The sequence below is a fragment of the Halomonas sp. genome (assembly GCF_029263665.1).
Classification (GTDB): domain Bacteria; phylum Pseudomonadota; class Gammaproteobacteria; order Pseudomonadales; family Halomonadaceae; genus Halomonas.
Window position 1 is genome coordinate 53,776 of sequence record NZ_JAJUFQ010000002.1, and the last position, 57,009, is coordinate 110,784.

The 57,009-nt window shown below is 55.0% G+C and carries 58 protein-coding genes (2 of these 58 cut by a window edge); 24 read left to right on the plus strand and 34 right to left on the minus strand.

Annotated elements, in window-relative coordinates:
• Both Q1K07_RS02020 and Q1K07_RS02025 read left to right on the plus strand, forming a co-directional pair.
• Nucleotides 1-270, plus strand: the 3' portion of a protein-coding gene (locus Q1K07_RS02020) for a putative quinol monooxygenase (RefSeq protein ID WP_300307047.1). Its footprint begins 33 nt before the window's first position; the window shows 270 of its 303 coding nt (coding positions 34-303); its start codon lies beyond the left edge, outside the window; its stop codon occupies nt 268-270.
• 102 nt (nt 271-372) lie between these two features.
• Nucleotides 373-603, plus strand: coding sequence for a DUF3820 family protein (locus tag Q1K07_RS02025; RefSeq protein ID WP_300307049.1), 231 nt, complete (start codon nt 373-375; stop codon nt 601-603).
• Between the two features lie 137 nt (nt 604-740).
• Here the strand turns inward: Q1K07_RS02025 and glnK are convergent, their stop codons facing one another.
• The 3 genes from glnK to Q1K07_RS02040 form a co-directional block, all read right to left on the minus strand.
• The gene (glnK, locus tag Q1K07_RS02030) at nt 741-1,079 is read right to left on the minus strand and encodes a P-II family nitrogen regulator (RefSeq protein ID WP_149282460.1); all 339 of its coding nucleotides are present in this window, start codon (nt 1,077-1,079) and stop codon (nt 741-743) included.
• 209 nt (nt 1,080-1,288) lie between these two features.
• A complete protein-coding gene (locus Q1K07_RS02035) occupies nt 1,289-2,539 on the minus strand; it encodes an ammonium transporter (RefSeq protein WP_300307054.1) in 1,251 nt (416 codons plus the stop codon).
• Nucleotides 2,540-2,590: 51 nt separating this feature from the next.
• Complete coding sequence (locus Q1K07_RS02040) at nt 2,591-2,929, minus strand: P-II family nitrogen regulator (RefSeq protein WP_149282455.1); 339 nt, start codon at nt 2,927-2,929, stop codon at nt 2,591-2,593.
• Nucleotides 2,930-3,336: 407 nt separating this feature from the next.
• On the opposite strand from Q1K07_RS02040, the gene Q1K07_RS02045 reads away from it, so the two are divergent.
• Nucleotides 3,337-3,651, plus strand: coding sequence for an accessory factor UbiK family protein (locus tag Q1K07_RS02045; protein WP_300307059.1), 315 nt, complete (start codon nt 3,337-3,339; stop codon nt 3,649-3,651).
• An 80-nt stretch (nt 3,652-3,731) separates the two neighbouring features.
• Nucleotides 3,732-5,237, plus strand: a complete 1,506-nt coding sequence (locus Q1K07_RS02050; protein ID WP_300307062.1) for a YifB family Mg chelatase-like AAA ATPase — start codon at nt 3,732-3,734, stop codon at nt 5,235-5,237.
• Between the two features lie 14 nt (nt 5,238-5,251).
• On the opposite strand, the gene Q1K07_RS02055 is transcribed toward Q1K07_RS02050, so the two are convergent.
• The 3 genes from Q1K07_RS02055 to hemE are packed head-to-tail and all read right to left on the minus strand — an operon-like array spanning nt 5,252 to nt 7,125.
• Nucleotides 5,252-5,653 carry a VOC family protein gene (locus Q1K07_RS02055; protein WP_300307065.1) on the minus strand — a complete coding sequence of 134 codons (402 nt, stop codon included), beginning with the start codon at nt 5,651-5,653 and terminating at the stop codon, nt 5,252-5,254.
• Between the two features lie 4 nt (nt 5,654-5,657).
• Entirely contained in the window at nt 5,658-6,029 is a 372-nt protein-coding gene (locus Q1K07_RS02060) for a VanZ family protein (protein ID WP_300307068.1), read from the minus strand.
• A 19-nt stretch (nt 6,030-6,048) separates the two neighbouring features.
• A complete protein-coding gene (hemE, locus tag Q1K07_RS02065) occupies nt 6,049-7,125 on the minus strand; it encodes a uroporphyrinogen decarboxylase (protein ID WP_300307071.1) in 1,077 nt (358 codons plus the stop codon).
• Between the two features lie 146 nt (nt 7,126-7,271).
• Here hemE and ribA point away from each other — a divergent pair, with 146 nt between their 5' ends.
• Complete coding sequence (gene ribA, locus Q1K07_RS02070) at nt 7,272-7,907, plus strand: GTP cyclohydrolase II (protein WP_300307074.1); 636 nt, start codon at nt 7,272-7,274, stop codon at nt 7,905-7,907.
• Nucleotides 7,908-8,228: 321 nt separating this feature from the next.
• Nucleotides 8,229-8,498, plus strand: coding sequence for a hypothetical protein (locus Q1K07_RS02075; RefSeq protein ID WP_300307077.1), 270 nt, complete (start codon nt 8,229-8,231; stop codon nt 8,496-8,498).
• A 69-nt stretch (nt 8,499-8,567) separates the two neighbouring features.
• Here the strand turns inward: Q1K07_RS02075 and Q1K07_RS02080 are convergent, their stop codons facing one another.
• The 4 genes from Q1K07_RS02080 to Q1K07_RS21240 all read right to left on the minus strand — a co-directional run bounded on the left by Q1K07_RS02080 (nt 8,568) and on the right by Q1K07_RS21240 (nt 13,197).
• A complete protein-coding gene (locus Q1K07_RS02080) occupies nt 8,568-10,109 on the minus strand; it encodes a bifunctional GNAT family N-acetyltransferase/carbon-nitrogen hydrolase family protein (protein WP_300307080.1) in 1,542 nt (513 codons plus the stop codon).
• A 218-nt stretch (nt 10,110-10,327) separates the two neighbouring features.
• A complete protein-coding gene (locus Q1K07_RS02085) occupies nt 10,328-11,872 on the minus strand; it encodes a Na+/H+ antiporter NhaC family protein (RefSeq protein WP_300307083.1) in 1,545 nt (514 codons plus the stop codon).
• 195 nt (nt 11,873-12,067) lie between these two features.
• Entirely contained in the window at nt 12,068-13,090 is a 1,023-nt protein-coding gene (locus tag Q1K07_RS02090) for an aldo/keto reductase (protein WP_300307086.1), read from the minus strand.
• The gene (locus Q1K07_RS21240) at nt 13,087-13,197 is read right to left on the minus strand and encodes a pentapeptide repeat-containing protein (RefSeq protein WP_366945020.1); all 111 of its coding nucleotides are present in this window, start codon (nt 13,195-13,197) and stop codon (nt 13,087-13,089) included. The genes Q1K07_RS02090 and Q1K07_RS21240 overlap by 4 nt, the downstream gene beginning before the upstream one ends.
• A gap of 136 nt (nt 13,198-13,333) precedes the next feature.
• On the opposite strand from Q1K07_RS21240, the gene Q1K07_RS02095 reads away from it, so the two are divergent.
• The gene (locus Q1K07_RS02095; protein ID WP_300307089.1) at nt 13,334-14,251 is read left to right on the plus strand and encodes a LysR family transcriptional regulator; all 918 of its coding nucleotides are present in this window, start codon (nt 13,334-13,336) and stop codon (nt 14,249-14,251) included.
• Nucleotides 14,252-14,287: 36 nt separating this feature from the next.
• Here Q1K07_RS02095 and djlA read toward each other — a convergent pair whose 3' ends face one another.
• From djlA to Q1K07_RS02115, 4 genes are read right to left on the minus strand one after another with little or no spacing between them, the layout of a single operon-like run.
• Nucleotides 14,288-15,064, minus strand: a complete 777-nt coding sequence (gene djlA / locus Q1K07_RS02100) for a co-chaperone DjlA (RefSeq protein WP_300307811.1) — start codon at nt 15,062-15,064, stop codon at nt 14,288-14,290.
• Nucleotides 15,058-16,965 carry a 1-deoxy-D-xylulose-5-phosphate synthase gene (gene dxs / locus Q1K07_RS02105; RefSeq protein WP_300307091.1) on the minus strand — a complete coding sequence of 636 codons (1,908 nt, stop codon included), beginning with the start codon at nt 16,963-16,965 and terminating at the stop codon, nt 15,058-15,060. Before dxs ends, djlA begins: the two co-directional genes overlap by 7 nt.
• A 16-nt stretch (nt 16,966-16,981) precedes the next feature.
• Nucleotides 16,982-17,869 (minus strand): (2E,6E)-farnesyl diphosphate synthase, encoded by an 888-nt coding sequence (ispA, locus tag Q1K07_RS02110; protein ID WP_300307094.1) that lies wholly within the window; start codon nt 17,867-17,869, stop codon nt 16,982-16,984.
• A complete protein-coding gene (locus Q1K07_RS02115) occupies nt 17,856-18,170 on the minus strand; it encodes an exodeoxyribonuclease VII small subunit (RefSeq protein WP_300307097.1) in 315 nt (104 codons plus the stop codon). The genes ispA and Q1K07_RS02115 overlap by 14 nt, the downstream gene beginning before the upstream one ends.
• Nucleotides 18,171-18,448: 278 nt before the next feature.
• Between Q1K07_RS02115 and serA the strand changes: the two genes are divergently transcribed.
• The 6 genes from serA (at nt 18,449) to Q1K07_RS02145 (ending at nt 25,478) form a co-directional block, all read left to right on the plus strand.
• Nucleotides 18,449-19,699, plus strand: coding sequence for a phosphoglycerate dehydrogenase (gene serA / locus Q1K07_RS02120; protein WP_300307100.1), 1,251 nt, complete (start codon nt 18,449-18,451; stop codon nt 19,697-19,699).
• 184 nt (nt 19,700-19,883) lie between these two features.
• Nucleotides 19,884-20,807, plus strand: coding sequence for a DMT family transporter (locus Q1K07_RS02125; protein ID WP_300307103.1), 924 nt, complete (start codon nt 19,884-19,886; stop codon nt 20,805-20,807).
• A 348-nt stretch (nt 20,808-21,155) separates the two neighbouring features.
• The gene (locus Q1K07_RS02130) at nt 21,156-22,535 is read left to right on the plus strand and encodes an 8-oxoguanine deaminase (protein ID WP_300307106.1); all 1,380 of its coding nucleotides are present in this window, start codon (nt 21,156-21,158) and stop codon (nt 22,533-22,535) included.
• Between the two features lie 193 nt (nt 22,536-22,728).
• A complete protein-coding gene (locus Q1K07_RS02135) occupies nt 22,729-24,078 on the plus strand; it encodes a nucleobase:cation symporter-2 family protein (protein ID WP_300307108.1) in 1,350 nt (449 codons plus the stop codon).
• A 163-nt stretch (nt 24,079-24,241) separates the two neighbouring features.
• Nucleotides 24,242-25,078 (plus strand): IclR family transcriptional regulator, encoded by an 837-nt coding sequence (locus tag Q1K07_RS02140; protein ID WP_300307112.1) that lies wholly within the window; start codon nt 24,242-24,244, stop codon nt 25,076-25,078.
• A 10-nt stretch (nt 25,079-25,088) separates the two neighbouring features.
• Entirely contained in the window at nt 25,089-25,478 is a 390-nt protein-coding gene (locus Q1K07_RS02145) for a Rieske 2Fe-2S domain-containing protein (RefSeq protein ID WP_300307115.1), read from the plus strand.
• A 127-nt stretch (nt 25,479-25,605) separates the two neighbouring features.
• Here the strand turns inward: Q1K07_RS02145 and Q1K07_RS02150 are convergent, their stop codons facing one another.
• Entirely contained in the window at nt 25,606-26,151 is a 546-nt protein-coding gene (locus Q1K07_RS02150) for a MarR family winged helix-turn-helix transcriptional regulator (RefSeq protein ID WP_300307118.1), read from the minus strand.
• Nucleotides 26,152-26,746: 595 nt separating this feature from the next.
• On the opposite strand from Q1K07_RS02150, the gene hmgA reads away from it, so the two are divergent.
• The 3 genes from hmgA (at nt 26,747) to maiA (ending at nt 29,825) form a co-directional block, all read left to right on the plus strand.
• Complete coding sequence (hmgA, locus tag Q1K07_RS02155) at nt 26,747-28,054, plus strand: homogentisate 1,2-dioxygenase (protein ID WP_300307814.1); 1,308 nt, start codon at nt 26,747-26,749, stop codon at nt 28,052-28,054.
• Nucleotides 28,055-28,105: 51 nt separating this feature from the next.
• Complete coding sequence (locus Q1K07_RS02160) at nt 28,106-29,122, plus strand: fumarylacetoacetate hydrolase family protein (protein ID WP_300307120.1); 1,017 nt, start codon at nt 28,106-28,108, stop codon at nt 29,120-29,122.
• A gap of 64 nt (nt 29,123-29,186) precedes the next feature.
• Nucleotides 29,187-29,825 carry a maleylacetoacetate isomerase gene (maiA, locus tag Q1K07_RS02165; RefSeq protein ID WP_300307123.1) on the plus strand — a complete coding sequence of 213 codons (639 nt, stop codon included), beginning with the start codon at nt 29,187-29,189 and terminating at the stop codon, nt 29,823-29,825.
• 81 nt (nt 29,826-29,906) lie between these two features.
• Here maiA and bla read toward each other — a convergent pair whose 3' ends face one another.
• From bla to Q1K07_RS02180, 3 genes are all read right to left on the minus strand, one after another.
• On the minus strand, nt 29,907-30,737 hold the full coding sequence (gene bla, locus Q1K07_RS02170) for a class A beta-lactamase (protein WP_300307817.1): 831 nt from the start codon (nt 30,735-30,737) through the stop codon (nt 29,907-29,909).
• A 241-nt stretch (nt 30,738-30,978) separates the two neighbouring features.
• Nucleotides 30,979-31,389 (minus strand): hypothetical protein, encoded by a 411-nt coding sequence (locus Q1K07_RS02175; protein WP_300307126.1) that lies wholly within the window; start codon nt 31,387-31,389, stop codon nt 30,979-30,981.
• Nucleotides 31,390-31,560: 171 nt separating this feature from the next.
• Nucleotides 31,561-32,337, minus strand: a complete 777-nt coding sequence (locus Q1K07_RS02180) for an IclR family transcriptional regulator (RefSeq protein WP_300307129.1) — start codon at nt 32,335-32,337, stop codon at nt 31,561-31,563.
• A 125-nt stretch (nt 32,338-32,462) separates the two neighbouring features.
• Here Q1K07_RS02180 and Q1K07_RS02185 point away from each other — a divergent pair, with 125 nt between their 5' ends.
• The 6 genes from Q1K07_RS02185 to Q1K07_RS02210 all read left to right on the plus strand — a co-directional run bounded on the left by Q1K07_RS02185 (nt 32,463) and on the right by Q1K07_RS02210 (nt 37,614).
• Nucleotides 32,463-32,987, plus strand: a complete 525-nt coding sequence (locus Q1K07_RS02185; protein ID WP_300307132.1) for a 2,4'-dihydroxyacetophenone dioxygenase family protein — start codon at nt 32,463-32,465, stop codon at nt 32,985-32,987.
• A gap of 74 nt (nt 32,988-33,061) precedes the next feature.
• Nucleotides 33,062-34,036 carry a tripartite tricarboxylate transporter substrate binding protein gene (locus tag Q1K07_RS02190; protein ID WP_300307135.1) on the plus strand — a complete coding sequence of 325 codons (975 nt, stop codon included), beginning with the start codon at nt 33,062-33,064 and terminating at the stop codon, nt 34,034-34,036.
• Between the two features lie 12 nt (nt 34,037-34,048).
• Nucleotides 34,049-34,522 (plus strand): tripartite tricarboxylate transporter TctB family protein, encoded by a 474-nt coding sequence (locus tag Q1K07_RS02195; RefSeq protein WP_300307138.1) that lies wholly within the window; start codon nt 34,049-34,051, stop codon nt 34,520-34,522.
• Complete coding sequence (locus Q1K07_RS02200; protein ID WP_300307141.1) at nt 34,519-36,030, plus strand: tripartite tricarboxylate transporter permease; 1,512 nt, start codon at nt 34,519-34,521, stop codon at nt 36,028-36,030. The genes Q1K07_RS02195 and Q1K07_RS02200 overlap by 4 nt, the downstream gene beginning before the upstream one ends.
• Before the next feature lie 78 nt (nt 36,031-36,108).
• The gene (locus Q1K07_RS02205; protein ID WP_300307143.1) at nt 36,109-36,807 is read left to right on the plus strand and encodes an SDR family oxidoreductase; all 699 of its coding nucleotides are present in this window, start codon (nt 36,109-36,111) and stop codon (nt 36,805-36,807) included.
• An 18-nt stretch (nt 36,808-36,825) separates the two neighbouring features.
• Complete coding sequence (locus tag Q1K07_RS02210; RefSeq protein ID WP_300307146.1) at nt 36,826-37,614, plus strand: SDR family oxidoreductase; 789 nt, start codon at nt 36,826-36,828, stop codon at nt 37,612-37,614.
• Nucleotides 37,615-37,775: 161 nt separating this feature from the next.
• Here Q1K07_RS02210 and Q1K07_RS02215 read toward each other — a convergent pair whose 3' ends face one another.
• Nucleotides 37,776-38,705: a PhzF family phenazine biosynthesis protein gene (locus Q1K07_RS02215; protein ID WP_300307148.1), complete on the minus strand. Its 930-nt coding sequence runs from the start codon at nt 38,703-38,705 to the stop codon at nt 37,776-37,778.
• Between the two features lie 104 nt (nt 38,706-38,809).
• Nucleotides 38,810-39,097 (minus strand): DUF1127 domain-containing protein, encoded by a 288-nt coding sequence (locus tag Q1K07_RS21245; RefSeq protein ID WP_366945014.1) that lies wholly within the window; start codon nt 39,095-39,097, stop codon nt 38,810-38,812.
• 145 nt (nt 39,098-39,242) lie between these two features.
• Between Q1K07_RS21245 and Q1K07_RS02220 the strand changes: the two genes are divergently transcribed.
• On the plus strand, nt 39,243-40,700 hold the full coding sequence (locus tag Q1K07_RS02220; RefSeq protein WP_300307151.1) for a PLP-dependent aminotransferase family protein: 1,458 nt from the start codon (nt 39,243-39,245) through the stop codon (nt 40,698-40,700).
• A 99-nt stretch (nt 40,701-40,799) separates the two neighbouring features.
• Nucleotides 40,800-41,828, plus strand: a complete 1,029-nt coding sequence (gene pyrB, locus Q1K07_RS02225) for an aspartate carbamoyltransferase (protein WP_300307154.1) — start codon at nt 40,800-40,802, stop codon at nt 41,826-41,828.
• 97 nt (nt 41,829-41,925) lie between these two features.
• Here the strand turns inward: pyrB and ruvX are convergent, their stop codons facing one another.
• From ruvX to Q1K07_RS02295, 14 genes are all read right to left on the minus strand, one after another.
• Nucleotides 41,926-42,369: a Holliday junction resolvase RuvX gene (gene ruvX, locus Q1K07_RS02230; protein ID WP_300307156.1), complete on the minus strand. Its 444-nt coding sequence runs from the start codon at nt 42,367-42,369 to the stop codon at nt 41,926-41,928.
• The gene (locus Q1K07_RS02235; protein WP_300307159.1) at nt 42,369-42,926 is read right to left on the minus strand and encodes a YqgE/AlgH family protein; all 558 of its coding nucleotides are present in this window, start codon (nt 42,924-42,926) and stop codon (nt 42,369-42,371) included. Before Q1K07_RS02235 ends, ruvX begins: the two co-directional genes overlap by 1 nt.
• Nucleotides 42,927-43,082: 156 nt before the next feature.
• The gene (gshB, locus tag Q1K07_RS02240) at nt 43,083-44,039 is read right to left on the minus strand and encodes a glutathione synthase (protein WP_300307162.1); all 957 of its coding nucleotides are present in this window, start codon (nt 44,037-44,039) and stop codon (nt 43,083-43,085) included.
• A 113-nt stretch (nt 44,040-44,152) separates the two neighbouring features.
• Complete coding sequence (locus Q1K07_RS02245) at nt 44,153-44,878, minus strand: S1-like domain-containing RNA-binding protein (RefSeq protein WP_300307165.1); 726 nt, start codon at nt 44,876-44,878, stop codon at nt 44,153-44,155.
• 167 nt (nt 44,879-45,045) lie between these two features.
• Complete coding sequence (locus Q1K07_RS02250; protein WP_300307168.1) at nt 45,046-45,939, minus strand: hypothetical protein; 894 nt, start codon at nt 45,937-45,939, stop codon at nt 45,046-45,048.
• A gap of 167 nt (nt 45,940-46,106) precedes the next feature.
• Complete coding sequence (locus Q1K07_RS02255) at nt 46,107-47,156, minus strand: hypothetical protein (RefSeq protein WP_300307171.1); 1,050 nt, start codon at nt 47,154-47,156, stop codon at nt 46,107-46,109.
• A gap of 38 nt (nt 47,157-47,194) precedes the next feature.
• Complete coding sequence (locus Q1K07_RS02260; protein ID WP_300307174.1) at nt 47,195-48,220, minus strand: hypothetical protein; 1,026 nt, start codon at nt 48,218-48,220, stop codon at nt 47,195-47,197.
• Nucleotides 48,221-48,266: 46 nt separating this feature from the next.
• Nucleotides 48,267-49,493: a glycosyltransferase gene (locus Q1K07_RS02265; RefSeq protein WP_300307177.1), complete on the minus strand. Its 1,227-nt coding sequence runs from the start codon at nt 49,491-49,493 to the stop codon at nt 48,267-48,269.
• Entirely contained in the window at nt 49,490-51,928 is a 2,439-nt protein-coding gene (locus Q1K07_RS02270) for a glycosyltransferase (RefSeq protein ID WP_300307179.1), read from the minus strand. Before Q1K07_RS02270 ends, Q1K07_RS02265 begins: the two co-directional genes overlap by 4 nt.
• 204 nt (nt 51,929-52,132) lie before the next feature.
• On the minus strand, nt 52,133-53,020 hold the full coding sequence (rfbA, locus tag Q1K07_RS02275; RefSeq protein ID WP_300307182.1) for a glucose-1-phosphate thymidylyltransferase RfbA: 888 nt from the start codon (nt 53,018-53,020) through the stop codon (nt 52,133-52,135).
• Between the two features lie 190 nt (nt 53,021-53,210).
• Nucleotides 53,211-54,305 carry a dTDP-glucose 4,6-dehydratase gene (gene rfbB / locus Q1K07_RS02280; protein ID WP_300307185.1) on the minus strand — a complete coding sequence of 365 codons (1,095 nt, stop codon included), beginning with the start codon at nt 54,303-54,305 and terminating at the stop codon, nt 53,211-53,213.
• A gap of 31 nt (nt 54,306-54,336) precedes the next feature.
• Entirely contained in the window at nt 54,337-55,419 is a 1,083-nt protein-coding gene (locus Q1K07_RS02285; RefSeq protein WP_300307188.1) for a chain-length determining protein, read from the minus strand.
• A gap of 43 nt (nt 55,420-55,462) precedes the next feature.
• Nucleotides 55,463-56,359, minus strand: a complete 897-nt coding sequence (locus Q1K07_RS02290; RefSeq protein ID WP_300307191.1) for an ABC transporter ATP-binding protein — start codon at nt 56,357-56,359, stop codon at nt 55,463-55,465.
• Nucleotides 56,356-57,009: the 3' portion of an ABC transporter permease gene (locus tag Q1K07_RS02295; protein WP_300307193.1), read on the minus strand. Its footprint extends 189 nt past the window's final position; the window shows 654 of its 843 coding nt (coding positions 190-843); its start codon lies beyond the right edge, outside the window; its stop codon occupies nt 56,356-56,358. The genes Q1K07_RS02290 and Q1K07_RS02295 overlap by 4 nt, the downstream gene beginning before the upstream one ends.

The window sequence follows — 57,009 nt, forward strand, 5'->3', positions numbered from 1 at the left end:
CCCGGCAACCGGGAACGCTTCCTTGCTGCCATGCTGGAAAATGCCCAGGCGTCGGTACGCGAAGAATCCGGTTGTCTGGTGTTTGATGTCATTGAGGATCGCGAGACCCCTGACTGCTTTCACCTGTATGAAGTCTATCGGGATGAGCAGGCACTGGCGGCCCACAAGGAAACACCACACTATCAGGCATCACGCCAGATAGTGACACCCTTGATCGAGTCCCAGAGCGTGACACGCGCGGATGTCCTGGGCTTGAACCCAGAGCGGTGAGGGAACTCTGCATCAGCGCTGATGACAAATGGCTGCTCGCCAACTCATCGCAGCGTGATGGAATACTGGCGTCTTGCGTACAGATCTTGCCCTGGAGGTGGAATGAAACCCGAGGACCTGGAACGGCTGGTGACACTGCGCATGCCTTTCGGAAAATACGAAGGCACGTTGATCGCAGACCTGCCTGGCCCCTATCTCAACTGGTTTGCCCGCGAGGGATTTCCTCAAGGTGAAATTGGCCGCCTGCTTGCCATCATGCACGAAATTGACCACAACGGCCTGAGCTACCTGCTGGAGCCATTGCGCCGGACTGACAGCACAACGCACTCTTGATGGAGACTTCTGGTCTTCTGTCCACGCGCCAGCGCTATAGAAGATGTGTATATCCGCCCTGGTCGCGTTCATGGTACCTGAGCGTATCGTGAACGCGGCCAACAGCACTGCATGATGGTGTCGGATCAGCGTGATGCTTACACGGCGTCCTTGTCGACCTCACCGGTACGAATACGAATCACTTTCTCCAGTGCAGTGACGAAGATCTTGCCGTCGCCAATCTTGCCTGTATTCGCTACAGAGGTAATCGCATCGATGACCTGGTCGACCATACCATCGTCCACCGCGACCTCGAGCTTCACCTTGGGCAGGAAATCCACCACATACTCAGCACCACGATACAGCTCGGTGTGGCCTTTCTGGCGGCCGAAGCCTTTGACTTCCGTCACGGTGATACCCTGGACGCCGATTTCCGAGAGCGACTCGCGCACGTCGTCGAGCTTGAATGGCTTGATAATCGCGGTCACCAGCTTCATGGTGTCTTCCTCTTTCTGTTCTCTGGGGAAAGCCTGTCACTGCTTCATGCGGTCCAAGGCTTTCCGTAATGAAGGTGGCCTGCAATATACAGCAACACACCTGACGGATTCTGAGACCAAGCATACCCCTGCCGGGCAGAAATAAAAAAGGCCCCCGAAGGGGCCAGGTGGAGCACGCCAGCTCACTGGTGTCGCTGGTAACCTCGAGGTTACTTCTTGGCGACGTTAAACTCGGGATAGGCTTCGAGGCCACACTCAGCCAGATCGACGCCTTCATATTCTTCTTCTTCGCTGACACGGACGCCCATGACAGCCTTGATGATCAACCACACGATCGCACTGGCCACGAATACCCAGACAAAGATTCCTGCGATACCGGTCAACTGAGCACCAAAGGTAGCATCAGCATTGTTCAGAGGTACCGCCAGGACGCCCCAGATCCCCGCCACACCATGGGCAGAAATCGCACCAACCGGGTCATCAAGGCGCAGCTTGTCGAGAGAGATGATGGAAAGCACTACCAGCAGGCCGCCAAGTCCACCAATCAGAGTGGCACTCAGGGCACTCGGTGAAAGAGGGTCGGCAGTGATGGAAACCAGGCCAGCAATGGCACCATTCAACGCCATGGTCAGGTCAGCCTTGCGGAACAGCACCTTGGCCAGCACGAGGGCAGCAAGCACACCACCAGCCGCTGCAGCGTTGGTATTCACCAGCACCTGGGCCATGTGGTTGGCTGAAGTCACATCAGACACCTTCAGCTCCGAGCCACCATTGAAGCCGAACCAACCCAGCCACAGGATGAAGGTACCTAGCGTGGCCAGCGGTAGATTGGCACCAGGAATCGCATAGATGGCGCCGTCCTTGCCGTACTTGCCGCGACGCGGACCAAGGATCAGCACACCGGACAGAGCCGCGGCAGCGCCCGCCAGGTGCACGATGCCAGAGCCTGCGTAGTCCGAGAAGCCCAGCTCGGACAGCCAGCCACCACCCCAGGTCCAGTAACCGGAAACCGGGTAGATGAAAGCGGTCATGACCACGGCGAAGGCCAGGAAAGCCCACAGTTTCATGCGTTCGGCCACGGCACCTGAGACGATCGACATGGCCGTTGCGACAAACACGACCTGGAAGAAGAAGTCTGCACGAGCAGAGTAGTAGGGGGCATCTTCACCGCCTGCCAGCACTGCATCTACGGTATTCTCATCCCCCAGCAGGAAACCCAGGCTGGGCAGGAAGCCGCCCGCATCGGATGAATACATGATGTAGTACCCAATCAGCAGGTACATGGTGCAGGCAATGGCGAACAGCACAATGTTCTTGGTCAGAATCTCGGCGGTGTTCTTGGCTCGGACAAGGCCGGCCTCGAGCATGGCGAAGCCTGCGGCCATCCACATGACAAGAGCGCCACAGACAAGGAAATAGAACGTATCGAGCGCGTAGCTCAGTTCACTGATGTCGACCATTGATGTTCTCTCTGTAATGTCGGGTCGGTACGGAGCAAAAAGAGCCGCCAATCAAACAGCGTCAGAACCGCGTTCACCGGTTCGTATGCGAATGACATCTTCAAGAGCGGTGACAAAGACCTTCCCGTCACCGATCTTTCCACTGTTGGCGGCATTGCAGATAGCTTCCAGGACCGTGTCCAGACGCGACTCGTCGATGGCGACTTCCACCTTCACCTTGGGTAAAAAATCGACCACATACTCGGCACCACGATACAACTCGGTGTGGCCCTTCTGGCGGCCGAAACCCTTGACCTCAGTAACGGTGATCCCCTGGACGCCGTTGTCTGCAAGTGCTTCGCGCACGTCGTCCAGCTTGAAGGGTTTGATGATGGCAGTGATCAACTTCATGATGGCGATGCTCCCTCTTACAGGGGTTAGCGGCATGATGCCGTACAGTGCATGTTATGCATTGGTTAAGCGCAAAGCGTGCCAACAACACAATAACTCCACCATTTTCAGTTAATTACCACTCAGCATCGCCATGGCTTCAGATGCAGAAGTGGAAAGTCTCAAATGGCGCGCACCAAGATAGTGCTTTGCATAAACGAACATGCTCCACGAAGGGGCAATTCTTTCGGCAGCGCAGCATACCCGTCATCCAATGAGCCCTTTCGGTGAAGAGCACGCCAGGTGCGTAGGCATGTCGGAGCACGGCATTACGCAATGCAGCACTCGAGTTAATACGAAAACATGCGTGGGGGTCTGGGGTTGCGTATCCTGTACGACAACAGCTGTTTACATTGAGGAGAAGTATCATGGTCACCCACGAGCGCATCAGCCGCTTGGCACAACAAATTGGAGAGCGTCTGCAGGGTGCGTCTCAGGCCCCGGAAGACATCCAGAAGGGTGTACAACAGGTGGTCAAAGGCGCCTTCGACCGCCTTGAACTGGTCTCTCGCGAAGACTTCGATATTCTGATGGATGTGCTGCAACGCACGCGCAGTCGAGTGGAGGCACTGGAGAAGCAGGTCGCCGCGCTTGAGACCTTGATCGAGCAGGGCGCCAACTCAGCATCCACCGATGGCACCAAGGAAAAAAGCACGGCACAAATCGGCGAACAATCATCCTGATATATTAGGAAACGCCTGACATACAGCGCACCAAAATCGCGTCATTATCATCCGGACAGTGATCTGGCGAGGGAACGCCCATGACACTAGCCGTTATCTCGACCCGGGCGGGCCTGGGGCTGGATGCCCCTGAAGTCCAGGTGGAAGTTCACCTGGCCAACGGGCTACCCGGCATGACCTTGGTTGGACTGCCCGAAACAGCAGTGAAGGAAAGCCGGGAAAGAGTACGCAGTGCTCTGACCACCTGCGGCTTCGACTTCCCATTGCGCCGAATCACCCTTAACCTGGCACCCGCGGATCTACCCAAGGAAGGGGGACGTTTTGATTTACCCATCGCCTTGGGTCTACTGGTAGCTTCCGGCCAACTCCCCAATGAAGCGCTAAATGGCCTGGAATGTGTTGGCGAGTTGGCCCTGGATGGTCACCTGCGTCCTGTTACGGGCATTCTTCCTTTTGCACTTGCCACCCGCCGAGCAGGCAAACGCTTGATCGTTCCAGCGGATAACGCAGACGAAGCCGCCCTGGTCGATGGATTGGAGATACTGCCAGCCCGGCACCTGCTGGAGGTCGTGGCACATCTCAATGGCCAGTCCCTCATTCCTTCGCATGTTTTTCACGGTGCAGAAACGCCCCAAGCGGATACACTGGACCTGGCTGATGTCCGCGGCCAGCATCAGGCCCGCCGGGCACTGGAAATAGCTGCAGCAGGAGGCCATAACCTGTTGTTTGCCGGTCCTCCCGGCACTGGCAAGACCCTGCTGGCAAGCCGTTTGCCGGGTATTCTTCCTCCACTGAGCAAGGACGAGGCCCTGGAAGTGGCTGCCGTTCGCTCTGTGACAGGATTGCCCCTGGAACAAGACTGGGGACGACGCCCCTTTCGTGCTCCGCACCATACGGCCAGCGCTGTGGCACTGGTAGGGGGTGGCGGGAAGCCGCGTCCGGGAGAGATTTCCCTGGCGCATTTGGGCGTGCTGTTTCTGGATGAGCTACCGGAATTCAGCCGTCATGTGCTGGAAGTCATGCGCGAGCCGATGGAGTCCGGCGAAATCCATATTGCCCGGGCCAGCCATGAACGTCGCTATCCCGCGCGCTTCCAGCTGGTAGCCGCGATGAATCCCTGTCCTTGTGGGCATCTTGGCGATCCGCGCCAGTCATGTGTCTGCACTGCCGCACAAATCCAGCGTTACCAGTCACGCCTTTCGGCTCCCCTGCTGGACCGTATCGACCTGCAGGTAGAAGTACCCGCCATTCCTGCAGCACAACTGACATCGACACAGCAGGGAGAGTCATCGCACACAGTGCGCCAGCGTGTGCAAGCGGCCCGAGTACGACAACAGGAACGCGGGGGACTCAACGCTCAACTCTCCGGCCGAGCCCTTGATGATGCCTGTGGCCTGAAAGCCGAAGATCGTGCATGGCTGGCTGAAAGCCTGGAACGCCTGAAGCTCTCGGCCCGTGCCTACCATCGGATATTGCGTGTTGCCCTGACCCTGGCCGACCTTTCCGAGCTCAAGTATCCCGGCCGAGAACAACTGATCGAAGCCATCGGTTATCGCCAGCTGGATCGGATGTTGAAGCGCGGATGAGGCTGCTGAAAAAGTCAGGAAGATGCTACTTCATACAGTTCGATGGGCGTACCATCCGGGTCACAGAAGAAGGTGAAGCGTGCGCCCGTATATTCGTCAATGCGGATGGGCTCAAGCGTGGCACCACGCTGTTCGAGCTGCGCCACACAGGTATCAATATCCGTGGTAGCCAGGGCCAGATGGCGCAGGCCACAAGCCTCCGGATAGCTGGGCCTGGGCGGAGGCGAAGGAAAAGAGAACAACTCCAGCTGAATGCCACCAGGCAGCATGAGATCAAGCTTGTAGCTATCGCGCTCTTGGCGATAGACCTCGTTCAATACCTGGGCACCGAGCACATCGATATAAAAGCGCCTGGATTTGTCGTAATCGGCAGTGATCAGGGCGACGTGGTGGACACAGCTCAGCGGTAACGTCATGAAATCAGCTATTCCTTGGCAAAAAGACTTTTCGCATACTCGCGAGAGCCAGAGCCAGCATGACACCCGCCCCCGCTCCTAGCGCATTGGCCAGAATATCTCCAGGGTCACCTCCCAGGCGACCAGGCACAAGCATCTGAGCCAGCTCGATCAATACGCCATAGCCACAGGCAAGCCACCAGGCATGCCAATAGCGACGTATAGCGCACCAGACCAGAAATGCCAGAGCCGCATAGCCAATGAAGTGATTGGCCTTGTCCCAGGGCATTTGTTCCGGCAGGTCATCGCCTGGCATCAGGCTACCCCAACCGATCAGCACTGCCGCAAGCAGTGCCAGCAGCACCCAGGCAACCCGATTACGACGCAATATCTCCATATCACACATCGCCTGCGCTTCAGCCGACGGCTATCTGCCGATGATAGTTCGGGCTCAGCTCATGTAATGCGTCCATGAAAGCCTGGACATTGTCTGGATCGGTGAACTGGTTGATACCATGCCCCAGGTTGAATACATGACCAGGGCCGTGTCCGAAGCTGTCGAGAATACGTCCGACTTCGGCACGAATAGCGGCTGGGCTGGCAAACAGCACATTAGGATCCATGTTGCCCTGCAACGCGACCTTGTGACCGACCCTCGCGCGAGCGCTGGACAGTTCTGTGCTCCAGTCCAGACCAAGGCAGGTGGCACCGGTCCGCGCCATATCCTCCAGCCATTGCCCACCATTCTTGGTGAACATGATCACGGGCACCTGGCGCCCATCGTGTTCCTTGATCAAACCGGCGATGATCTGCTCCATGTAGCTCAAGGAAAACTCGTGATAGGCCGGAGTGGAGAGCGCGCCACCCCAGGTATCAAATATCTGAACTGCCTGGGCCCCTGCACGAATCTGGGCATTGAGATATTCGGTGACCGCCTGGGCAAGAACATTAAGCAGTTGGTGCATGGCATCCGGGGTGCTGTAGAGCATGGACTTGACGTGCCTGAAATCCTTGCTTGAACCACCCTCGACCATATAAGTCGCCAGTGTCCAGGGGCTGCCAGAAAAGCCAATCAGTGGGACTCGTCCATTCAGCTCACGACGGATGGTGGCAACCGCGCGCATGACATAATCGAGATCGCGTGCCATATCCGGTATTGCCAGAGTCGCCACATCTTCGGGGGTACGTACCGGTTTATGGAACTTTGGCCCTTCCCCCGCTTCGAAGTACAGTCCGAGCCCCATGGCATCGGGAATGGTCAGAATGTCCGAGAACAGGATCGCGGCATCCAGTGGATAACGTTCCAGTGGCTGCAGGGTGACTTCACAGGCTCGCGCCGTATCACGACACAGATCCATGAAGCTGCCGGCTTGACCGCGTACTTCACGGTACTCAGGCAGATAACGGCCGGCCTGGCGCATCATCCACACCGGAGTACGGTCTACCGGCTGGCGCGCCAGAGCGCGCAGAAAGCGATCGTTCTTGAGTTCCATGCTGACGTCATCCGCGGACAAGAATGTTGCTCGATTGTACCTTATGAACAACCATCATGATGACGATTCGTGAGGGTTACGTCTTATCCTGATAGAATGATCGCCCACCCGCCGGCTTAGCCGTGGTCTAGATTTCGAGGTACCCCGTGACGATTCGCTTCATCGCCGCCTCTCGCCTGCCCACTCCCTGGGCCACTTTCACCATGCATGGTTTCGAAGACGAAGCCACAGGCAAGGATCACGTTGCCCTGACCCTCGGCAAGCTGGATGACGGCCAGCCGGTGCTTGGTCGGGTGCATTCCGAGTGTCTGACGGGAGATGCGTTGTTCTCCATGCGCTGTGACTGTGGCTATCAACTCCAGGAAGCCATGAAACGTATTGCGGACGAGGGACGTGGCGTCATTCTCTATCTGCGCCAGGAAGGTCGTGGTATTGGCTTGCTGAACAAGATCCGGGCCTATCATCTGCAGGATCAGGGTGCAGATACCGTTGAAGCCAACGAGCGCCTTGGCTTCGCTGCCGACTTGCGTCGTTACGACCTGTGTATACCGATGCTTGAGCATCTTGGCATCAGTGGGCTACGCCTGATGACCAATAATCCGCGTAAGGTAGATGCCCTGACCCAAGCCGGCGTGGACGTGGTTGAACGTGTTGCACTGACAACTGGCCTCAATCCACACAACGAACATTACCTTTCCACCAAGGCAGGTAAGCTTGGCCATATGATGGCTCTGGATGATTTCCAGCTGGCGGATGATGTGGATATCGAACGCAAGCCCTGATAGCGACTCTCAAGACCCCGATAGCTATCTTCTCCCCTGATAGCTATCCCTTAATCCTTGATAAAATCATGCTCGGCAGGTGGCCAGTCTTATTCCTTTGCACTGGCCCCTTTCTTTGCACGACCTCTTCGTAAAGAGTTATCACAGAAAGTAGCCAATCAGTAAAAAACGCCGCCAGGAGCCAATCCTGGCGGCGTTTTTACTGGTGAAATTTGAATAGACATATTTAATCGACTTGATTAAAATAGATAGTTAGTTAACTAATAAAAAGAGCCGCATAATGGCCTCCATCAGCCCACTCCTCTGATTGGAGAATCAAACATGAAAACCAAGATTGCACTTTCCGCCCTGCTTATCGCTGCTCTGCCCCTGGTGGCCCAAGCCGATCCAGCCACAGAACGTGCTCTGTCCCTGAGCCAGAGCCAGCCCAGCGCGGTACAGTCCACTGTTCAAGGCAATGTCGAGCCAACTCATCTTTCCGGCAGTGCCGCCATGATCAAGGCTCGTCAGAAACTGATCGAAGAGCAGAACTACGCCACCGAGTTCACTGTCGGTGAACTGAGCCTGGCACGCGAAGCCACAAACAGCTGATTGGTTACTTCTGTCTAAGAAGTCCTTTCCGTACGGGGAGTTCCCATGTTTATGGGACTCCCCGATATGTCAGGACTTGTGTCTCAGACGTAAATCAAACAGATCCTTGCGACGATCCTTGAGATTGGTCACAGACCCTTCATTACGAACCACCATCAAGCGTGACAGATCAAGATCCGAGAACATGATCATCTCGGTATTCGGCGTTGTCTCGGCCATCACCGCATCATGCGGGAAGGCGAAATCCGACGGTGAGAAAACCGATGACTGGGCATACTGAATATCCAGGTTCTCGATGGACGGTACATTGCCCACACTGCCACACAAGACCACATAGCATTCGTTTTCAATCGCCCGTGCCTGGGCACAATGACGCACACGCAAATAGCCATTCTTGGTGTCCGTCCAGAACGGCACGAACAGAATGTCCATGTCCTGATCAGCCAGAAGTCGCCCCAGCTCGGGAAATTCCACGTCATAGCAGATCAGAATGCCAACCCTACCGGCATCTGTGTTGAATACCTGCAGGTTGCTTCCCCCTTCAATAACCCAGTCTCGGCGCTCCTGAGGTGTGACATGCAGCTTGCTCTGGCGCTCCAGCGTGCCATCACGGTGACACAGGTAGGCAACATTATAGAGACGTCCGTCCTCTCCTTCCTCGATCATCGACCCGGCAACGATATTGATATTGTACGCCACCGCCATGCGGGACATTTCCGTCTTGAAATGCTCGGTAAACCCGGCCAGAAAGCGGATTGCTGCCATTTGATCCTGCTGGGCCGCGCGGTCCTGCAGGCCCATCAACGGAGCATTGAACAGTTCCGGGAATACAGCAAAGTCACTTTGATAACCGGACAGTGCATCAACGAAATACTCCACTTGCTGCAGGACGGCATCGACCGAGGCGAACTCGCGCATCTGCCATTGCACCGCACCTACACGCACTTGTGTGGGACGGCTCTCGAGCATCAGTTCAGCCGGCTCATAAAGAATGTTGTTCCACTCCAGCAGAGTGGCGTACCCCTGTGACTTCTGATCTTCAGGCAAATACTTGCGCATCAGGCGCTTGACCTGGAAATCATTGGCCAGCTGGAAGGATAGAATGGGATCATGCAGTTCTCTGCGTGCCACCTTGTCAATGTACTCACGCGGAGACATTTCATCGGCAACGTTGTGATACTCGGGGATACGACCGCCCGCTAGCACCGCCCTGAGATTGAGCTGCCGGCATACCTCCTTGCGTGCCTCATACAGCCGCCGGCCAAGACGATAACCACGGTAAGCGGGGTCAATCAACACATCCATACCGTACATGGCATCGCCATCGGCATCATTCTGAATGGTGTCACGCTGTCCGATGAGGTCATCATAGCGATGCGGGTTGGAAAACTTGTCGTAATTCACCAGTGCCGTCAGGGCAACGCCCACCAGCTTTTCGTCATCCTCTATGACGATCTGTCCATCCGGGAATTCACTGATCAGCTTTTCTATGGTGCGCTGTGGCCATGCGCCACCAATGTCGTGGTAGACCTGATCCATGAGCCGTTTGAGCTGCGGGTAATCTTCTGGTGTCAGGTTACGCAGGTTGAGCTGAAGATTATCAAGGGACATGGCACATATTCCTCCAAAGAATTACCGCAAGACTACCATGCTCATGAATCAGCCCCTTTTCACCCCACCCTGTACTAGCGCAACGGCATAAGCTTCGAGCCATGCCGCGCAGAAAGAGCAAATGGCGGCGACAACCTGTCTGCGGTAAATAAACAAACATCCGGTACCCGCATGACAGGTACCGGATGTTTGTGGCGTAGTTATCGGTCTTCGGCTGCTCAGCTGAGCCGCGCCTTTCCTGCCATACCAGGCTGCCAGAAGGCCCTCAGCAACAACGCGATACTCACCAGAGCTGCCACACCGGCAAAGGCTCCGATCAAGGTGCCGAAAAGGCCTGCCACAAAGAAGGCCAGCATTCCCGATATTCCTGCCGTCGCCGCATAAGGCAACTGGGTGCGCACATGATCGATATGGTCACAGCTGGACCCTGCCGAGGACAGGATGGTGGTGTCGGAGATCGGTGAACAATGGTCGCCGAAGATGCCACCACTGAGCACGGCAGCAATCGCCAGGGCCATCGGCAGATCCATGGCAGCGGCTACTGGCATCGCGATGGGAATCATGATCGCGAAGGTGCCATACGAAGTCCCCGTGGTGAATGCCACCACTGCACCAATCGCGAACAGCAGGACCGGCACCAGACTTGGCGAAATGTTGGCTTGTGCCAGCGTCACCAGGTAATCCGCGGTTCCCAGCTCAGAGGTCACGCTGCCGATGGACCATGCCAGCGCAAGGATAATGTAAACCAGCGTCATGCTCTTGATGCCATCGACAAGGATGTCCATGGCCTCGCGAAATCCAAAGAGACGCTGTTGCATCCCCATACCCAGCCCAACCATCACGGCAAGCATGGTAGCAATCAGGATCGACTGGCCCCCATCGGCATTACCTACAGCAGTGACCAGGTCATTGTTGCCATAGTCGCCCGTCCACAGAAACAGGGGTGGAATCATCACCAGCAATACCGCTATCGGCACCAGCATGTTGCGCTTCTTGGCCGTCTCCTTGGGTGCATCCAGCGCCATGGCTTCAGTATCGGACGGAGGCTTGGCACCATCTTCCATCAGTTTGCCGGTTTCCCGGGCACGGCGTTCCGCATGCGCCATAGGGCCAAAATCCCACTGTGTGACAACAATCAACACAATCATGCCCAGCGCCAGCCAGGCGTAGAAATTCAGCGGAATCGTCGACAGGTAGAGCAGATATTCGGAACCACTGATATCCATCTGCGTCATCTGGGTTCCGATCAACCCCATGACGAACACTACCCAGGTGGATACCGGCCCCAGCAAGCACATGGGAGCTGATGTTGAATCGACGATATAGGCCAGCTTCTCGCGAGACACTTTCATGCGGTCAGAAATCGGCCGCATGACACTGCCTACTGTCAGTGCATTGAAGTAATCCTCGAAGAAGATCAGCATGCCCAACCCCAACGAGGCGCCCTGGGCACCACGGGCGGTGTTGACCTTGCGCGAGATGGCCTGGGCAATGGCATGCGCGCCACCTGTACGCTGCAGGACACTGATCAACACCCCGAACAAGCCACAGTAGATCAATACCGTGGCATTCCATTCGTCACCGATGCTCGGCACGATGAAGTCGGCAAAACTGTTATAGAAGCCAGCAGCAGGATTGTAATCCGCCAGCATGGTGGCACCGAGCCAGACCCCGCAAAACAATGCGGGAATCACATTACGCGTCGCCAATGCCAGCACAATGGCCAGCAACGGTGGCAGCAGGGAAAAGAGTCCGAAGGACATCGGAAGTCTCCAGGGTTCTTGTCGATATTCGCGAATAAAGCAGCCTGAATGCCTGCATTTCGTGACACCTGGCACAGGCCAAGGTGGGGAACAGCGGGGCATCCTAGGTGTTACCGACACAAACGGCAACCTCGATGTCACATCCTTGGAAGCAGGTGTCCAGGAAGAGACTTCCCGGACATGCTTCCTTTATTATCAATCAGGCAGCCGGGTATCGACCTCTATCCCCTTCATGCCTTCTGTGGTGTAGCGCTCTCCACGGACAGCCCCTGGCTGGAACCACTGTGATAATTGAGCGACCTCCTCGCTGCTGAGCACTATCGAAGCCGCTGCGATATTCTCGTTCAGCCGCGCTACACGACGCGTCCCGGGAATCGGCACGATGTCGTCTCCCTGAGCCAGCAGCCAGGCAAGGGCGATCTGGGCCGGAGTGGCATCGCGTTGATGGGCAAACACCTCAAGACGGGCAAGCAGGCGCCGGTTGTCAGCCAGATTGTCTTCGGAAAAGCGAGGGGCATGGCGACGGAAATCATCTTCGGCCAGTTGCTCGCGTGAATGGATAGCACCACTGAGAAAACCTCTTCCCAGTGGAGAGTAGGCCACCAGGGAGACCCCCAGGCGACGGCAGGCCGGCAGAATCTCGGCTTCCACATCCCGCGTCCATAACGAATATTCACTCTGCAGCGCGGCAATCGGATGTACCGTACAGGCTCGTTCCAGAGTCGCTACCGAGACCTCGCACAGCCCCAGGGCTCGTACCTTGCCTTCCTTGACCAGGTCTGCCATGGCACCGACGGTTTCTTCCACCGGCACCAGGGGGTTCAGACGATGCGCGTAATAGAGGTCAATGGTCTCGGTACCGAGACGTTTGAGCGATGCTTCGCAGGCACTGCGCACGTAGGCCGGATCCGACCTGAGCGAACGTTCGTAATGCCCGGGCTTGCGCGCAATCCCGAACTTGGTCGCCACGACGGCCCCTGCTCGACGTGTCCCCAATGCCTTGCCTAGCAGACTTTCGTTGTGGCCGAGACCATAAGTATCCGCGCTGTCGAACAAGCTGATTCCCGCATCCAGAGCCGCATGGATCAACGTAGTGGAAACGTCATCATCGCTCGGCCCATAGAACTCCGACATCCCCATGCAGCCCAGTCCCATGGGAGAAACACGTAGAGAACTGCCCAAGGGGCGAACAGCATCGAGTGGAGAAGAGTGCGTCATGAGTCACCTCTGGTGAGACATTGTTCAAGCTGTGTTTCATAAAGCTGTGTTTCATAAAGCGATGCTCCATAAAACCGAGCTTCATAAAACCGAGTTCCATAAAGCAGGCTTCATCAAACATGGCTCATTGAAGCCATCGATGGATGAAGGAGGTTCCGGCCGGGAACGTCACTCATCCTGCCTGCTGGAGATGGCAAAGAGAATTGCCGATACTTTGATACCCACAGAGCATCAGTCACCCTCATGACTTATCGAATCCATTGCGAACGATTACTCAGTTTCCTTGCGGTCGCAGACACGGGGCATTTCCGTCAGGCGGCAGCCAAGCTGAACCTTTCCCAGCCTCCCTTGACCCGCCGGATTCAGGCACTGGAAGCAGAGCTCGGCATCAAGCTGCTCGAGCGCACCACCCGACGGGTCGCATTGACGCCGGCCGGCGAGCGCCTGGCGGCACGTCTACGTCCCTGCTTCAGTGAAATCGAGGCCGCCTGCAATGAGGCTCGCCAGCAGAGCCATCACGATACGCCTGTCGTCGCACTTGGCATGACATCCGCACTGGACCCCTTGGCTTTCCCTTCTCAGCAGACACTGACCACGATGCTGGACTCTCAGGTGACTGTCATTCGGGAGTCGTCTCGGGAATTACTCGCCAGACTGCTGGACTGGGAAATGGAGCGCCGCCTGCAACTGGCCTTCATTGGGCTGCCGAATGAAGTACCGGAGGGCGTGGTGGTAAGGGTGATAAAGCGAGAACCTCAGTGGGTGGCACTACCCACATCTCACCCACTGGCAAAGGTAGAAAAAGTCGATCTCAAGCTACTGAACGAGACGCCATTGCTCTGGTTTGCACGGCGGGGGAATCCAGCCTACTTCGATCATTGTGACCGGGTATTCCGGCTGGCGGGCTATCATCCGCCTCGCCGGGAAGAGCCCACGGATCATCACCACCTGCTGGCCGCCGTTGCCGCTGGCGAGGGGGCCGCATTGATCCCAGAAAGTTTTCTAGCCACGCGGCGAGAAGGCGTGGTGATGCGGCCCCTTACCGAAGACTGGGCCGCCCTCGACCTGAATGTCGCCCTGGCCTGGCGCAGGGACGACACCAAGGCGCAACACCTGGCCCGACGCCTGCTGGCTCAGTTCGATGGCACAGCAGCCACGTGAAGAGAAGGAACGGTATGGGCGCTGAAGAGGGGTTTCTCAGGCTTGACCACGAGCCTGGCGAATCCGCTGGTAAGCGTTGCCGATCTCCACTGTGCGGGCCTCGGCGACCTCTCGCATGCTCTCCGGTAGACCCCGGCTGGCCAGCTTGTCGGGATGATTCTCGCTCATCAGCTTGCGATAAGCGCGCTTGAGCTCACTATCACTGGCGTCAGGCTCAAGGCCCAGCACTTTGTAGGCGTCATCCAGGGAGCTCTGGCTCTCGGCAGTACCCGCTCCTTGCTGCGTGGCACCTCGCAGCATGGCCTCGATCTGGGCAATCTCTGCCGCAGAACAGCCGAGGCCACGAGCCACACGCATGATCATCTGCTCTTCAGCAGGATGCAGCACTCCATCAGCAGCAATGGCGGACAGCTGAACCTGGAGGAAAACCTGTCGCAGAGCGGTCTGGCTACGAGTCAGGCGCGCCACCCTGGCCAGTTCGCCATCCAGATCAAAATCCGCGGATGTGCCTCGCTCGAATGCCGCACGTGCATCCGCCTTGGCGGCTTCAGGCAAGCGCAGGCGCAAAAACAGCTGCTCTAGCACCTGGCGCTCATTACCGCTGATCTGGCCATCGGCCTGACACAAGGCTCCCATAACGGCAAAAGTGGAATCCAGGAACTGGCGCTGCATCTCCAGCAGCCCTCGGCCCATTTTCAAACCACCGCTGAGTCTTCCACTCAGCCACCAGCCCAGGCCACCACCAATGAGCAGGCCAAAGGGACCGCCCACAAAGAAACCGAGAAGCGCACCTATCAGTATCAGGGTCAAAATGAAATCCTCTTGCGAATCGATGCCTCGATGCCCTCAACATCAAGGCCGCAGTCACGCAGCAGTTCCGCTGGAGAGCCATGCTCGACGAAGGCATCCGGCAAGCCCAGGTTGAGTACCGCCACTTGGACACCCTCAGCAAGCAGCAGTTCGTTGACACCGCTTCCTGCACCGCCAGCGACCACATTTTCTTCCAACGTGACGAGCAACTCATGCTCCCGTGCTGCATCCAGCACAGCCTGGCGGTCCAGCGGTTTCACACTACGCATATTGATGTGCGTGGCACCCAAACGCTCGGCCACCTCGGCAGCCGGGGTGTTGAGGCTACCAAAGGCCAACAGCGCTACCTTGCTGCCCTGACGCCTCTGCTCGGCGACTCCGATCGGCATGGGTTCAAGCCCTTCGGGAATTTCCACTCCAGGGCCGGTGCCTCTCGGATAGCGTACAGCCGCAGGCCCGGGATGCTGATAAGCAGCACTCAGCATGGCACGACACTCGGCTTCATCTGCCGGGGCCAGTACGATCATGTCGGGAACGCAGCGCAGGTAGCTCAGGTCCAGCGAACCGTGGTGGGTGGGGCCGTCTTCGCCCACCAACCCCGCACGGTCGATGGCGAAGGTCACGTCCAGATTCTGCACCGCCACATCGTGAATCAGCTGGTCATAACCACGCTGGAGAAAAGTGGAATAAATCGCCACCACAGGCTTCATGCCTTCACAGGCCATGCCTGCCGCCAAGGTCACAGCATGCTGCTCGGCGATAGCGACATCGTAGTAACGATCGGCATATTCCTTGGAAAAGCGCACCAGATCAGAGCCTTCGCGCATGGCAGGTGTGACGCCAATCAGGCGCGGATCGCCCGCTGCCATGTCACAGATCCAATCACCGAAGACACTGCAATACTTCTTTTTCTTGGGTTTGCCCTGATCAGCCCGCTTGGCGTCATCACCTTTGCCCGCCTCGTCGGGACGTTCCAGTTTGGTGATGGCGTGATAACCGATGGGATCGGACTCTGCGGGCAGAAAACCGCGCCCTTTACGCGTCTTCACGTGCAAGAACTGCGGGCCTTCCAGGTCGCGCATACTACGCAGTGCCAGAGTCAGGGCCTCAAGATCATGGCCGTCGATGGGACCGACATAATTGAAGCCCATCTCCTCGAACAGGGTCGCGGGGCTGACCATGCCCTTCATGTGCCCTTCGGTGCGCCGAGCCAGTTCCAGCGCACCCGGCAAGTGCGACAACACCTTCTTGCTGTTCTCGCGCATGCTCAAATACGGCTTGCTGACCAGGATACGCGCCAGATAGCTGGCCATGCCGCCAACATTCTCCGAGATCGACATCTCATTGTCATTGAGCACCACCAGTAGATTGGCATCCAGATGCCCTGCATGGGCCAAGGCTTCGAAGGCCATCCCTGCGGTCAGCGCACCATCACCGATGATCGCGCAGACACGTCGCTTTTCGCCGCTGGCACGCGATGCCAGGGCCATGCCCAGTGCCGCCGAGATCGATGTGCTGGAATGGCCGACACCAAAGGTGTCATATTCGGATTCCGCGCGGCGCGGGAAAGCTGCCAGGCCACCATAGCGGCGAATACCGGTCATGGCCTCGCGCCGGCCGGTAAGAATCTTGTGCGGATACGCTTGATGTCCGACATCCCACACCAGGCGATCATGAGGAGTGGCGAAGGCATGGTGCAGTGCCACGGTCAATTCGACCACGCCTAGTCCGGCCCCGAAGTGGCCTCCAGACACACCCACACTGTAGAGAAGATAGGCACGCAGCTCATCGGCAACAGCACGCAACTGTTCCTGGGACATGGCCCGTAGCGCATCTGGAGTATCCAGAGTGTCGAGCAACGGGGTGGTCGGCCGTTTGGTCGGAATAGTGTCAAACAACTTCATGGTAGCCCTGTGATCCTTAATGGTCGCGCTCGATCATGTAACGAGCAAGCCCGGCCAGTGTCTGGGCGCTATCCCCCAAAGGGGCGAGCGCTTGCAGCGCTTCATCGATCAACGCATTGGCCTTGGCCTTGGCGCCATCGAGCCCGAGCAGGGCGGGATAGGTGGGTTTATCACGTGCTGCGTCAGCCCCAGACATCTTGCCCAGGGTCTGGGTATCGCCAGTCACATCAAGGACATCATCGTGAACCTGGAAGGCCAAGCCTATCGCCGCCGCATAGGCATCCAAGGCAGCAAGACGCGGGTCATTTTCATCCACCGCGACCAACCCGCCCAGACGCACTGCAGCACGAATCAATGCCCCTGTCTTGTGACGGTGCATGGTTTCCAGGGATTGCAGGTCCGGAAAACTCCCCACTGCCGCCAGGTCCAGTGCCTGACCGGCAGCCATGCCATCACGGCCAGTGGCTTGAGCCAACGTGCCAACCAGCGATGCCAGTCGTGTCGAAGACGATGTCGCCAGCACTTCGAAGGCCAGCGTCTGCAAGGCGTCGCCCGCCAGAATAGCGGTTGCTTCATCGAAGGCACGATGCACCGTCGGCTGACCTCGTCGGAGGTCGTCGTCATCCATCGCCGGCAGGTCATCATGGACCAGAGAGTAGGCATGGATCAGCTCTATGGCAGCTGCCGGGGCATCAAGCTCTGACTCTTTTGCGCCCAGGGCACGGCCAGCGGTGTATACCAATATCGGGCGCAGGCGCTTGCCACCGACCAGCAGCCCATGGCGCATGGCATCATCCAGGCGCACATCAACTGGCTGCCGTTGAGAGAACAGAGCCTCAAGGTAACGATCTACCCGGGCACGGTCCTCCGCCAGCCGGGTAGTCAGTACATCAGCCTTCACCATCGTTCTCCACCGGGTTTTCCTCACCGGTGCTGAAAGGCGTCAACTGCATGCCGCCATCCTGGCTTTCGGTCAGGCTGCGAACCTTGAGTTCTGCTGCGCTCAGGCGCCGCTGAGCATCGCGAGCCAGAACCACACCTCGCTCAAAGGCCTCGAGAGAAGCTTCCAAGGACAGCTCTCCAGATTCCAGTTGCTCGACCAGCGTCTCGAGTCGCTCCATGGAAGCAGCGAAATCTTGAGGCTCTTCATCGTGAGGCCGAGGCTCCGCACCGGCATCCTGTTGTCGAGTGTCCTGCTTGGCCATATTCAGGGTTCACGGGTTGTCTAAAAGGGTGTGCACAAAAGCGCGCTATCAAAGAGCAATAGTATACACGTCCACCTTATGGATGCCTCTGCCCAGTTGTATTGGCAATGCAAGTTCAGCCAGCACAGACTTGCAGCGCTTTCATATTGTGCTGCATGCATTTTCAACGTCAAAAGACGTGCATGTGGTAATCTGTGTGCCCTGATTTCGAGCCCCGCCAGCCGGGACTCTCACACCTAGCCACCATCGGCTACCGCAACCAAGGGGTTGATTCAACCATGGCCAAAACGTCCCTGGACAAGAGCAAGATCAAGATCCTGCTGCTCGAGGGCGTCCACCAGAGTGCAGTGGACAATTTTCTCAACGCCGGTTACACCAATATCGAACACATGCCGACGTCACTGGACGAAGAATCACTGATCGAGAAGATCCGTGATGTCCATTTTATCGGCATCCGCTCTCGTACCCAACTCAACGAGCGAGTGTTCGCGGCAGCAGAAAAATTGGTTGCGGTAGGCTGTTTCTGCATCGGCACCAACCAGGTCGACCTGACCGCCGCCCTGGTGCGTGGTATTCCGGTCTTCAATGCGCCTTACTCCAACACCCGTTCGGTAGCCGAGCTGGTATTGGCTGAATCCATCATGCTGCTGCGTGGCATCCCCGAGAAGAACATCGTTGCCCATCAGGGCGGCTGGATGAAGAGTGCAAAGAACAGCCACGAGGCACGAGGCAAGACGCTGGGCATCGTCGGCTATGGCAGCATTGGCTCACAGCTCTCCGTGCTGGCTGAAGCCCTTGGCTTCGACGTTATCTATTACGATGTTGTCACCAAGCTGGGCATGGGCAACGCCCGCCAGGTCGCCAGCATGGAAGAGTTGCTGGCTCGCTCCGACGTTGTCAGCCTGCATGTACCGGACCTGCCGTCTACCCGCTGGTTGATTGGCGAAGCGCAAATCGCGCTGATGAAACCCGGCGCTATCCTGATCAATGCCGCCCGCGGCAGCGTGGTAGTGATCGAAGCACTGGCCGAAGCCATCAAGGAAGGCCGCTTGAATGGCGCTGCCATTGATGTCTTCCCCGTTGAACCCAAGGGCAACAACGAAGAATTCGTCAGCCCGCTGCGCGGCCTGAACAATGTCATTCTGACCCCGCACATTGGTGGCTCCACTCTGGAAGCCCAGGAAAACATCGGCGTCGAAGTCTCCGAAAAACTGGTCACTTTCTCCGACAATGGAACGACCATCACTTCGGTCAACTTCCCTGAGGTCGCACTACCGGCGCACCCGGACAAGCATCGCCTGCTGCACATTCACGACAACGTTCCAGGCGTGATGTCCGAAATCAACAGGGTACTGTCCGAGAACGACATCAACATCTCCGGCCAATACCTGCAGACCAACGAAAAGGTCGGTTACGTGGTCATCGACGTGGACAAGGCCTATGGCCCGAAGGCCCTGGAAGCTCTGCGTGAGGTCAAGCACACCCTGCGCGTACGCGTGCTGTATTCCGAGGCCAACTATGCAGGTTAAGACCTCGCAGGTTAAGACCGTGCAGGCTGACAAGCAGGCAGGTTAACAGCCTGCTTGCCTAAAACGGGTTTCCTCCCGAGGTATCCCGCGCTAGTCTCTAGTTGTGCAGAATCGCCATCCTCCGGGGTGGCGATTTACGTTCTTCCAGCCTTGTGATTCTCAGCCTTGAGAAAGGATACCTCGAATGCCAACCGGACTGGCTTATCTTGTCGTGGTACTGGTATGGGCCTCGACACCGCTCGCCATCAAATGGAGTGCTGAAGCGGGTGCCCCCGTCGGCAGCGTCATGCTGCGCATGGGTCTGGCATTGGCAGCCGGGGCCTTGATTCTTCTGCTATTACGTCGTGCTCCTCGCCTCGATCGCAAGGCGCTGACCAGCTATGCGGCAGCCGTCCCGGGGGTATTCGGCGCCATGGCGCTGAGCTATCACGCCTCTCAGTTCCTGCCTTCCGGCATGCTCTCGGTGATGTTCGGCATGGCACCACTGATTTCGGGCCTGATTCTTCAGGCACTTCCTGGCGCCACCCGACTCAAGCGTTGGCACTGGATCGGCTGTGCCCTGGGGGTCGCCGGCCTTGCCGTGGTCTTTGCCGATAGCCTGACACTGGGAGGACACCAGCAGTTGACGGCACTGATCATGATGCTGGCAGCCGTGACCCTGTTCAGCGCCAGTGGCATTGCCGTGCAACGTGTCGCCGCGGGTCTGCAACCGCTTACCCAGACAGTGGGAGCGCTAGCCATGTCGATGCCCTGCTTTCTGGTGATATGGCTGGCCAGTGGAGAGCCATTGTGGATACCTCTGACGCATCGAGGCCTGTGGGCCGTCCTGTACCTGGCCCTATTTGGTTCGCTGATTGGCTTCCTCTGCTATTACCTGATTCTGTCACGCCTGCACGCCGCCACCGTGGCGCTGGTCACACTGATCACACCGATACTGGCCATGACGCTCGGCATGCTGCTGAACCAGGAGTCGCCATCACTTTCCATGCTGCTGGGTGCTGCCTTGATCCTTGTCGCTCTGGGCGCCTATCTGTTTGGTGATCGGCTAGCCAAGCGCTCGGCTCAAAAGCTCAACAGTCAGCATGAGGATGCTCCACCAGCTCGATGAACGGATAGAAGCACTGAGGCATTCAGTGCTTCCCTTCCAGTCATCATACTCCTTGCTCCAACAGCACCTTAATATTCGCATAAGCCGAAATAAGCCGGTCTTTCCAGGGATGCTTGACATCCCTGCTCCGGCCTTTCATTTTGTACACAATAACAGCACAACATTGCGCACCAAACTGGTACACACTCGGCATTCATGCACCACAAGGAAGAGAATCCTTCTCTTCTGCCTTGCCGAGCAGGTTCCAGCGAAGGCACCTGAACCAGGTATCCCACCGAGAGCGAGCCTCGTGGCGGGCCAAGATGCTTGGGTAACCCTTCGCCTAGCGAAGTCACCCAGGAGGACAACATGATCCAGACCACCGCATCTTCCCTTGATACCGCCCAGAACACCCTATGGGTCCGCCACCCTCTTGCCGTCAGCGACCCGGAGGCAGCCGGTGGCGTAGTGATTCAAGGCCAACGTATCGTCGAAGCCGTGCCTCAAGGCGCGACGCCAGCCACTCCTGTCGATCAGGTCTTTGACGCTTCCTCTCATGTACTGCTGCCAGGCCTGGTCAATACCCATCATCATTTTTACCAGACGCTGACCCGGGCCTATTCGCCGGCGCTCAACAAGGAGCTGTTTCCTTGGCTGACAACGCTATATGACGTCTGGGCCAATCTCACCGAGGATCAATTGGCCCTGGCCAGTGAGCTGGCCATGGTCGAGCTGTTGATGAGTGGCTGCACGACAGTGGCAGACCATCACTATGTCTTCTCCGGGGCACTGCAGAGTGCTATCGACATTCAGGTCGAGACAGCCAGAAGACTCAAGGTGCGTGCCGCCCTGACCCGAGGCTCCATGAGCGTGGGCAAGGAAGACGGCGGCCTTCCACCGCAGTCGGTGGTGCAGGATGAAGCCACCATCCTTGCCGAAAGCACTCGCCTGATCGATGCCTACCATGAACGTGGTGAAGGCGCCATGATCACCCTGGCCCTGGCTCCCTGCTCACCCTTCTCGGTCAGCCGTGAATTGATGCAGGAAAGTGCTCGCCTGGCCGAAGAGAAGGACGTTCGGCTGCATACCCACCTGGCCGAGACTGAAGACGAGACAAATTACTGTCAGAAACTGTTTGGCATGCGCCCACTGGATTACCTGGACGCGACTGGCTGGCTATCCAGCCGTACCTGGCTGGCACATGGCATTCATTTCAATGACGAGGAAGTACAGCGCCTGGGCCAGGCTGGTACCGGCATTGCCCACTGCCCATCTTCCAACATGGTGCTCGGCTCCGGCATGTGTCGAACACTGGAGCTGGAGGCAGCAGGTTGCCCCGTTGGCCTGGCCGTGGATGGTTCAGCCTCCGCCGACCATTCCAACCTGGCCGAGGAAATGCGTCAGGCCCTGTTGATCGGGCGCCTGCGCTACTCACCAAGTCAGGTCCGCCATCAGGATGTGATTCGCTGGGCCACGCAGGGCTCCGCCGGCTGCCTGGGACGCACCGACATTGGTGGTCTCAAGCCCGGACAGCAGGCTGATCTGGCCATGTTCAAGCTCGACGAAGCGCGTTTTTCCGGAGCAGAAAATCCACTGGCGGCTCTGCTGCTATGCGGTGCCCATCGTGCCGACCGGGTGATGGTCGCTGGCCAGTGGCGCGTGGCAGGTGGCATGCCCCTGGATGTCGATCTGGAAATGTTGCTGGCTCGTCACGATGCCGCAGCCCGGGAGCTACGCAAGGCGGTGTGAGACACCAGGCTAAGGTGCTGATCTGAAACGCCGATATAAGCCGATATATAACAACATGATCAGGCAAGACAGTAGAGCGGCACCTCATTATTTCATACGGTCACCGTGACCACTGGAGTTCGCACCGGAAGGACCGGACGAGCACAGCACACGGTCTCCGGGGTTTCTATAACGACAACAGGAGAACCCTGCCATGCCAACCAACGAGTCGACCACTGAGAGCGCAGAAGAACGCCGAGTACGCAGTACCCATGACGTCAATGCCATGCCGCCGCTCACCCGAGCCATTCCTCTCGGTCTGCAGCACGTGCTGGCGATGTTCGTGGGTAACGTCACTGTTCCCATCATCATCGCTGGCGCAGCTGACCTTCCTCCAGACCAAACCGCCTTCATGATTCAAGCGGCCATGTTCGTGGCGGGTGTCGCGACCTTGGTACAGTCCCTCGGACTTGGCCCCATTGGTGCGCGCCTGCCTATCGTCATGGGTACCAGCTTCGGCTTTGTGCCGGTATTGATTCCCATCGCTGTTGGCATGGGCTTGCCCGCTGCACTTGGTGCAGCACTATGCGGCGGCATTGCCATGGCCCTGGTTGGCTTGTTCTTGCCTATCTTCCGCTTCCTGTTCCCCCCGGTGGTCACCGGCACCTTCGTCGTCATGCTCGGTGTTCTGTTGATGCCAGTAGGTCTGGCCTACTGGGGAGGAGGCTTCGGTGCAGCAGACTTCGGAGCGACACATAACCTCCTGCTTGGTGCACTGGTCCTGGTCGTCACCCTTGGCCTGCACCAGTTCGGACGTGGCATCTGGTCGGAAACCGCACCATTGATTGGTCTGGTTGCTGGCTATGCAGCTGCAAGCGCCTTCGGTTACATCAGCTTCGATCGCATCGGCGATGCCAGCTGGTTATCGCTGCCAGTACCGATGTACATTGGCCTGGAGTTTCATCTTGCCGCCATCATCCCTGTCGTTCTGCTGGCGATCGTTACCTGTGCCGAATCTATCGGTGATATCGTCGGCACCACGGCCGGCGGCCTTGATAGAGAGCCCACTGCCAAGGAACTGTCCGGCGGGGTCATGGCCGATGGCCTGGCCAGCGTGTTCGCCGCCATCTTCAACGCCTTTCCCCAGATCAGCTTCAGCCAGAATGTCGGTATGGTGGCCCTGACCGGAGTGGTCAGTCGTTATGTCGTCGCCATTGGCGGCCTCTTCCTGCTGCTGGCTGGCCTGGTGCCCAAACTCGGCGCCATTATCTCCAGTATTCCCAATGCTGTGCTTGGCGGCGCAGTGGTCATCATGTTCGGCATGATCGCCAGTGCCGGCATCAAGATGCTGTCTCATATCGAATTCAACAAGCGCAACATGGTGATCATCGGTGTCGCCTTGTCCATGGCAATCGGCCTGCCAGCGCAAGAAGGGCTTTATGCCGGATTCAGTGACAATGTCAAAGCTATCATCGAGTCTGGCCTGATCCCTGGCGCCATCGCCGCTATCGTCCTCAACCTGATACTGCCCCAGCGCGACCGAGAATTCCGCGATAGTATCTAAGCCGTACACTATCACGCGTGACACAAACGGCCTGCTCCATGAACAGGCCGTTTTACTGCCACTATCAACTTTCGTGGAATAGTTTTCCGAAAACGCGACAGCAGCACCCTCAGCAGGTATGCTTAAACGCTGATATATCCAGCCGTATTACGGAGAGCATGAGGTGACGGAAGGCAAACGCAGAACGGCCGGACGCCCGGCATCAGGCAAGTCCAATGCAGGGCACAGCCAATCTCTGGTACGCGGACTCAACCTGCTTGAACTTCTCGCTGCACATCCCGGAGGCCTGGCACTGTCGGATGTCGCTGAACAGGCGGACCTGGCTCCTTCAACGACTCACCGGCTGCTGCAAGCCCTGCAAAGCCAAGGTTTCATCACCCAGGACGAAGCCCTTGGCCTGTGGCGCATCGACGTGAAGACCTTCCGCATAGGCAATAGCTTCCTGGAAGCGCGGGACTTTGTCGGTGCCAGCCGTCCCTTCCTGCGTCGGCTCACTCACCTCACGGGAGAAACCGCCAACCTCGGCGTGCGCGATGGGGCAACAGCGGTCTTTCTGGCTCAAAGCGAATCCCCCCAGATGATGCGCATGATCACACGCCTGGGTTCACGCGCTCCATTGCATGCCTCTGGCGTCGGCAAGGCATTGATGGCCTGGCTGCCTGACGACGAACTGGAGAGAGTGCTGGCCGAGCGCGGCCTGGACCAGGTAACCCCCAATACGCTGAGCACCCCTGCCGCCTTGCGCCAGGCCATGGCGGAAATCCGCCAACATGGTTACGCCTGCGACCGCGAAGAACATGCTATTGGCCTGCACTGTGTTGCTGCCTGTATTCATGATGAGCACGGCATTCCGCTGGCAGCCATTTCTGTCTCTGGCCCGGTGGCCCGTATCCCCGATACTCGCCTGGCCGGGCTCGGAGAACTGATCCGTGAAACAGCCGCCGAGATCACCGCTCTGCTGGGTGGTCGCATCCCTGACGCCAGCAACTTCCGGCCGTGAGGGCTACGTCATGAATCAGGTGGCGAATCATGCCTGGCGCAGCTATCGCAGTGCGCCGCCCTCTGGCACCAGGATTTTGAAGGCATGTGAGATCACCCCAGGTAAAAGCCGTTGCGTCAGTGTCGAAAGCGTAAACGGTCGTTTCCCGTTACTCATGGTACGCAGCCACGAAGGCAGGCTATACAGCTACGTGAACGCTTGCCCCCATCAATATCTGCCACTGGATGGCCGCGGCGACAAGGTGCTGAGCCAGGATGCCTCCCTGTTGATCTGTACCGCCCATCAGGCAACCTTTCAGGTACATAGCGGCGCATGTATCTCCGGACCCTCAACAGGTGAAGCTCTAGATCCTGTGCCAGTCGTCGAGGATGATGAAGGCTGGTTGTTGATCGGGGAATGAGGCGCCATGCTCCAGCGATGGCACATTCACAAGCGCAAGAACCGGTTCACATGATGAATCGGTTTTTTGTGAAACGGTGTCTCTTGAAAAGAGCACTGGCCAGAAACTTCCCAGGCTCCCCGAGCGACTACTCCGCTGGACTATCGCTCCCAGACATTTCTACCCGGTCATCGGAACGATCCTGTGGCCGAGACCCATCTGCCTGCTCCAGACGGTCGAGCTGTCGCTCCAGCTTGTCCATCAAATTGAGCAAGTCGCGATATTCACCAACGCTGAGGGTGGCCACCAGATCGGATTCCCACTGGCGAGCCTCCGGTATCAATCTGGTCAACAGCATCTTACCTTCTTCTGTCAAACATAGGTCATGGACCCGCTGATCTCGTGCCGACGGCGTACGCTGGATCAATCCTCGATCCTCCAGAGACTGCACTGCCCGGGAAATTCGCGCCTTGTCCATGCGCGTAGCCTGACAGATCTGCTTGGCCGTCAACTCATCGAGATAGGATAACCAGGCCAGCACTCGCCATTGGGCGACACTGAGCTGATGACGCTCGGCGTACTCACGAGCCAACGCCTGGCTGGCACGGTCGGCCAGGCTGTTGAGCCGATAAGGCAGAAACTGCTCCAGGTTCAGTTCCGGCTTGGCATTCGATGACGGCTCTTTCCTGGCCATGGGCAACTCCGAGTCATGCTCTGACAGCAATAGAGCAAATGCGGCAAAAACAGCACGATACCGGGGAACATCAACACCAGCAACGTTCAGTGCCCCTCTATAAGTAAGAGGGGAAACAACAGGATTGACGACAAGATGATCTCTGATATTGCGACAGGCCGTAGCTACCAGCCACTATAGAATCAGCCTGGACCCACCAGCACATTAGTCTCTATTGAAACTTTCATCATGGCAAGAAAGGTGAAGATATCAACCTGATTTCTTGTTTTCCTCTGCTGCTTTCCTATCACTCTTCCACATAAGCCACTCTATCCATCATCACAACAAAGTCTTTTTTATCAAAACCTTAATAACACACTACAAATAACGTCTCTGCCTTGCTAGACCTATGTCTAACCGTGCTCTAACTGTTTGATAAATATATATAATCATCACCTTTTATCAGCACGCCACTGTTCTTTGCCATGGCCCGACTAGACAATTAGTTTCATCAACAACTATTCTGATGACAGTGACATGGCCTCGCTCTGCTTCTGGAGGCCTCTTGATCAAACAATCTGCATCACATGCCGATCAGCTTCCTGCTGAGGAATCCATCATGTCTGAACTCGAGTACCAATCCGGCTTCCGCAATCACTTCGCCAGCGAAGCATTACCCGGTGCTTTGCCTGAGGGGCAGAATTCTCCTCAGCGTTGTGCCTACGGCCTTTATGCAGAGCAGCTAACAGGATCGGCCTTCACAGCACCACGTCACCATAACCTGCGCAGCTGGCTGTATCGCATTCGTCCGTCCGTAGCCCAAAGCGCCTATCGTCCACTCAACAACGGCGGACTGGCCACCTCGCCATTGGTAAAGCCTGCTGCCGACCCCAACCAGATGCGCTGGGACCCTGTGCCGCTGCCGCAAGCACCTGCCGATTTCATCGACGGCCTCACTACCATTGCTGTCAATGGCGATGCCGCAAACCAGACCGGCTGCGGCGTGCATGTCTATGCCTGCAACAAGAGCATGACCGAGCGCTTCTTCTACAATGCCGACGGGGAATTACTGATCGTGCCGCAACTGGGTACGCTGCTCGTCCGGACTGAGTTAGGCACCCTGGAGGCCAGCAATGGCGAGATCGTTGTCATCCCGCGCGGCATCAAATTCCAGGTGCGTCTGGCTGACGGTCACGACAGCGCCCGAGGCTATATCTGCGAAAACTATGGCAATCCTTTGGAACTCCCCGGCCTAGGCCCCATTGGTGCCAATGGTCTGGCCAACCCACGCGATTTCCTGAGCCCGGTCGCCGCCTATGAAGACCTTCAGGGTAACTTCGAACTGGTCGCCAAGTTCTCTGGTCGTCTGTGGACGACCAGTCTCGACCACTCGCCCCTGGATGTCGTCGCCTGGCACGGAAATTACGCGCCTTATAAATACGACCTGGCCAACTTCAATACCATCAACACGGTGAGCTTCGATCACCCGGATCCATCGATCTTCACCGTGCTGACTTCCGCCTCCGACACGCCAGGCATGGCCAACGTCGACTTCGTCATCTTCCCGCCGCGGTGGATGGTGGCCGAAAAGACCTTCCGCCCGCCTTACTTTCATCGCAATCTGATGAGCGAGTTCATGGGGCTGATCCATGGCGAATATGATGCCAAGGCCGAAGGTTTCACCCCCGGTGGCGCCAGCCTGCACAACTGCATGTCACCTCATGGCCCCGATGCCAGCACCTTCGAGAAGGCCAGCGAAGCGAAACTGGCACCACAATATCAAGAGGCTACCCTGGCCTTCATGTTCGAGAGTCGTTATGTCTTCCATCCTACTGAACAGGCACTGGAAGCCGATTTCCGTCAGCGCAATTACGTCGATGTATGGCAGGGCCTGAAGTCCCACTTCAATCCTGGCCAACGTTAACCACTACATAACAACTTCTCTGAACAAACTTCCCTGAACAAGGATTTCCGTATGAAGCTCGCATCTCTGAAGAGTGGCCGTGATGGCGAACTCATCGTCGTATCTCGCGACCTGAGCCAGGCGGTACGCGTGCCGCAGATCGCGACCACCCTGCAACAGGCCATCGAGAACTGGGACAAGCTGGCGCCGCGCCTGGACGACGTCTATCAAGCGCTGAACAACGGTAGTGCCGAAGGGGCCTTTGCCCTCGACCAGAGCACTCTGCATTCGCCGCTGCCGCGCACTCATCACTGGGCCGATGGATCGGCTTACCTCAACCATGTACAGCTGGTACGCCAGGCACGTAATGCTCAGATGCCGGAGACGTTCTGGACCGACCCTTTGATGTATCAGGGTGGAGGCGATCGCTTTCTAGCTCCCCAGGACGATATCGAAGCTGTCAGCGAGGAACATGGCATCGACTTCGAAGGCGAAATCGCCGTGATCACCGATGACGTGCCCATGGCGGTGACTCCCGAACAGGCCGCCAGCCATATCAAGCTGGTCATGCTGGTCAATGATGTCAGTCTACGTGGGCTGATCCCTGGCGAGTTGGCCAAGGGTTTCGGTTTCTTTCAGGCCAAGCCTGCCTCCAGCTTTTCACCGATCTGCGTGACACCGGACGAGCTAGGAGATGCCTGGAAGGATGGTCGTGTGCACCTTCCGCTGACCGTACACCTGAACGGCGAAAAATTCGGTGAGCCGGAAGCCGGCCCGGACATGGTCTTCAACTTCCCGCAGTTGGTGGCCCATGCCGCAAGGACTCGCTACCTGGGAGCCGGAGCCATTATTGGCTCGGGCACGGTATCCAACCCTGATGCCGATGGCGGCCCCGGCAAGCCGGTGGTTGATGGTGGTGTCGGCTACAGCTGTCTGGCAGAAGTGCGCATGGTCGAACAGATCCTGCATGGCCAGGTGAAAACACCCTTCATGCACTTTGGCGACAAAGTTCGCATCGAGATGTTCGACCGTGATGGCAACAGCATCTTTGGTGCGATCGACCAGAAAGTGGTCGAGTACAAGGCCTGACGCATATGGCCGCCCCTTCATCTTGTCCAGGGCGGTATGCTTCATTCAGAGGGAGCCACATTGCATGCAACTGTACGGCTACTTCCGCTCATCAGCGGCTTATCGCGTACGCATCGTCGCCAACCTCAAGGGGCTGGAGCTTGACCAGCTTCCCGTCAACCTGGTCAAAGGGGAGCAGCGCACGAATGCCAATCTGGCGCGCAACCCCCAAGGCCTGGTGCCAACACTGGTGACAGATGAAGGGCATGCCCTGAACCAGTCGCTGGCGATTTGCGAATATCTGGAAGAGCGCTATCCGACTCCAGCCATCCTGCCGAGCGATCTGGAAGGGCGCGCCCGAGTGCGGGCCCTGGCCCAGGTCATTGCCTGCGAGATTCACCCACTCAACAACCTGCGGGTGCTCAAGCACCTGACCGGTGAGCTGGGTGTGTCCGAAGAGGAGAAACTGGCTTGGTATCGCCACTGGGTCGCTACCGGCTTCGACGCCCTGGAAGCCATGCTGAACGATGGCCATAGTGGGGATTTCTGTCATGGGAGTAGCCCGACGCTGGCCGATGCCTGCCTGGTGCCTCAGGTGTTCAACGCCGAGCGTTTCAAGTGCGACCTAGTTCCTTACCCTAGAATTCAAGCCATTGCCGCACGTGCCCGAGCACTGCCCGCCTTTGCCAAGGCAGCGCCGGAAGCTCAAGTTGATGCCAACTGAATATCTTTCAGTCGCTGGCATCAGTCCTGGGGTACGGGCTATTCCGTACCCTGCACTTTCAACCCAGGCCGAACATCAGCCTTACTCCGTGATGACTTGCACCAACGCCCGCCCAATATCGGCGATAGCGGCATTGCTCTCTTCCATGCTGGCTTCGGTCTCAGTGAGATAGATGGCCGCGATAACAGGCTGGCGCTGCGGCGGCCATATCACCGCAATGATGTTGCGGGAGCCATATCCTCCCGCGCCGGTCTTGTCGGCAATGCGCCAGTCCTGAGGGATCGCAGCGCGCAGCAGGTCATCCGCCACCTTGTCGCCCAGCATCCAGTCTTCCAGTTGCTGACGGGACTCTGCTGATAGTGCATCACCAAGCAATATCTTCTGCAGGCTCTGGCACATGGCCTCTGGTGTCGACGTATCTCGAGGATCGCCCGGCGTGCCCTCGTTGAGCTCGGTTTCCCAGCGATCGAGACGCGTCACGTCATCACCAAGAGTACGCATGTATTCGGTCAAGCCTTGAGGGCCACCGATGGCATCCAGCACCAGGTTTGCCGCGCTGTTGTCACTCCATTGCAACGCCGCCTGACATAGCTCCCCAAGGGTCATGCCCTCGTCACCGACATGCTTTTCTGTCACTGGAGACCAGTCCACAAGGTCACTCTCGGCAAAGGTGATCCGCCGCTCCAGGTCCTCTTCACCTGCATCGACTCGCGCCAACACCGCCGCACTGGCCAGCGTCTTGAAAGTGCTGTTCAACGGAAAACGTTCACCATTGCGGTGCTGCCAGAGGTTTCCTGTTTCCGTATCAAGGATCGAAGCGCCCAACCGAGCACCAAGCCGCGCTTCGGTGTCCTCCAGAGCCCGAGACAGCTCATCATCTTCAGCCCACGCCAAAGGTACACCCGTTGCCATTAGCGCACCGGCCGCCACCAGCGCACCCGATATCTGCATGAATTCCCGCCGCGTGAATGAACGCTGCACAACAACCTCCTTTTGCTGCAAAAAGCTAGATCCTGTACGAAAAGCGTCAGTGGTCATCCGCCGACCTTTCTCACACGATCAGATTCCATGGAAAAGACACTACCCCGACCACCCGAACCCTCTGTGCAGGCTTGTCGCGACAGCATCACATAAAACGATATTCTGAAATACATTACTTCCCGGCAGGTTGCCAAGCACGCAGCAATACCCAGGTTCCCAGCCCCCAGGCACCATTGACCAGGAAACCGATGGGGAAGATGGCCAGGTTGATCCCACGCCCCTTGAGCGGAAATACCACCAGCATGGCCACCAGCGTCAGGGCAATGCCACCAAACAGTCCGGACTGCCACCAACTGAGAATATTCACCTTCCGTGCAGAACAGATGGCAATCATGACCAGCCCCCAGACTCCTCCCCAGAAGCTAGCCGAGAACCAGGCAGGCACTCCCAACGGCGCCACGGCTTGTGTCGAATATGGCGCGAAAGGGACCACCCCATAGGCATGCAATAGCCCCACCACCGGCTGGTGGAAACACAGCACCGCGAGAAAACCTGCACTAAAGCCCAATAGATAACGATTCATAGTGCTCCCTGCTTCACGACAAGCGTTACGTTCGATGGCTGATACTAGCGATTGATATACCCGGCTGCAGATATGGCTGTAGATAAAGTAGACAACAATCCCGCTCGTTGTGGTGCTTATTGTTTATATGCAGACTTGATAAGGCCTTTGCTCTTCAGGTTCGACATCCCATCATCCAAGCAGCGCCAGATGTCGACGCATGGTCTGAACAATATGCTCGGCCGTCTCATCGTTCAGGCGGTAGCGCGGCACACTGACGCTGATCGCGCCAGCAGCACGGCCATCGACGCCATATACCGCATGGCCGAAGCAGATGATGCCCAGCTCATTTTCTTCATCATCCAGCGAGTGCCCCCGCTGGCGGGTGAGCGCCAGCTCCCGGCGCAGACCATCGAGATCGGTAATCGTCTTTGCCGTGACCGACTCCAGCTTCAGTTGCTTCAGGTACTGCTCTCGCGCCTCGTCGTCCAGAGCCGCGAGATAGGCCTTGCCCACTGAGGTGGAGTGCATCGGCACCGGCATGCCGACGTAGGAGGCCATACGTACGGCCTCCACCGACTCGACCTTGTCGATAAAGGTCATGTGGCAGCCATAGGGCACGCCAAAGTGCACGGTCTCGCCAGTCTCGCTGCTCACCCGTTGCATGACACCTCGCACTCGCTCACGCAGGCTGCTACGTGACAACGACTGTTGCGCCAGATGAATCAACTGACGACCCAGCACATACTCGCCACCGAGCGGGTTGCGTTCTATGAAGCCTTCCTGCTCGAGCGTATTGAGAAGGCGGTACACCGTTGGCCTCGGCAATCCAAGACGGTTTTGAATGTTCCTCGGTGACGCTTCCGCGCCAAGCTCGGGAATGACCTGCAGTAGGCGAAGCCCCTTGATAACGGCGGCAGCCCCCTGCACGCCAGAGGCTCTGGAGGTGGAATCGGTATCTTCGCTCATGGCCGCTCCCGACGAATGTCTAATAAAGCAATCCACTGCCCTGGTTTGACGCCCTTGCGGGAGTGGCATAGTTTTTTATTGTCCATATTATGAATCTAATGTCCACATTATGGACAGAGGAAAAGATGCCACATACTCAAGAACAACATCAGCGCATGCCCTACCAATATGCACAGCCCGCCGAGGCAGCGGCCGAGATCGTCGTGCCTCATGCCATTCCCGAAGACGAGCGAATCTGGGTACCACAGGCAGAGAACGTCGACTTCCGCCCGCTGTGTCTCAACACTTCTCAGGGCTACTGGGTCAATCTGCTGCGCGTGCGCAAATCCGGAGTACTCAGCCGTCATCGGCACCCCAACCCTGTGCACGGCGTGGTGCTCAAGGGTCGCTGGCGCTATCTGGAACACGACTGGGTTGCCAGCGAAGGCAGCTATGTCTACGAACCGCCAGGCGAGACTCACACACTGGTGGTGGATGATGATGTCGAGGAAATGATCACGCTCTTCCAGGTCAATGGCGTGATGTATTACGTCGATCCCTGGGGCAAGCATCTGGGGTTCGAGGACGTCTTCACCAAAATCGACATGTGCCGCAAGCATTACGAGAGCTGTGGCCTGGGCCGGGACTATGTCGATCAGTTCATCCGCTGAGTCGCTCTCCCTTCCCTGACACCAAGCACGACAAGCGAAAACAACAAACGACAACAATGACAAGGAGCACGCTCATGCGCCCGGACCCACTCCGCCTGACACTCAGCGGCAGTCTGCTGGCTCTCACGCTATCGACGATGGCGGCTCACGCTGCCTACCCGGAAAAGCCCATCCAATTGATCGTGCCCTGGTCCGCCGGTGGCGGTACTGATGCTGTCGCACGTCAGCTTGCCAGTGGCCTGGAAAAGGAGCTGGGACAGCAGGTCAACGTCGTCAACCGCACCGGTGGTGCAGGCGTGGTTGGGCACACGGCCATGACCCTGGCCAAACCGGATGGCTATACCCTGGGCCTGCCTACCGCCGAAATCACGACCTACCGACATATTGGAACTGCCCCCATCTCCTGGGAGGATCTGACGCCTATCGCCTTGGTCAACTTCGATTCGGCGGCCTTCAATGTCAGCAGTGAGTCCGGTTGGGATTCTCTCGATGCGGCACTGCAGGCCATCAAGGAAAACCCTGAGAAATACACCGTGTCGGGCTCGGCGCCAGGCGCAGCTTACCACCTGGCCTTCGCTGGTTTTCTCGACCAGCAGGGCATTGACCCCAACAGCGTAGCCCTCGTTCCTAGTGAAGGCGCTGCGCCAGGACTTCAGGAATTGGCTGCCGGCGGCGTCGATTTCGTGTTCTCCTCGCTACCGGAATCAGAATCCATGCGTCAGGCAGGACGCGTCGACACTCTGGCGGTATTCTCTGATGAACGCATCGATGCCTTTCCCGACATTCCCACTGCCGAAGAGGTCACCGGCCAGTCCTGGGCAGCGGGCACCTGGCGTGGCCTGGCAGGACCTGCGGGGATGCCCGACGATGTCGTCAAGACGCTTGCCGAGGCGGCCCAGAAGGTCTACGAATCCGAAGAGTATCAGTCCTTCATGCAACAAAGCGGCTTCGGAACGCAGTGGATGGGCCCCGAGGACTTCGCCAACTTCATGAGTGAAGCCGACGCCACCAATGGAGAGATCATTGACAAGCTGGGGCTGGCACAGTAGCCGGAGGCCACCATGCGCATCAACGATCTGGTGTTCGGCGTATTGATGGTGCTGCTCGGCACCGTCACCGTCTGGGCCTCACGTGATTTCCCTTCCATGCCACGTCAGGAATATGGCGCAGGCACCTTTCCCACACTGATCGGCCTGCTGCTGGTCCTGTTCGGTGTGGTGCTTGCTCTGCGCGGCTGGCAACGGCGTGAAGCCCTGTTTCACTGGCAATCGGCCATACCGGTTTCACACGTGCTGTTATGCATCGCTGCGTTGGTTGCCGCCACTCTCGGCTACATATTGCTGACGCCAGTGCTCGGTTTTCCGCTGATGTCAGTGGCCATGCTCACGGCAATGATCGGCTGGCTTTCCGGTGGACGCTGGCGACTCGCCACCAGCACGGCACTTATCGCCACCCTGCTGATCTGGCTGACCTTTGTCGAGCTGCTGCGAGTGCCATTGTCACTGGGCTTCCTCGAAGAGGTGATCTACGGATGATGGAACTACAATCCGCCCTGGGCATGGTGTTCGACTGGCAAGTGCTTCTCGTGGTGTTAGCAGCGTCAGTGTTTGGACTGTTCATCGGAGCCATTCCAGGCCTGACCGCCACCACCGCTACCGCTCTGCTGGTACCGCTGACCTTCTTCATGGACCCTCTTCCCGCCATTGGCGCCATCGTATCGGCTACGGCCATGGCGATCGTCGCCGGCGATATTCCTGGCGCTCTACTCCGCATCCCAGGAACCCCAGCTTCTGCCGCTTATACCGACGAAGCCTATCTGATGGGGCGTCAGGGACACATTGGGCAGGCCCTGGGGATCAATCTACTGTGCTCAGTGCTGGGGGGAGTGATCGGCGTGGCCATTCTGGCCTTCTTTGCCCCTCTGGTGGCCGACTTTGCCATCCAGTTCACCAGTGACGAGTATTTCTGGCTGGCACTACTGGGCCTGTCCTGTGCAGTACTCGTGTCGGGAGCCGACCCGCTGAAGGGCGCCATCTCCATGCTGCTGGGATTACTCATTTCCATGGTCGGCCTCAGTTCGGCTTCAGGCCAGATGCGCTTTACCTTCGGCATTCCAGAATTGCTCAATGGTATTTCGATCCTGCCGGTCTTGATCGGCCTGTTCGCCATCGCCGAGCTACTGCGGCGCCTGCCGGAAGTCGGCAAGCTGAGCATGCCAACGCCACCTCCGGTGCAAAAGCCGTTCGCAGGAGTTGCCGGCATCACATGGCGATACAAGGGAGGCGTTGCACGCAGTGGTGTACTGGGCACCTTGATCGGTGCATTGCCCGGTGCAGGAGCCGATATTGCGTCCTGGATCAGCTATGCACTGGCACGCAAGGTCTCGAAAACACCAGAAAAATTCGGTACCGGCCACCCTGAAGGTCTGGTGTCGGCCAGCTCAGCCAACAACGCGGCGCTGTCTGGCGCCTACATCCCGGCACTGGTCTTTGGCATTCCCGGCGATACCATCACCGCCATCATCATTGGCGTGCTGATGATGAAGGGCATCACACCTGGCCCAGATGTGTTCACCACTGATACCGTACTGGTCTATGCCATCTTCATCATCTTCCTGCTCGCCAACCTATTGCTGCTGCCCCTTGGCTTGCTGGCTGTACGCAGTGCTCGCCATATCCTGGCGGTGCCATCCGCGGTGCTCTATCCACTGATCCTGCTGTTCTGCATCGTAGGGGCCTACGCCAACAACAACAGCATGCTGGATGTCGCCATCATGCTCATCCTCGGTCTGGTGGCCTATGTGCTGGCCGAGAACAGGTTCCCCATTGGGCCGATGATTCTGGCGGTCATTCTTGGTCCGATCATAGAAAGCAATTTCCTGCGCTCGATGATCAAGGCCAATGGCGATCTGACCATGCTGCTGGACCGTCCCATTGCCATCGGCCTGGGCACATTGGCGCTGCTGGCCTGGCTGAGCATCCTGCTTTCCTCCTGCTGGTCCATTCGCCGCGCATCACATGTCGCTCGCTCCAGCTCACCATGATGTTCCCCCGAAACGCACTCACCGAACCACTCTCTTGACCGTCACTTCCCCCAAGACAACAGCTGACAGAGACACTCGATGAACACTGTTATCGTAATAGGCGGCAGTACCGGCATCGGCCGAGCCATTGCCAAAGCATTTGCGGTCGAAAATACCGATGTACAAGTCACCGGTATCGAACCAGTAGAAGACATGAAGCTGGATTTCCCAGCGACCCGACACCAGTTGGATGTGCGCAACGAACAGGCCGTCAGTACGTTCTTTGCTCGCTTTACCAGGATCGATGTTCTGGTCAACTGCGCAGGCATCATTCGCCGGGGCGGAGCGGAGTTCACACCGCAGGGGTTTGCCGAGGTCATCGATATCAACCTCAATGGCACACAACGCTGCTGCCAGGCCGCTCATCTCGCCTTGAAGGCAGCCAAGGGCTGCATCATCAATACTGCCTCGATGCTGTCGTACTTCGGCAGTGGCTTTGTTCCTGCCTATTCAGCATCCAAGGGAGGGGTCACCCAACTGACCCGCTCACTGGCCATTGCCTGGGCCGATGATGGCATTCGCGTCAATGCCTTGGCCCCCGGCTGGATCGCGACAGAGCTGACCGCAGCCTTGAACCAGGACCCTGAACGTTCCCGCGAGCTGATTGAGCGCACGCCAATGGGCCGCTGGGGAACCCCCGAAGACCTGGCAGGACCGGCGCTGTTCCTCGCCTCCGCTGGCGCACAGTTCGTGACCGGCGCCATACTACCGGTCGACGGTGGCTATGCTGCTCGCTGATGATAAGGAGTCATCATCATGGATCTTCATATTTCCGGACGTTGGGCGGTTGTCTGTGCCGCCAGCAAGGGACTTGGCAAGGGTTGTGCTCGGGCTCTGGCCAGCGAAGGGGTCAACCTGGTCATCAATGCGCGTAGTGCTGATGCTCTGGAAGCAACGGCCCAGGAACTGAAAGCACTCAATGACCAGATAAGCGTGGTCGCCGTGGCCGGTGACATTGGTCGCGAGAAAGTGCGTGCCGAAGTGCTCGACGCCTGTCCACAGGTCGATATCCTGGTCAACAACAATGGCGGCCCTCCGCCTGGAGACTTTCGAGACTGGACACGTGAAGACTGGATCAAGGCGGTGGATGCCAACATGTTGACGCCAATCGAGCTGATCAAGGCCACGGTTGATGCCATGGCCAAGCGTGGTTTTGGTCGAGTGGTCAACATCACCTCTGGCGCCGTCAAGGCGCCCATTGAAGTACTTGGTCTATCCAACGGCGCTCGTAGCGGCCTGACAGGATTCGTTGCCGGACTCGCGCGCCAACCGCAACTGGCAAGCAGCAATGTCACCATCAACAACCTGCTGCCAGGTCCGTTCGACACGGAACGGCTGAGTCATGCGTTAAATGCTGAAGCCACTGTGTCAGGTTCCACCCTGGAGAAAGTTACCCAAGCCCGGCTTCAAGGTATTCCTGCCCGCCGCTTTGGCACTGCCGATGAGTTTGGAGCCTTCTGTGCGTTCCTGTGCAGCCAGCATGCCGGGTTCATGACCGGCCAGAACATCCTGCTCGATGGTGGCGGCTACCCTGGCACCTATTGAACAACCCCTCGGACCTATTAACCCAGCCCTTGAACCTACCAAGTGCAGACAGGCTTGCAGTGCGCACCACAGGGATGCAGGCCTGGTGGTGCTCACTGGTTTACGGTATGACTGACGCCAGAGACCACAAGGGACGCTACATCACAGTGCTCTGACCGAACTCAGCTATATCGAGGATATAGCCCGCCCTCACCCATCAGTACCGCTTCACCGGCAATCTCCACCACGACACTGTCAGCATCATCAAGGCTGGCTCGGGCACGAATTTCGCTGATGCGCCCCATGACTTCGCCTTGGGTGATGCGCCACTCGTTGCGGTCTGCTCGAGAGTGCTTGTAGCGCTTACCCTTGGCAGAAGGCTCCTTCAGGGTATTGCCCAGATATCCCGCCAAGGCCGCGGCAGCACTCCCTGTGGCGGGATCTTCAATGAAGTTGCCGCTATCGAAGCAAAACATGCGCGCTTCAATGGTATGGCCCTGATCGACAAAGAAATACGCCTGATCCACACCACTGGGAGTGATGTGAGCCGCCCAGGCTTCAGAGTCGAGGTTGAGGCGCTCGAGCGCATGCACTGAAGCCAGGGGGACAAGGTGGAATGGCAACCCGCAGGAGGCCAATACCGGATCGGACTGGATATCGCTTAGCTCGAGACCGGCAACTTCTGCGGCACTGGCCTGCCCAAGGGAACTGGCTGCAATCTCCGCCGGCCGGGTCACCTTGAACCTGGCCAGTTCACCTTCGAAGGTGATTTCCACTGGGCCGGCTCCCATGTCCAACACCAGCGGAGTTTCTGCCGTAATGTCGTTCTTGTTGACCAGGCCCTGGGCGGCCAGCAGGTGTGCCGTGCCTACCGTGGGATGTCCAGCAAACGGAAGCTCACGATAAGGGGTAAAGATGCGCACAGGAAAATGCCGCTCGCTGCTGGCTTTACCGACAAATACGGTTTCTGCCAGGTTCAGCTCGTTCGCGATAGCCTGCATCTGTTCTGCCTCGATACCGTCAGCATCAAGGAATACCGCCAGCTGGTTGCCGGTAAAAGGTTTGGCGGTAAACACATCAAGCAGGTAGTAACGCGTGAGTGACAACGGCATGGTCTGGCTCCTGTTGAGAGATAAAATTCGTGTTGCTATTGCTTTACTTCGCTTTGTTGAAAAACAAGACACAATGCTGATCAGCATAGAGAGGAACAGTAACTTTATGCCATATCGTGACAGTGGGACTTTCTGTTCGGCAAAGTCTCTTCACCTTGGGGGAGCTCGAGCGCTCTCCATCCTCGCTGTATCTGTTGCCTGTCCAAGCCAATGTCTCTCAGCAGGTGGTCATCCAACTGGCTGAGATGATGCCAGTGCCTCCGATAGCGCTGGCGCCTGCAGGCGCACCGTGACAGCCGTTCGTACCACCTTTTCAGAAAGCGCATGACTGACCTCCATCCTCGGCAATAGGTATCTTGTCTTTCCTCTAATGGCGCCGTTGGCAATGCCATTTGGCGCTTTGCATAGCATCACGCCAAAGAAGAAATCGATACAGATTCAGGAAATGGAAAAAAATGCGGTACAGTCATGTAGAGCAGCGCCTCTGTATCGCTTGTCGGGCGCCAACTGTTCCACTTGCCTTCAGGAGTTGCCATCGTGTCACGCGCCAAGCGCTACGAGCAGCTACGCGATCTACTCGCCGAGCGTATCCACCAAGGGGTTTACCGCTGTGGTGACAGGCTCCCCTCGGTACGTCAATGGTGCCAGGAACAGGGCGTAAGCATGACCACCGCTCAGGCCTGCTTTGCCGCCCTCGAAGCCGAGGGCATGATCGAAGCGCGCCCCCGGTCCGGCTATTTCGTCGCCACTCCGACGAACAACACGCCGCTGCCACAGCGCTCTCGGCCAGAGCAGCGGCCGGTCCTCGTTTCGCGTTGGAAACAAGTACAGCCTCTGGTAGTGGGGTCTGCACCACATCAACCTCGCCATGCGCTGGCCAACGGCCTGCCGGACCTGCGGGCGAAAACCCTGCTGCCTCTTCAGCGCCTGCTCACCCAGTCTCAGCGCCAGGCCTCGCTGACCCAGTTTGCCTACGATAGCCTGGCTGGGGACGCAGAGCTCAGGCGCCAGATCACCCACTTGATGAGCCACTCGGGTTGCATGCGTCATATCGACGATGTGATCGTCACCACCGGGTGCCAGGAAGCTCTGGCCATTGCGCTGCGCCTGTTGACCCAACCCGGTGATGTGGTGGCGGTTGACTCGCCGGCCTTCTACGGCGCCATGCAGATGCTCGAGGCGCGTGGTCTCAAGGCCCTGGAAATTCCCACCGACGCCGAACATGGTATCAGCCTCGGCGCTCTGGAACTGGCATTGGAGCAGTGGCCAGTCAAGGCCATCATGGTCACGCCGACCTGCAACAACCCGCTCGGCTATTCGATGGATGACGAGCGCAAGCGTGCTCTCGTCGATCTGGCCCGCCGTCATGACGTGGCGATCATTGAGGACGATGTATACGGCGACCTCACCTACGCTGCGCCACGGCCACATAGCCTGGCAGCTTTCGATGAAGATGGGCGCGTGCTGCTATGCAGTAGTGTCTCCAAGACACTGTTGCCAGGGCTGCGCCTGGGCTGGTTGGCCCCCGGCCGCTACCGCGACAGAGCGCTGCATGAGAAGTACGTCTCTACCGGTTCCAGCGCTACCCTGGCCCAAAGTGCAGTCGCCGAGTTCATGGCCAGAGGGCATCACGCCCGGCACCTCTCTGCCATGCGCAACCAATACCGTCTGCAGCGGGATCAGATGCGCACCTGGGTCCACCAGTACTTCCCGGAAGGCACCCGGGTCAGCGCACCATCAGGGGGATTCATGCTATGGCTGGAGTTGCCTGAGGGCTTCGATAGCATCGCACTCAATCAGCATCTCGCCGAACACCGCCTGGAAATCGCGCCAGGCCCGCTGTTTTCTGCCAGCGGCAAGTATCAGCACTGCCTGCGGCTGAATTTCGCCAGCCCGCTGAATGATGATACACATGCCGCGGTCCGCCTGATCGGCGACTGTGCTCGTGCTCAACTGGTCGGCAGAGCAACCGTAGGCGCCATCATGGACTCATGATGAATGAATATGACCAAGATTGGGGTATCGCGCACACCAGGGCTGATCTGAGACGGCCACAGCGTTACACTAGCGCCCGTTCCCATTGTCGAGGCCGCCGTGATGTCCCACCTGCTTTCTATCGACTCCCTGTCCCGAGATGACATCGACCACCTGATGCGTGTCGCTGCGAAGATGGAGCCCGTCGCCCAACGTCGCAAGGTCACTCGGGTACTGGAGGGGGCTGTGCTCGGCAACCTGTTCTTCGAAGCCAGTACTCGCACCCGGGTCAGCTTCCATACCGCATTCTCACGCCTTGGCGGCAGCGTATGCGACACCACGGGCTTTACCTTCTCATCCATGGCCAAGGGAGAGTCGCTCTACGACACCAGCCGGGTCATGGCCGGCTATTGCGATGCCATCGTCATGCGTCACCCGGACCAAGGATCTGTGGCGGAGTTTGCCAGTGCCACCCATGTGCCGGTGATCAACGCCGGAGACGGCCCGGGTGAACACCCCAGCCAGGCATTGCTCGATTTCTATACCATCGAAAAGGAATTCGCCCGTCAGGGAAAGGCCCTCAAGGGCGCCCATGTGCTAATGACCGGCGACCTCAAGTACGGGCGTACCGTCCACTCCCTGATCAAGCTGCTGTCTCTATACGCTCCCATGCGCATAACTCTGGTGGCTCCCCCTGGATTGGAAATGCCCCAGCACCTGATTGACAGGGTCAGCAAGCAAGGCCTCGATGTGGAGGTTCGCGCCAATCTCAATAACGATTTCTCTGATGTGGATGTGGTCTATACCACCCGCATCCAGAAGGAGCGTTTCACCGCTGAAATGAGTGAAGGCTTCAATCTGTCGCGCGACTTCACCGTGCACAAGGCCTTTCTCGACCAGCACTGCAATCAGTCCACCATCGTCATGCACCCACTGCCCCGCGACAGCCGCCCGGATGCCAATGATCTCGATGTCGATCTCAACGGTGACCCACGCCTGGCGATCTTCCGCCAGACCGACAATGGTATTCCCGTGCGCATGGCGATCTTCGCCACCCTGCTCAAGGTCGAGGATCAGATCGAAAAGGACCTGCGTGACGTGAAGTGGTTCGTCCCCGAAACCGTTGGGGTCGACGACGCCAAGTACTGAGTCACACTCCGTCGATAACGACAGCGCCCGAACCTGGGTTCGGGCGCTGTCGTTGAGCAGAAGCATTGTGTAGGAACGTTGTACAGGGGGAAAAAGCTCAGCGTGCAGGCAGCCCTTCCTGCTGTGCGAACCAACCTTCAAGAATCAACACAGCGGCGATACCATCAACACTTTCCTTACGGTAGTTGCCGCCATGTCCCTGCTCCCGGGCAATGGCCTTGGCTTCACGCGTGGTGCCGCGTTCGTCGAACATCTCGCAGGGCTTTCCATAGCGGCCATACAGGCGCTTGCCGAACTTGCGCGCGCGGGTGCTCATCGTGCTTTCGCTACCGTCCATGTTGAGCGGTAGACCCACCACGAACAGGTCCGGCTGCCATTCATCGACCAATGCCGAAATGGTCTCCCAGTTGGGAATTCCATCGCGTGCCGGCAAGGGGGCAAGTTCCCGGGCGCTGCGCAGCAGTTCATTGCCCACCGAGACACCAATGCGCCGAGTACCAAAATCGAAGGCCAGGATCAGCCTGCTTCCACACTCGGCCATTAACCGTGCCCGGCCTCGCGGGTCATCAGGTTCAGGTCCACCCCCAGCAGACCGGCCCCCGTGTGCAGGCGCTGCTCAGGCGGCACATCGAAAAGCACCTCTGGGCGACCTTCCACGGTCAGCCAGGCGTTATCCATCAGCTCCTGCTCAAGCTGACCGGATTCCCAGCCAGCACAGCCCAGGCAGACGAGAAAGTGGCTTGGGCCTTCGCCTTTGGCCAGCGCCTGCAACATATCCATGGAAGTGGTCAGGGCAATATCGCCGGTCACCTGTATGCTGGAGTCCCACTCTTCGGCATCACCCTTGTGCAGGATAAAGCCTCGATCCTTATGTACCGGCCCACCGAAATACACCGGTGCATGCCGGTTCGGACCGTCGACGGACTCAAGCTCAAGTTGCTCGAACAGTGCTTCAAGCGTCAGGTCGGTCGGTTTGTTGACGATAACGCCCATGGTGCCCTTGGCATCATGGTCACACAGGTAACTGAGGGTCCCGGCAAAATTCGGGTCCTCGAGATGAGGCATCGCCATCAGGAAATGGTTTTTTAAACTATCCATAAGACTCCTGGGCGGCCAAGCATGCCTGATGTCACTCTCCATCAGCACCCTCGGACGCCGTCTTGTTACGTATCCGGGCCGTGGGTTCACCCCTAGCGCGGTAATAGTACTATTGTACCACCGCAGTAAGGTTGCCTCAGAATTGCCTGAATAGGCTCAGGCCAGACGGCGCTCTATGGCGTCCATCAATTCCCCGGCAATGTCGGTACCACGCTGGTCATCAATTTCGCGCACACAGGTCGGGCTAGTGACATTGATCTCGGTGATGTAGTCACCAATGACATCAAGGCCAACGAACATCAGGCCTTTCTCGCGAATCATCGGCTGCACCTGCTCGATCAACCAGTAATCACGATCTGTGAGTTCGCGGCTGACACCTGTGCCACCGGCAGCCAGGTTGCCACGCGTTTCACCAGCGGAGGGGATGCGTGCCAGACCAAAGGGTACCGGTTCGCCATCTACCAGCAGGATACGTGTATCACCGTGCTTGATCTCCGGAAGATAACGCTGCGCCATGATCTGACGCTTGCCACGCTCGGTCAGTGTTTCGATGACAGCCCCCAGGTTGCGACCATCGGAGCCGATATGGAAGATGCCACTGCCACCCATACCATCCAGAGGCTTGAGAATGACATCGCCATGTTCGGCCTGGAAGGCTCGAATCTCGGCATCACGACAGGACACCAACGTCGGCGCACAGCACTGCGGGAACTGCTGGGCAAACAGCTTCTCGTTACATTCGAACAATGCACGGGTCGGGTTGAGTACCAGCACACCCTCACGCTCGGCAAAGGCCAATAGATGCACGCAGTTGAGGAAATGACCATCCACCGGGGGATCCTTGCGCATCAGAATCACATCCAGATCCGCCAGGGGCCGGCTTTCCTCTTCTCCCAGATCAAACCAATGCTGCGGGTCACGATATACCGTCAGTGAGCGCTGGCGAGCATAGGCTCGGCCATCCTTCAGGAACAGGTCTTCCTGTTCCATGTAAGTCAGTTGCCAGCCGCGATCCTGGGCAGCCCAGAGCATGGCGAGGCTGGTGTCCTTCTTGTAGGTCAGCTTGGCGATGGGGTCCATCACCACGCCGACACGCAGGGGACGATTGGTCATCGGGTAAATTCCGCAGTCAGAAGGTCAATAAGATAGATGACAGCAGTATGCCCGAGGCAGGCGGCACCACCAAGGCAGCCATGAATACTGCCATCACATGAACATACCGTCGCTTACTCCGCCGCTTTAGGCGCAAGGCGAATACCGTGGTCTTCGATCACGATCAGACGCCGCTTGTACAAGCGGCCAATGGCTTGCTTGTAGGCATTCTTGCTGATACCCAGGCGGGCCTTGATCTCCGGGGCAGGGCTCTTGTCGGACAAGCCCAGATAACCGCCGCTTTCCCGTAGGGCTTTCATGACCTGATCCCCCACCACATCAAGGCGTGCCTCCCCGGGGGGCAGCAGGGAAAGATCCAGGCGCCCGTCTTCACGCACTCGCTTCACGTAGCCCTTGAGTTTCTGGCCACGGCGTACCGGGCGGGTCAGGTCATCGTGATAGAGCAGCCCCCAGCAACAATGATCCACGACCGCCTTGATACCAAGATCCGTCGCTTCACCAATCACCAGCACCACTTCATCACCCACACGGTGGTCGTCACTGAAGTCACTGAGATAGCGTTCCAGCCGCTGGGACGCTACCGGTCGTCCTTCGTGATCCTTGTTGATCATCACCAGCACCCGGCGCCCCACGGCAGGCTTGAGGCGTTGTTCGCTCAACGGCAACAGCAGGTCTCGGGGGTGCCCCCAATCGAGAAACGCCCCAAAGTCTGTGATCTGAACCACACGCAGATCGGCAACCTCACCGACATGGGCCTTTGGTGAAGCATGGGTCGAAGAGCGTGGACCAGAAGACGCCGGGCGACCAGTCGACCTGTCGCGGCGAGAAGAATCAGACATAAAGGAGCATCCCGAAGGAGAAAACCTTCATTATGGCGCTGTATGGCATATGTGGAAACAACCAGAGCCAGAAAGCAAAAAGGCGACTCAAAGAGCCGCCTTTCCTTGCTACACCATAACTATGTCATAGCTATAGTCATAACGACGCCATACCCATCCCCCAAAGACTACTTGCCTGGCGCAGGTACTTGGCGTGGCTGTGTCGGGAACCATTGACCCGTCTTGGCTATCCGGCATTGCACTTGGTCACCTGGTTTCATATCGACCGGCCGGGAGAATCCGATGTATCCACCTCTCGGTACCTGTAACCGGCACAGCCCCGGGCGGTGTTCCACGGCGACAACAACCGCCACATGGTGGTTATTGATCCAGACCTCCACCTCGACAGGACTGTCATCCTCGCCCTCCCACCATGCCCATCCTGCCACTTGCCTTGAGCTGACCTCGATAAGGCATGCATGGCAATAAGGCAGGCCTTTCTGAAACAGCGACAAACGCTGGTCGAGCAGGTAACGAGCATTGTGGTAAAGCGCGATGTCACGACGATTCAAACGTATCAACTCGGCCCTGTCTTCTTCACTGATATCGTGAATATCCCCCAGATGGACCTTTCCGCGGTTGTCTTCACGCTGGGGAATATCGATGCCATAACGAGCGTTGATCAGCCTCAGGCTTTCCGCATAGCACTCTGTTACCCCCGCCACACCCACGGCTTCCAGGTTCACACCTTCGAGGAAGCTGCTCTGTCGGTTATGCATGACGGGAAGAGAATAAAACTCCCGAAAAGTGCCCTGATAGCCATAGTGGCGAACGAAGTGAGCGTAGTCTGAGGCGATGCGCTGCAGAGGATCACGCAGAAAGGTGACGGTATTGCCTACTCCGGCCAACGAGACGAAGCGAATGATAGGAACATGCCCTCCCATCATGGCGACAGAATGCTGATGACAGGCCTTGGCAAACCCCCACGCATCGGCGGTCTCGCCATACAAAAAATCTCTTGTCACCGGGCTAGTGGCATCAGAATCCTTGCCGTAGTCATAAACGACCTTCTCCTTGCCCAAAAGCCTCTCAGCGCCAAGGCGAAAACTGGTACCTGCCGTTTTAGGAATATGAACAAAAAACAGAGGGGACATTAACAATTACTCGGATAACAATAGAAGGAAATCCTCATTTAACATGCCCGAGAATATAAAATATAGTAACAGAATTTACCATGCTCGCTAGCTATCTAAAAATCATTAGATACATCTTTTAAGAAACAATTATTATTCTTTATCTCTGCCTGAAATGAAAAAAGCAATCTCAACATATCTTTTTCATTATCAGACAGATATCGTCCATCAGCGTAATTTTTATAGTCGATATCGAAAAGAACATCTCTGCCAAACCATTCAACAGCTACTTCATGGTTGATTAGATCAAATTTACTCTGAACTTTCCTTGCATCAGATGATGACAATGACATTCCTTTTCCTTGATGAAGGCCAACAACATTTTTCTTTACAAGATGGTAGAAATCAATGTCTTTATCAACTTTAAAGTTATAAGAAAACTCGTTGTTCAACCTAAGTATCTCTTGCCCAAACGGAGTTACTGATTCATTTTTATTTAAAACCTCATTCAAACCACTTCTGTCAGTTCCAAGTAACTTTAAGTAATCATCAATGAGGTTACCGTTCAAAAACCTATCAGAATCAAAAACTCTTGGTATGATATATCTCTTGCCAAATACAGTTTTCCAATTATCTAGTATCTTTTTATAATTATAATAGTATTTTTCAGGAACACAATCACTAAATACAAAATCCTTAAATTCCAGAGAGCACTTTCCTCGAAGACGAGTGGTATATTTAGATGTTGCCATATCAACTTGAGGACGTAAATATACAATTACATATATATCGTCAAAAAACCTATCTAGAAAATATTTTATTTTTTCAATTTCATCTATAAACATACATCTCGAATGGAAGTGTTCACTGCTAATAACAACAGAATCACACCCGCCGAATGAATCTATCTCACAACTTACATCATCCTCTATTTTCTGATCAAACGATTTCCTCTGAAGGGAGGTTGATATTCCATGCATTGAGTGAAAATTATCAAATCTAATATGGCGCATAGCGTAGGAGGGAAGCGCCCTACCATTTCCTCTACCCGCAGCAGTCAAAACATGTATTCCTTTTTTCCCCAATTTATTACGATTATTAAAAAGAAAACTCTGAATAGTCGTTGTTCCGGTTTTTTCAGTCCCTATATGTAGGAAAGCCTTCATTCAAACCTCACACCTAAGCATGCATAAACAACATATAGTTATTCATGTATTGATTTTTTTAAATCCATAAAATCTTTTCTTAACTTTTGAAGCTGAACAGCCTGTCGCTCAATTAATTGAAACAAAATAGAGTAAGCGATATCATGATTTATAGTAAACTCTCTATTATATTTCTTAATATCAAAAGAAAGTTTTTCCTGTCCTCTTTTCTCCAAAATATAATTAATCTCACGTAGATCATATTCTGATCTCTTTTCTACTTCTTCAAGATCATCATCAGAGGGAAGGAGGCTTTTCATCCATTCAACTGGGTCTCGTTTGAAATCGACCTTAATAGTATGGAATAGCCTATCAAAGGCAACGGGCATGACATCGTTTGCTCTGACATTATTAAATATAGCTCTAACCAACATCTCTTCTGGTCCTAATGACTCATTAACTCTTTTTTTAACTATTCCTTCTTTATCAATACCAACAGCATCTAGAAAATCATCCACAACATCATTTGCTGAATCAAAATTCCTAATGATAAAATTTTCCCCAAACTGTTCTAGCCACTGTTTAACAACACCATAAAACTTAACAGGCCTATTTTCCACATATTCATTAAATGGAATTAGCCCACCTTTATATGTCTTATGCTTAATCCCCCACTGGCTATATGCTGACTTCGCCCATGCATCATGCCTTCGAACATATGCAACAACACTTACTTTATGACCAGATTTTTCCAATATTTTTAGTGGGTTTGTAACTACATCATAACGCCCCCAAAACCATTCATTACTCCATACCAATGTATGAATTCCTGTTTTATCAAAATGAAGTATAGACTGAGTAATAACTTCATAAACTTGCTCTTGGGCCTCATCCATAGAAAGAGACTGAAAAATATGATTCGCTGAAGGAACTTGCCATTCGTATAACTTCACCGGGGCATGTTCCAACATTAATCCAAGATACTTTATTCCTTTGGAAACAAGAATATTATCTGAATTTCTTAACGACCCTTGTATAGATGAAGTTCCAGTTTTTCCTGCGCCAATGTGGAAAATTATATTCATTTCAAACCACCGCCATTAAAAATAAAAATTCATAAATACACAAACTTTAAACATCAGCGTATATGCCAACATGCCTTTGGGTTATATCTGATGACCGAGGATACTCAGGTAAAGAATCATATAGCTTATCAAATAATCCTGGATCTTCAATTATCCTATTAATTACACCTGACAGAGACACACTGTCGCGGGCTCGATAATTTAGCCCCCCTTTACCAGGTTGTACTTTCTCTGCCATACCACCTATATCTGGTGTAATAATTGGGCGTCCAAACTTAAAGGCTTCCTGGATGACTAGAGGAGAGTTTTCCCACCATACGGAGCCCATCACAACCCAATCTACATCTCCCATAAGTCGCCCCATTTCATGAGGTTCATAGGGTCCATGCAAATGGACGCTGCCCTTTAATTTTTTCAATAATTTTTTTATTCTCTCTTGAAAATCAAGAGTCTGTTGCTCCAAGGCTGAACCAAATATGTCCAATGTTACTTTTTTTCTCAGATCCTTAGGCAGTCGCGCAAATGCTTCCAGTATTACATCAACACCCTTATACGGATTTATTTGCCCAAAATAAGCAAATCTAGTTCTATTTTCACCATCACCTAATATACGTAGTGGTGTTGGATTTCCTTCTGGAAGACCATTTTCTATTACCGTGATTCTCTCTGGCTCAATCCCCCATGCAACATATCGGTCGCGTAGAAAATTACTAGGTGAAATAAATATGTCTACTAGTTTAAAAAAGCTCTTTATATACTGCTCTCTCAAAAAAAAGTCTTCTTGCGAGTAATTCGGGAAGCATAAGTGACATTCACGAGGGCTATAATGGTGGCATAACCGACTATCCGTCTTCACCATTTGCCCATTATTCATGCAAATGGCAATGTACTCGTGAAGGGTAACAACAATACGAGAGTCAGGGCATATTCTCTTGACTAACCGGATTATCTCAATACCAACGTGGACATAATGATGAAAGTGAACTACGTCAGGCTGAATTTTTTTCAATAACTGCGCAAGATCACTATTATTACTAAAATCTATCGTACTGATAAGGTCAGGTATGCCGGCATTTCCTGCCATCAGATAATCACGTTCGCCTATTGCTGCTAGGCTTGAGAATTTGTGCATTACTCTCTGATCAGCGCGCCCAATAAACCATGCCTCATGATCAGGATAGCTATTAATACCTTGCCAAAGGTAATATGCAGCCAACTCTCCCCCACCCTTGCTAAAGGTAGGATGTGCATGACAAAAAATTACAATTTTCATGTCTGACCGTCCATGTCTAGTTCAAGCTCCATAGGGTTAACTAATTCACCACGTTTTATCTTTTCCAGATATCGCCATCCATTAAACAGCGTAATTAGCTGACGAATCCCGAGAGAGTTATTTATTGTCTGAGACTGTCGTTCCAAGTGCCATAACCTTGCCTCAGGTACAACAAATAATCTTAACCCCTTAGTACGCAGCCCAAGACAAAGATCTGAATCCTCGAAATCCCCGATCACATATCCTTCATCAAATCCACCTAATGCATCATAATTAGATTTTTTTAATAACAAACATGCCGCAGTTAACATGGGCTGTTCATATGATTTGCTACCACCTTGCCAGTACTGTCCCATGCCTGGGTGAGTATTCAACATAAAACCAGGCAGTTGTGGTTCCCATCTTGAATGCATCCCCGCATGCTGAATGCTGTCGTCGCCAAAGAGAAGAAGAGGGCCAACAGCACCTGCATCAGGTAATGTGTCAAGCTCTCTCTCCATTATTGACAGCCAACCAGGCTTCTGAGGGATGACATCGGAATTAAGTAGCAAGAGCCGTGGCGATTTTGCAAAGCCCGCAGCCACATTATTTGCCCCAGCGAATCCTAGATTGCGGTCATACCATACGACTCGGAAAGGAATATCAAATAGCCAATGATAACGTGCAGCTAAGCTTAATGCCGCCTCGATCAGTGAAGGGTCATCTACCACATAGATTAAATCTACTTTTCTGAAATCAGGATCATCAGCAAAACGTGCTAGCTGATGTCTCATGAAATCAATTCGTCCATATAATGGAACGATTATTGAAGTTGTTGTTTCTTCTGGAACAACTCCAAACTGACGTACTTCTATGCTATTGTTAGATGATATATTACTGGCTAGACGCTGCTGATTGATCTCTTCCAGAGCCTTACCGAGTCCATTATCAAACATTTTATAGAGACTGTGACTTAGCTGATCAGGACTAGGGATCATCCCCAGAACTTCCTTGATTAAAGCAATGCCTTGGCGGTCACTATCATTCAATGAAAGCCTGACCCAGATATCTCCTTGTTCTGCATAGTGAAAACAGATAGCTCGAAGAGTTCCTGGCTCAGACGCTAAAGATGCATGAAGAAGAAAACCACATTGGCGAGGTACCCCAGGGAACCTTTCTTGATATGAATTGGAAACATCCTCTCGAACTAAAGGCATAAAACTATCTTTAACAGAGACAGCATTACCCATCTCATCATGGATAGTAATGTCCTGAGGCTTATTGTTTGGAATAATCATCCATCCATATGCCAACAACCCCGCACTATGTAGCGCAAATGCTTTATCTATCGCAATAATAGATCGCTCAGGATGCTCAACCATGGTCGGCAACGACTGCACCATGTTTGGAAATAATATTTCAAACATTTTTTCCAAACGTACAGAAAATATTGCATCATGATTAGGGTATTTGCATGCAATTTTCAATTGATGCATAATCGAGGGAAAGAGGTTATAATGTTGTTGTAAGAAATTATGCAATCCCGCCCATCCCATTCTCTCAACTTCTTTATCTCTTATATCTTTTTCTCCATTTCTCCAACTTATCTGGACCTCAATGTTCCTGGGATTTAGCCCTCTCATAGGAACAGCTGAAATATATCCAATTGCCTCATAAGCCGCTTTTGGAAAAACAGATTTAAGATCTGGTCTTTGATAACGACTCAACTTATTAGTAATGTCAAATCTTTCCCCTTCCGCTATTAAAGTTATCTTGCGTATGTCACGATAACGAGAACCAACCCAACCATTTAATAATAGTAACTTACCCTCAACAAGAATAGCCTGATCGCAACTGGAAAGTTGCTGCACATGTTGTACATTATGCACAATCAAGCTCTCAACTATGTTTGTTAATATGTTATCTTCTCCTAAACCAGCCTGAAGACCCATATATATTTGAGACCCGGAGCTTGGCATACACCGATATAATACTTCTTCTGCTTCACTTCTATCAGTGATCATAGAGTAATTGAGCAGCACATAGCGGCCATCTTCAAGTATCAAGGCCAGCTTGTATTCAGAAGAGAACTTAGGTACTACAAGGACGAACCCATGTTGATGATATGTTTCACATCCTTTCATTGCTGCAGTTACATCGGGGCGCTCTATTCGATGAACTTGAACCCCATCAAGATCTTCTTCCAAATGAAGCACTGAGTAATTTTTTTTCCTCAGTGCCTTACTCTGTTTCTTTAATGCAGAAAAACCTTGAACAATTTTTCCTGTGTCATATATCCATCCAACCACAACCAGTGCGCCATCTTCTGTCATCACCGCAGCATCAATGCTGGATTTCAAAGGAGCAGCATCTTTTAAGTATAGTACATCAGATGCAGTAACTGTGTCGTATGGTACACCCGAGAGTAATTGAAAATCTTCTTCGTTAGAGTTCACTTCAATTATCCATTATTAATTAAAAATCATATTAATTTTCTTCATTCATTATTATTCATATTCGAATAACATTATTAATACTTTATAGGGATGAGATGAGTTTAGGGGAGATTTTATTATGTTCATGCAATATTCTTGCTTAAATAAAATACCTAAAAAACATATTATATTCATTTTAATTATTAAGAACTATATTAAGCCAGTTCAGTAAACCGCATGCTTATAACCCACCAGACGCTTTAGATATCTTCCATAGCTGGTTTTCTTCATGGCACAGGCCTGCTCAAGCAACATATCGTCACTAATCCATTTTTGTCCCCAGGCAATCTCTTCCAGGCAAGCAATTTTCATTCCCTGACGATGCTCGATGGTCTGTACGTACTGAGCAGCTTCCAGCAGACTTTCATGGGTACCGGTATCCAACCAGGCGAAACCACGCCCGAGGCGCTCGACTCTCAAGTCTCCACGTTCCAGATAGGCATTATTGACACAGGTGATTTCCAGTTCGCCTCGCTCGGAAGGCTTCACGGATTTGGCAATTGCCACGACATCATTGTCATAGAAATACAGTCCGGTAACTGCGTAGGATGATCTTGGTGTTGCCGGCTTTTCTTCGATGGATATGGCTGTTCCATTTGAATCGAATTCTACGACGCCAAAGCGCTCAGGATCCTGCACTTGATAGCCAAATACCGTGGCTCCTGTTTTCTGCTGTGCGGCACGCTTGAGTTGTTCGGAAAAGTGCTGGCCGTGAAAGATGTTATCCCCAAGCACCAGGCAAACGGGGTCACTCCCTATGAAGCTCTCGCCAATCAGGAACGCTTGAGCCAAACCATCAGGGCTGGCTTGAATGGCATATTTCAGGTGTATCCCGAACTGGCTTCCATCACCCAGTAGATTTTGATACTGAGGTAGATCTTCTGGAGTTGAGATGATCAATATCTCTCGAATTCCTGACAGCATTAATACGGAAAGCGGATAGTAGATCATCGGCTTGTCATAAACCGGAAGCAGCTGCTTGGATACACCACGAGTGATAGGATGTAGGCGTGTGCCGGAACCACCCGCCAGGATAATGCCTTTGCGGTTCATATCTTTTATCTCTTTTTAATAGTTTTATTGCCCGTTAACCAGGCTTATGAAGCATTATGGGTAGGAATAAAAACAAGTCTATATAGCTGTGTAACCATAAAATGGTTGAGAAAGCGTATTCCCAACTACGAACAAATAATTACAAATGTCAGTTTTATCTGAGTTTCATCCAGGCTATTTTACATATCTCTTATTGGTATCGAATATTCTTAGTGCCCAGTCTTTCTCCTTGATAACTTCCATCAAGGACACGGCGCCACCAACCTTCATTATCAAGATACCACTTCACCGTCTTGCGAAGACCTGTCTCAAAGGTCTCTTCTGGTTTCCATCCTAGTTCGTACTGCATCTTGCTAGCATCAATGGCATAGCGCACATCATGACCAGGACGATCCTGTACAAAAGTAATCAGGTCTACATACTTTTCTAGTCCTTGGGGCCTGTCAGGAGCCAGTTCTTCAAGCAATGCACATACAGTACGCACTACTTCAATATTCTTCTTTTCGTTATGACCACCAATGTTGTAGGTCTCCCCTACTCTTCCTTCCATGGCAACCTTGATCAGTGCACGGGCATGATCTTCTACATAGAGCCAATCCCGAATTTGATTTCCATCGCCATATACTGGCAAGGGCTTGCCAGCCAGAGCATTCAGAATCATCAACGGAATCAGCTTCTCCGGAAAATGATACGGGCCGTAATTGTTGGAGCAGTTCGTCACCAGAACAGGTAGGCCATAGGTACGCCCCCAAGCACGAACCAAGTGGTCCGAACTGGCCTTTGATGCTGAATAGGGTGAGCTGGGTGCATATGGGGTCGCTTCGGTGAACAGGTCTTCTGGTCCTTCCAGGTCACCATAGACTTCATCGGTAGAGATATGGTGAAAGCGAAACCCTGTGGCCTTGTCCTGATCGGATAGTGTTAACTGACTCCAATAATGGCGTGCGGCCTCAAGAATCTGATAGGTACCGACGATGTTGGTGGCAATGAAATCAGAAGGGCCGTCAATGGAGCGATCTACATGGCTCTCTGCTGCCAGGTGCATCACAATATCTGGCTGGAACTCGGCAAATATCTGTGCCATGCGTGCACCATCGCCGATATCTGCATGGATAAAATGGTAATTGGGATTCCTATCAATTTCCGCAAGCGATTCAAGATTGCCTGCATAGGTCAGTTTATCAATATTGACGACTTGTATTTCTGTACGGCGCACAAGTTCTCGTACAACAGCAGAACCTATGAAACCGGCACCGCCCGTCACGAAGATAGTCAAAGCATTCATTTCTATCCCTGAAGGTCATGATAACTGCCACTCAATCTCGGTGATCACGAACGATCAGGATGAGCATATTGGCAATGAAGGTAAGGAAGATCACCACAATGGCGAATACGGTTGCGTTGTATAGTCGCTCAGGACTGGTCGAATATTCCGGCATCAGCGGACTCTGCAGCACGCTGACTTGTTTGAGCTTGCGAGCCGCCTCAATACGGGTGCTTTCCAGCGCGCCCAAGGCATTGGAATAGGTGTCCTGGGCGAATTGAGCCTTCAGTTCCAGCGTCTGGTATTCCGAGGCAGTACGGTTCAGTGAATTGCCAGCGGCTTGTGCCAAGCGGTTGCGTTCTTTTTCGATCTGGTTACGCAAAGCCGCGATTTCGCTATCAACACGAATGACATCCGTCGAGCGCTGGCTTGAAAAACTGCCCAATGCACTGCGTCGAGCCTGGAGACTGGCCAGCTCTGCTTCCAGGCTGGCGACGACCTGGTTCAGGCTTTCCACCGTTGCGGTAGGAGACACCAGGCCATGTTCATTCTGGTAGGCAAGGAGATCTGCCCTGGCGTCATCCAGGCGTTCGCTCAAGCGATCGACCTGTACTTCGAGAAAGGCTACTTGCTCCTGTGCCAGGCGTTGCCCCATCTCATTCATATGCTGTTCGCCTGCTTCCAGCAGCAATTGGGTCATGGCATGTGCGAACTCCGGGGTATATGCCTGCACTTCGATATCCAGTACCCCAGAGTATTCATCCAGCTCTACGCTGACGCGCTTGAGATAGTAGTCGTGCAGTTCCTCGATGGGTGCATCGGCATTCCAGAGAGAAGAAAAAAGATCACCGTACTGACTGTAGTGCTTGCGAAAATCCAGCGTTTCCTGAGCTTGCTTCAACATGTCCACCGATAACAGATACTCACGCAATAGCAGGAGATCACTGTCACTTTGCGTTCCAGTCAGCAAGGAGGAAAACGTCAGCTCAGGAGGAGCGATCTGCGGACTTTCGATGACCACGACAGCACGAGAGACATAACGGTCATCGGCCCATGCGAGCCAATAGAAACTCACCAGTACAATTGCCACACAGGCCACCGCCCAATGGGGGTAGCGTTTTACCATCGGCATCATATGAAGCTCTTCCATGACAGACGACAGACTTGGTCGCCAAATCTCAATAAGAGGAGTCGTTGTTATCAGCGCGACGCTGCTCAATGGCTCGAACCACGTCGTGCCACTGTTGTCGGGCTTGATGAAGCGCTGTGTTATGCGACTTGCGTTCTTCATCAGACAGCACTTCTTGCGGCACTGCCTCTACTTCGCTTTGCAGGCGCTCGAATACTTTCTTGCGCTGACGACGCAGTGCATCAAGCTCTTCCAGTGTCAGGTCAGCCAGGTCTTGCATCGATTCACCGCCGGTTTCGGCGTGGTAGGTCCGGATGGCATCGTTGATGTCATCGAACCACTGGGCATGCCCATCCTTGAGATAAATACCCGCCTGACACAATTCGCGCAGGATACCTTCTCCATGGGAAACCATGATCAGGCTGGATTGCCCTACTTTGTCCTTGAATGCCTTGATGGCCTTGCTGCGGAAGATCCGATCACCAACGGATGTGGCTTCATCAGATAGATACACATCAAAGTCGAAGGCTAATGACAGTCCGAAATTCAGGCGCGCACGCATACCGGAAGAATATGTCTTGATCGGTTCATCAAAGGCAGGCCCCAACTCAGCGAATGCCTCGACGCTCTCAATGATCTGCTGCACATTCCTGCGCCCACCATGTACTCGAGCAACGAATTTGACGTTCTGGCGTCCTGTCATCGAACCCTGGAAGCCCCCACTCAAGCCAATCGGCCAGGACACGGCGGAGTGGCGCCGAATCTCGCCTCGCTCGGGGCTGTCCATCCCCGCAATCAAACGTAGCAGGGTGGACTTGCCGGCCCCATTTCGGCCAATCAGACCCACACTGACGCCCGCAGGAATGGTCAGGTCGATGTCCCGCAACACCCAATCGCTACCGTGGTGATTGTGATAGCGCTTGTAGAGATGGCGAATCTCGATCATTGGGCTTTCAACCGGTCACGAAAACGCACATGGAGAATCAGCCCCAGTGCCATGCAGGCCAGAGCCCATAACCAGAAGTAAGTCATACTGGTGCCATGCACGACCCGGTAGGTGTCAAAGAAGGCATGACGCAACATCTCAATCCCATGAACAATGGGATTGAGCATCAAGTATTCCAGCATCCAGTGCGGCAGATGATTCAAGGGAAAGACCACGCCGGAGAGAATCAGCAATGGCAGATTGATCATTCTTATGAGAATGGCCACCTCGGATACAAGAGTACCGAGCACCGACACCACCAATCCCAACCCCAGGCCCAGGGTCCACAACGATAGCCAGCCGAATATGGCCCACAGCACATGGTCAGGAAACAGCTCTACATCCAGCATCATGGCGCCGACAATGAACAGCATGAAAACAAGGGTACGCAGCATACCTTCCAGAAAGTTGCGCACCAGTACCGGGTCTATGGGCTGCACCTGCCGATAGGCGAACAGGGCTTGATTGGCGTTGATCGCTCCCAGGCTTCGCATCATGCCTTCTCTTACGAGAAAGAAACCCATCAGACCAACGATCATCCAAGGGATAAAAGGTGCACCAGGAACCAAGCGACCGCTGGCGATGAAGCTGCGTATTTCCACCATGATCAA

What these genes read in the sequence shown, in the direction of transcription:
- Q1K07_RS02095 (WP_300307089.1), top strand. Translation starts at nt 13,334, where the DNA reads ATGACTTATCGAATCCATTGCGAACGATTACTCAGTTTCCTTGCGGTC.
- ruvX (WP_300307156.1), bottom strand. Translation starts at nt 42,369, where the DNA reads ATGGCCGAGTGTGGAAGCAGGCTGATCCTGGCCTTCGATTTTGGTACT.
- Q1K07_RS02145 (WP_300307115.1), top strand. Translation starts at nt 25,089, where the DNA reads ATGAATCAGGTGGCGAATCATGCCTGGCGCAGCTATCGCAGTGCGCCG.
- Q1K07_RS02285 (WP_300307188.1), bottom strand. Translation starts at nt 55,419, where the DNA reads ATGATGCCGATGGTAAAACGCTACCCCCATTGGGCGGTGGCCTGTGTG.
- Q1K07_RS02085 (WP_300307083.1), bottom strand. Translation starts at nt 11,872, where the DNA reads ATGTCCTTCGGACTCTTTTCCCTGCTGCCACCGTTGCTGGCCATTGTG.
- rfbA (WP_300307182.1), bottom strand. Translation starts at nt 53,020, where the DNA reads ATGAACCGCAAAGGCATTATCCTGGCGGGTGGTTCCGGCACACGCCTA.
- Q1K07_RS02210 (WP_300307146.1), top strand. Translation starts at nt 36,826, where the DNA reads ATGGATCTTCATATTTCCGGACGTTGGGCGGTTGTCTGTGCCGCCAGC.
- Q1K07_RS02290 (WP_300307191.1), bottom strand. Translation starts at nt 56,359, where the DNA reads ATGATCGAGATTCGCCATCTCTACAAGCGCTATCACAATCACCACGGT.
- Q1K07_RS02130 (WP_300307106.1), top strand. Translation starts at nt 21,156, where the DNA reads ATGATCCAGACCACCGCATCTTCCCTTGATACCGCCCAGAACACCCTA.
- Q1K07_RS02190 (WP_300307135.1), top strand. Translation starts at nt 33,062, where the DNA reads ATGCGCCCGGACCCACTCCGCCTGACACTCAGCGGCAGTCTGCTGGCT.
- Q1K07_RS02125 (WP_300307103.1), top strand. Translation starts at nt 19,884, where the DNA reads ATGCCAACCGGACTGGCTTATCTTGTCGTGGTACTGGTATGGGCCTCG.
- rfbB (WP_300307185.1), bottom strand. Translation starts at nt 54,305, where the DNA reads ATGAATGCTTTGACTATCTTCGTGACGGGCGGTGCCGGTTTCATAGGT.
- Q1K07_RS02215 (WP_300307148.1), bottom strand. Translation starts at nt 38,705, where the DNA reads ATGCCGTTGTCACTCACGCGTTACTACCTGCTTGATGTGTTTACCGCC.
- hemE (WP_300307071.1), bottom strand. Translation starts at nt 7,125, where the DNA reads ATGGAACTCAAGAACGATCGCTTTCTGCGCGCTCTGGCGCGCCAGCCG.
- Q1K07_RS02060 (WP_300307068.1), bottom strand. Translation starts at nt 6,029, where the DNA reads ATGGAGATATTGCGTCGTAATCGGGTTGCCTGGGTGCTGCTGGCACTG.
- Q1K07_RS02260 (WP_300307174.1), bottom strand. Translation starts at nt 48,220, where the DNA reads ATGAATATAATTTTCCACATTGGCGCAGGAAAAACTGGAACTTCATCT.
- Q1K07_RS02255 (WP_300307171.1), bottom strand. Translation starts at nt 47,156, where the DNA reads ATGAAGGCTTTCCTACATATAGGGACTGAAAAAACCGGAACAACGACT.
- Q1K07_RS02195 (WP_300307138.1), top strand. Translation starts at nt 34,049, where the DNA reads ATGCGCATCAACGATCTGGTGTTCGGCGTATTGATGGTGCTGCTCGGC.
- Q1K07_RS02050 (WP_300307062.1), top strand. Translation starts at nt 3,732, where the DNA reads ATGACACTAGCCGTTATCTCGACCCGGGCGGGCCTGGGGCTGGATGCC.
- Q1K07_RS02135 (WP_300307108.1), top strand. Translation starts at nt 22,729, where the DNA reads ATGCCAACCAACGAGTCGACCACTGAGAGCGCAGAAGAACGCCGAGTA.
- serA (WP_300307100.1), top strand. Translation starts at nt 18,449, where the DNA reads ATGGCCAAAACGTCCCTGGACAAGAGCAAGATCAAGATCCTGCTGCTC.
- Q1K07_RS02080 (WP_300307080.1), bottom strand. Translation starts at nt 10,109, where the DNA reads ATGTCCCTTGATAATCTTCAGCTCAACCTGCGTAACCTGACACCAGAA.
- Q1K07_RS02150 (WP_300307118.1), bottom strand. Translation starts at nt 26,151, where the DNA reads ATGGCCAGGAAAGAGCCGTCATCGAATGCCAAGCCGGAACTGAACCTG.
- Q1K07_RS02245 (WP_300307165.1), bottom strand. Translation starts at nt 44,878, where the DNA reads ATGTCTGATTCTTCTCGCCGCGACAGGTCGACTGGTCGCCCGGCGTCT.
- Q1K07_RS02180 (WP_300307129.1), bottom strand. Translation starts at nt 32,337, where the DNA reads ATGAGCGAAGATACCGATTCCACCTCCAGAGCCTCTGGCGTGCAGGGG.
- dxs (WP_300307091.1), bottom strand. Translation starts at nt 16,965, where the DNA reads ATGAAGTTGTTTGACACTATTCCGACCAAACGGCCGACCACCCCGTTG.
- Q1K07_RS02160 (WP_300307120.1), top strand. Translation starts at nt 28,106, where the DNA reads ATGAAGCTCGCATCTCTGAAGAGTGGCCGTGATGGCGAACTCATCGTC.
- gshB (WP_300307162.1), bottom strand. Translation starts at nt 44,039, where the DNA reads ATGACCAATCGTCCCCTGCGTGTCGGCGTGGTGATGGACCCCATCGCC.
- Q1K07_RS02035 (WP_300307054.1), bottom strand. Translation starts at nt 2,539, where the DNA reads ATGGTCGACATCAGTGAACTGAGCTACGCGCTCGATACGTTCTATTTC.
- Q1K07_RS02075 (WP_300307077.1), top strand. Translation starts at nt 8,229, where the DNA reads ATGAAAACCAAGATTGCACTTTCCGCCCTGCTTATCGCTGCTCTGCCC.
- Q1K07_RS02090 (WP_300307086.1), bottom strand. Translation starts at nt 13,090, where the DNA reads ATGACGCACTCTTCTCCACTCGATGCTGTTCGCCCCTTGGGCAGTTCT.
- bla (WP_300307817.1), bottom strand. Translation starts at nt 30,737, where the DNA reads ATGGCAACGGGTGTACCTTTGGCGTGGGCTGAAGATGATGAGCTGTCT.
- Q1K07_RS02115 (WP_300307097.1), bottom strand. Translation starts at nt 18,170, where the DNA reads ATGGCCAAGCAGGACACTCGACAACAGGATGCCGGTGCGGAGCCTCGG.
- Q1K07_RS02175 (WP_300307126.1), bottom strand. Translation starts at nt 31,389, where the DNA reads ATGAATCGTTATCTATTGGGCTTTAGTGCAGGTTTTCTCGCGGTGCTG.
- Q1K07_RS21245 (WP_366945014.1), bottom strand. Translation starts at nt 39,097, where the DNA reads ATGGCATTGCCAACGGCGCCATTAGAGGAAAGACAAGATACCTATTGC.
- Q1K07_RS02055 (WP_300307065.1), bottom strand. Translation starts at nt 5,653, where the DNA reads ATGACGTTACCGCTGAGCTGTGTCCACCACGTCGCCCTGATCACTGCC.
- Q1K07_RS02265 (WP_300307177.1), bottom strand. Translation starts at nt 49,493, where the DNA reads ATGAAAATTGTAATTTTTTGTCATGCACATCCTACCTTTAGCAAGGGT.
- Q1K07_RS02200 (WP_300307141.1), top strand. Translation starts at nt 34,519, where the DNA reads ATGATGGAACTACAATCCGCCCTGGGCATGGTGTTCGACTGGCAAGTG.
- ispA (WP_300307094.1), bottom strand. Translation starts at nt 17,869, where the DNA reads ATGGTGAAGGCTGATGTACTGACTACCCGGCTGGCGGAGGACCGTGCC.
- glnK (WP_149282460.1), bottom strand. Translation starts at nt 1,079, where the DNA reads ATGAAGCTGGTGACCGCGATTATCAAGCCATTCAAGCTCGACGACGTG.
- Q1K07_RS02235 (WP_300307159.1), bottom strand. Translation starts at nt 42,926, where the DNA reads ATGGATAGTTTAAAAAACCATTTCCTGATGGCGATGCCTCATCTCGAG.
- Q1K07_RS02040 (WP_149282455.1), bottom strand. Translation starts at nt 2,929, where the DNA reads ATGAAGTTGATCACTGCCATCATCAAACCCTTCAAGCTGGACGACGTG.
- maiA (WP_300307123.1), top strand. Translation starts at nt 29,187, where the DNA reads ATGCAACTGTACGGCTACTTCCGCTCATCAGCGGCTTATCGCGTACGC.
- Q1K07_RS02025 (WP_300307049.1), top strand. Translation starts at nt 373, where the DNA reads ATGAAACCCGAGGACCTGGAACGGCTGGTGACACTGCGCATGCCTTTC.
- Q1K07_RS02185 (WP_300307132.1), top strand. Translation starts at nt 32,463, where the DNA reads ATGCCACATACTCAAGAACAACATCAGCGCATGCCCTACCAATATGCA.
- Q1K07_RS02045 (WP_300307059.1), top strand. Translation starts at nt 3,337, where the DNA reads ATGGTCACCCACGAGCGCATCAGCCGCTTGGCACAACAAATTGGAGAG.
- Q1K07_RS02205 (WP_300307143.1), top strand. Translation starts at nt 36,109, where the DNA reads ATGAACACTGTTATCGTAATAGGCGGCAGTACCGGCATCGGCCGAGCC.